Source organism: Actinocorallia sp. B10E7, assembly GCF_039871655.1.
GTDB lineage: Bacteria > Actinomycetota > Actinomycetes > Streptosporangiales > Streptosporangiaceae > Actinocorallia.
In genome coordinates, this window is sequence record NZ_JBDPLZ010000002.1 from 675276 (window position 1) to 730364 (window position 55089).

The window sequence follows — 55089 nt, forward strand, 5'->3', positions numbered from 1 at the left end:
TACACCGAGTCCACCAAGAAGCTGCTGCGCCGCCTGCTCTGACGGCGTCCGAAACCACCCTCCCGCTGATCCCGGCCCGTCTCCCCGGCCGGGATCAGCTTTCTTCCGCCAGGACGGCGCGAAGGGCGGAGGGAAGATCCGGGTCGGCGAAGGTGAAACCGGACTCCAGGAGCCGGGCGGGAAGGACACGCTGGCTGATGAGGGGGCCCTCGGAGGCGAACTCGCGCAGGACGAGCTTGAGGAGGGGGGCGGGCGCGGCGAAGAAGGCCGGACGGCTCAGCGCGCGGCCCAGTTCCCTGGTGTACTCGGCGTTGGTGACGGGCCGGGGGGCGGTGAGGTTCACCGGGCCGGCCAGAGGCGCGGCGATGAGGTGGTGGAGGGCGCGGACCTCGTCGCGCAGGGTGATCCAGCTCGTCCACTGGCGGCCGCTGCCGAGTCTCCCGCCCAGGCCGAGCCGGAAGAGCGGGAGCGTCTTGCCGAGGATCCCGCCGCGGGCGGACAGGACGATGCCGGTGCGGGGGTGGACCACCCGGACTCCCGCGGCGGCGGCCGGTTCCGCGGCGGCCTCCCAATCGGCCGTCAGATCCGCGAGGAAGCCGGTGCCCTTCGAAGCCGTCTCGGTGGTCTCCGTCGCGCCGGTGTCCCCGTAGAAGCCGATCGCGGAGCCGCTGACGAGCACCGGCGGGGGAGCCGTCAGGCCCGCCAGCCCCTCGGCCAGCAGGCGCGTCCCCTTGATCCGGCTCTGGTAGACCTCCCGCTTGTAGGACTCCGTCCACGGCCGGTCGCCGATGCCCGCGCCCGCCAGGTGCACGACCGCGTCCGCGCCCTCCAGGGCCGCCCGGTCGAGCTCGCCGGCGGCGGGATCCCAGAAGATCTCGTCGGGACGGGACGGCGGCCTGCGCACCAGCCGCGAGACGTCGAAGCCCTCGCCGCGCAGATGCGCGGCGAGGGCTCCACCGATCAGACCTGAGGCACCCGAGATGATCGCTCGCACGCCTCCAGCCTAGGGGGACCTCCTCCTCAGAGACCGAGCTCTGACTCGAAGTGCCCCTCCTCCAGCCGGTTCTTGACCGTGGTGAGGAAGCGGGCGGCGTCGGCGCCGTCCACCAGCCGGTGGTCGTAGGTCAGGGACAGGTAGACCATGGACCGGATGGCGATGACCTCGCCCAGGTTCGGGTCGTTGACCACGACCGGGCGCTTGACGACCGCGCCGGTGCCCAGGATGGCGACCTGGGGCTGGTTGATGATCGGCGTGTCGAACAGCGCGCCGCGGCTGCCGGTGTTGGTGATGGTGAACGTGCCGCCGCCGAGCTCGTCGGGGCTGACGTTGCCGGTGCGGGTGCGCTCGGCCAGGTCGGCGATCTTGCGGGCGAGCCCGGCGAGGTTGAGCTCGCCGGCGTCCTTAATCACCGGCACGGACAGGCCGCGCTCGGCGTCCACCGCGATGCCCAGGTGCTCGGCGTCGTGGTAGACGACCTCGTTGTTCTCGGTGTCGATGACCGAGTTGATGACCGGGTGCGCCTTCAGGGCTTCGACGGAGGCGAGGGCGAAGAACGGCAGGAACGACAGCTTGACGCCCTCGCGGGCCTGGAAGTCGGCCTTGGCGAGGTCGCGCAGCTTGGCGACCTTGGTGATGTCCACCTCGACGACCGAGGTGAGCTGGGCGGAGGTCTGCAGGGACTCGACCATGCGCCGGGCGATCGTCTGGCGCATGCGGCTCAGCTTCTCGGTCTTGCCGCGCTTGGCCGCGGCGGCGGCCGGGACCGGAGCGGGCGCGGCCGGAGCCGCCGGAGCGGACGGGGCCTGCGCCGGAGCGGCGGCGGGGGCCGGGGCCGCCGCGGCGGCCTTGGCCTTGGCGGCGTCCTGGACGTCCTGCTTGCGGATACGGCCACCGACACCGGTGCCCTTCACCGTGGACAGGTCGACGCCGAGCTCGGAGGCCATCTTGCGGACCAGCGGCGTCACGTAGGCGCCCTCGGCCTCGGCCGGAGCGGGCGCCTGCGGGGCGGCGGCCTGCGGGGCGGCCTGCGGAGCGGGCGCCGGAGGCTCGGGTGCGGGCGGCGGGGTCGGGGCGGCCGGAGGCGCGGCCGGAGGCCACGTCGGGGCCGGGGCGGCGACGGGCGGCGCGGGCGGCTCCGGCTCGGGCTCGGGCGCCGCGGCGGGCGGGGCCGCCGGGGCCGGGGCCTCGTCCGCGCCGGAGATGATCGCCAGCTCGGCGCCGACCTCGACGGTCTCGTCTTCGGCGACGGTGATGCTGGTCAGGATGCCCGCGGCGGGAGAGGGGATCTCGGTGTCGACCTTGTCGGTCGATACCTCGAGGAGCGGCTCGTCGACCTCGACGTGCTCACCCTCCTTCTTCAGCCAGCGGGTGACGGTGCCCTCGGTGACGCTCTCGCCGAGCTGGGGCATGGTGACGGAGACCGGCATGGTTCTCAGCGACTCCTCGTAGTGTGGCTGGTGGTCGTCAGCCGTGGACGTGCAGGGGCTTGCCGGCGAGGGCGAGTGCTGCCTCGCCGACCGCCTCGGACTGGGTGGGGTGCGCGTGGAGCAGCTGCGCGACCTCGCTGGGCAGGGCCTCCCAGTTGTAGAGCAGCTGGCCTTCGGTGACCAGCTCGCCGATCCGGGCGCCCACCATGTGGACCCCGAGGATCGGGCCGTCTTTCTCGGCGATCATCTTGACCTCGCCCTGGGTGCCCAGGATCTTGCTCTTGGGGTTGCCCGCGAGGTCGTAGGTGATCTCCGTGATCTCCAGGCCGAGCTCGCGCGCCTTGGCGGACGTGATGCCCACCGACGCGACCTCGGGGTTGGAGTAGGTGATGCGGGGGACCCCGTCGTAGTCGATCGGGGTGGGGTTGAGGCCCGCCACCTTCTCGGCCGTCAGGATGCCCTCGGCGAAGCCCACGTGGGCCAGCTGCAGGGTCGGGATCAGGTCGCCCACGGCCGAGACGGTCGGGACGGAGGTGGTGCAGTACTCGTCGACGATCACGAAGCCGCGCTCGGTGCGCACCCCGTTCTCCTCGAAGCCCAGGCCCTCGGAGACCGGGCCGCGGCCCACGGCCACCAGCAGCAGCTCGGCGTCGATGGTCTTGCCGTTCTCCAGGGAGACCGACACACCGGAATCGGTGGTCTTCACTCCGGAGAAGCGGGCGCCGAGCTCGAACTTGATGCCGCGCTTGCGGAAGGCCCGCTCCAGCCGCTTGGAGGAGGACTCCTCCTCCAGGGGCAGCAGGTGCGGCAGGCCCTCGACGATGGTCACCTCGGCGCCGAACGAGCGCCACACGGAGGCGAACTCGACGCCGATGACGCCGCCGCCCAGGATCACGACCGAGGCGGGGACGTGGTCGAGCTCGAGCGCGTGGTCGCTGGAGATGACCTTGTCGCCGTCGATCTCGAGGCCGGGCAGGGAGCGGGGGGCCGAGCCGGTGGCCAGCACGACGTGCGAGCCCTCGTAGACGTCGTCGCCGACGGCCACGGAGGTCGGCGAGGCCAGCCGTCCGGCGCCGGTGACGATCTCGATGCCCCTGGACTTGATCAGGCCGGTGAGGCCCTTGACCGTGGTGGAGACGATCTTGTTCTTGTAGGCCTGCACCCCGGGCACGTCGATGCCCCCGAAGCTGGCCTTGATGCCGTAGGCGGCCGCCTCGTTGACCTCGTCGGCCACCTCCGCCGAATGCAGCAGGGCCTTGGTGGGGACGCAGCCCCGGTTCAGGCACGTGCCGCCGAGGACGGGGTCCTTCTCGATCAGGACGACGCGCATGCCCAGTTCCGACGCGCGCAGCGCGCAGGCGTAGCCGCCGCTCCCGCCGCCGAGCACGACGAGGTCGTACGGGCCCTTGTTCGCCACTGGACGCTCCTTCTTGTGGATCTCGTTTCTCCGGCCCTGGTCAGGCACCTAGAGAAATGCCAGGTAGAGCCATCTTTTCATTTGTACTGAGCGGTAATGGCCGCTGGAAGGTTTGACTCAGGTCACAGCAGGCCCGCGGCGGCGTCCTCGGCGATCTGGATCAGGGCGCGGGTCGCGGCGCCGGTGCCGCCCTTGGGGGTGTAGCCGTAGGGCTCGCCCTTGTTGTAGGCCGGGCCGGCGATGTCCAGGTGCGCCCACCGCACGCCCTCGGGCACGAACTCCTTGAGGAAGACGCCCGCGGCGAGCATGCCGCCCCAGCGCTCGCCGCTGATGTTGGCGATGTCGGCGACCTGGGAGTCGAAGCCCTTGCGCAGTTCCTCGGGCAGCGGCATGCCCCAGGCGGTCTCGCCCGCCTTCTGGGCGGCCTGGACGACCTTCTCGCGCACCTCGTCGGAGTTGGCCATGACGCCGGTGGTCCGCACGCCCAGGGCGACCAGCGCGGCGCCGGTCAGGGTCGCCACGTCGACCAGCAGGTCGGGGGAGTCCTCGGCGGAGCGCACGATGGCGTCGGCCATGACGAGCCTGCCCTCGGCGTCGGTGTTCAGCACCTCGACGGTCTTGCCGCCGTAGATGGTGATGACGTCGGAGGGCCGCTGGGCGGTGCCCGACGGCATGTTCTCGGCGATGGTCAGGTAGCCCACCACGTTGACCTTGGGCTTGAGCGCGGCGACGGCCTGGAGCGAGGCGAGCACGGCGGCCGCACCGCCCATGTCGGACTTCATCCAGTCCATGCCCTCGGCCGGCTTGATCGAGATGCCGCCGGTGTCGAAGGTGATGCCCTTGCCGACGAACACCACGGTCCTGGTGGCCTGCGGGTGCCGGTAGGACAGGCGCACCAGCCTGGGCGGGTTGACCGAACCCTGGCCGACGCCGACGAGGCCGCCGTAGCCGCCGTCGACCAGCGCCTTCTCGTCCAGGATCTCCACGTCGAGGCCGCTGTCGCGGGCGACCTGCTCGGCGACCCCCGCCAGGTCCTCGGGGGCCAGGTGGGAGGGCGGGGTGTTCACCAGGTCGCGTGCCAGGGAGACGGCCGCAGCGACCTTCTCCGCGTGCTCCACCACGGGGGTGGCGTCGAGTCCGGTGACGAGCACGAGCTCGCCCACCGGTTCGGTCTGCTCGCCGGTGCGGTAGCGGCCGAAGGAGTAGTTGCCCAGAAGGGCGCCCGTGGCCACGGCCGAGACCAGTTCGGGGGTGTCGGCGGGCAGCGCCAGCGCGACCCGCGCGGTGCCCGCCAGCGCGCGCACGGCGGCGCCGGCGGCCCGGCGCAGTTCCTCGGGGCCGGGGTCCTCGCCGAGTCCGGCGGCCACGATCACCTTGGCGGGCAGCGCGCCCAGGGTCGGGAGCTTGACCACCTCACCGGCCTTGCCGGTGGCGCCGACGGCCTTGAGCGCCTCTACGAGGCGCCCGTCCAGCGCGCCGTCCACGCCCTGCGACCCGGCGGCCGGGACGACCTCGGGGCCCACGCCGATGACGAGGGCGTCGACATCGAGGGAGGCGGGGTCGGTCTGGCTGATGCTGAGATTCGTCGTCACGCCTCTCGACCTTACTCGCCCCCAGCACCTGTTTTCCCCGTTTCGATCAAGCCTTGCCTCGATCCGGGGCGGCTCGCAAAGCCTGTAATTTATGGTTGTTTGTCGGTTTTTAACCTAGGGTGGCGAAGATCAACACCGTGGTTCCGGCGAGCTCGGCCAGAGCCCCCAGGACGTCCCCGGTGATCCCCCCGAACCGGCGGACCAGATGGCGGCGGAACAGCACGGCGGCGCCCAGCGCGGCGGGCACGGCCGCGGTCAGGAGCAGGACGTCCGCCGCCGAGCGGGTCCACCAGGCGGCGACCGCGGCCGCGAGCGCCGACAGCGCGCAGGTCCAGGCGAGCGGGATCCGGACCGGTACCGTCCCGGCGACCTGCGCGCCCAGCCCGTCCGGACGGGCCGGAGGCACACCGGGAGAGCAGGCCCAGGTCAGGGCGAGCCGCGCGGTCGCCCCGGCCAGCACCAGCGCCAGGGCCGGATGCGTGGCCGCGCCCACAGCCGCGACCTGCGCCAGCAGGGTGAACACGAGCGCGACGACGCCGAACGGCCCGATGTCCGAGCGCTTCATGACCGCGAGCGCCTCGGCGGCGGGCCTGCCGCTGCCCAGCCCGTCGGCGACGTCGGCGAGCCCGTCCAGGTGCAGCGCCCGGGTGAGCACCGCGCCCAGCCCCACCGCCAGCACGGCGGCCGGGGCGGTGCCGGCGCCCGCCAGGTCCAGCAGGAGGAAGGCCGCGGCCTGCAGCGCCCCGAGCACCGCGCCGACCAGCGGCGCCCAGGCCATGGACGCGCCGAACACCCTCCGGTCGGCCTCGACGAAGCCGACGGGCAGAACGCTGAGCAGGCCGAAGGACAGCCGAAGGCCAGGGGGAAGGCTCACGGGCAGCGAGGCTATCGGGAGGGCTACAGGGGCAGGGGACGGCCCGCCACCACGAGGGACACGTCCTCGGACTCGGCGGCCAACCGCTGGTTCAGCTCGCCGAGCAGGTCGCGGAACAGCCGCCCCGCACGGTTCTCGGGCACGAGCGAGAGCCCCACCTCGTCGGAGACGGCCACCACGACGGCCTCCGTGTGACGCCACGCGGTCACGAGCTCCGCGAGAAGCGGCCGGACGGAGTCCGGGTCCTCCCACGCCCCCGTACGGTCCATGACGGAGGCCAGCCAGGTGCCCAGCCCGTCCACCAGGATCGCGCCGCGGCCGCCGCGCAGCAGCCCGGAGAGCTCGTCGGACTCCACCACCCGCCACCAGGACGGCCTGCGGGTCCGGTGCGCGCGCACCCGTTCGTCCCATTCGGGGTCGGAGCCGTCCGCCCGGGGCCCGGTGGCGAGGTAGGTCACCTCGGGATGGGCGATGAGCCGCAATTCGGCCTCGGCGGACTTCCCGGACCTGGAGCCGCCGAGCAGCAGCGTCCGGTGCGGTCCGGTGACGGGCGCCCGCCAGAACTCCAGCCGCCGCCGCAACTCGGCCGCGTCCCGCACGCGGTGGTCGACGTGGACGGCGTGGACGGCGGTGTGCGCGGCCACGGCTCCCCGCCGCCGCAGCACGGCCAGATGCTCCGGCCGCCCCAGCAGGTCCAGCAGGACGGCGTCGTAGACGGCTCCCGGAGCCGGTTCCGGCCAGGCTCCGTGATGCCCGTAGAGCAGCCGCCCACCCGAGGCCGTCCGTACGTCGAAGCCTCCGGGAACCTCCACCGCCTCCAAGTCCTCCAAAGGCAGCCCGTCCACCAGGATCCGCAGCGGAGCACGGCTTTCGCCCCGGCGGCGCAGCGGCGCGCAGGAGGAACACCGGCAGCCGTGGGCGGGCCAGCCCAGCGGAGAGGCGTCGCCCTCGATCTCGATTCGCATGGCGAGGCGCACTATACGAGGAGGCGCACTGGGCTCGTCGCGGGAGGTTCACCCCGCCGTTCCCGGCGAGAAGCACGCCGGACATGGCATGATCGCACTGGGACACATCCCCGGAGCGGTACTGTGCACGAAGTCGAGGGGAGTCTGGCGGACATGGCGTGGACGTGGCGGTACGAGAAGGCGGACGGGACGGAGATCCCGGCGAGCGTTCTGCCCGCGCCTTTCGATCAGCCCGATTACCAGCCGACCCAGTCCGACGCGGAGAGCTGGCTGGGCGAGAACTGGCGCCTGCTGGCCGACGCGGGCGTCGCCCGGGTGCGTCTGCTGGACGACGACCGCGTGGTGTACGGCCCGATGCCCCTCAGTCTCGACTGATCGCCGGGCGGCGTCCTACGGCCGGGTGGCGGGGGACCTGGTCTCGGCGGGGTCCCGGATGACGGCGTCGCCCAGCACCTCGTCGACGCGCGCCAGCAGTTCGGCCTCGAGCCGCACCCCGCGGGCCTTGACGTTGTCGCGGATCTGCTCGGGCCGGGAGGCGCCGACGATCGCCGAGGAGACGTTCGGGTTCTGCAGTACCCAGGCCACCGCGAGCTGGGCCATGGTCAGCCCCGCCTCCTGAGCGAGCGGGCGGAGATCCTGCACCCGGGTGAGGACCTCGTCCCGCATCCAGAACTTCACGAAGTCCGCGCCGCTCTTGTCGTCGGTGGCGCGCGAGCCGGGCGGCGGGGCCTGCCCCGGCAGGTACTTGCCGGTCAGGACGCCCTGTGCGATCGGCGACCAGACGATCTGGCCGATGCCCTCGCGCTCGCACAAGGGCACGACCTCCTGCTCGATGACCCGGTAGAGCATCGAGTACTGCGGCTGGTTGGAGATGATCCGGTCGAAGCCTCGCTCCTCGGCGATCTTCAGCGCTGCGGAGATCTCCTCGGCCCGCCACTCCGAGACCCCGATGTAGAGGGCCTTGCCCTGGCGGACGACGTCCTCGAACGCCCGCATGGTCTCCTCGAGCGGGGTCTCGTGGTCGAAGCGGTGCGCCTGGTAGAGGTCGACGTAGTCGGTGCCGAGCCGGCGCAGCGAGCCGTCGATCGACTCCATGATGTGCTTGCGGGACAGGCCCCGGTCGTTGGGCCCGGGCCCGGTCGGCCAGTAGACCTTGGTGAAGATCTCCAGCGACTCCCGGCGCTGCCCCTTGAGCGCGCGCCCCAGGACCGTCTCGGCGCGGGTGCCGGCGTAGACGTCGGCGGTGTCGAAGGTGGTGATCCCCTCGTCGAGGGCGGCGTGCACGCAGGCGACCGCCGTGTCCTCCTCGACCTGGGAGCCGTGGGTGATCCAGTTGCCGTAGGAGATTTCGGAGATCTTCAGACCGCTGCGGCCCAGGTATCGGAATTCCATGATCCCGATCCTAGGTCGCTCAGATCTTGTCCTTGTCGCCCGGTCCGTAGCGCGGGTTGGGGATGCGCAGCCGCCGCATCTGCAGCGAGCGGGTCGCGGCGTACAGGCCGACGCCCTTGCGCTCCTCGTTCGGGAAGCGCTCGGCGGCCAGCTTCTTGACCTTCTGGGAGAGCAGCAGGCTCTCGGTCAGCACGACGAACAGCAGCACCGGCGGGATCAGCATGAACAGCAGCTGGGTGACCGGGGTCTGGACGAAGCTCACCAGGACGATCACGAACATGATCAGCATGAGGTGGGAGCCGACCGTCCGCCGCGAGTCGACGTAGTCGCGGGCGAACTCGCGCACCGGGCCCTGGTCCCGCTTGGGCAGGTACCGGGAGTCGCCCCGCGCCATGCCCTCGCGCGCCTTGGACCGCTGCTGGGCCTGCCGCTCGCGGACCTGCCGGTAGGCCTCCTTGCGGTCACGGGGCGCGGTCACCAGCTGGTTGCGCCGGACCTTCTCGGCCTCGCGCCGCTTGGGAGTGGGCCGGCCCTTGCCGCCCTCCTTCACCGGACGCGCTTCGGCGTCCTGTGAGGAGGCGGGGGCGTCTGAGGAGTCACTGCGACGTCGGAACACGGAAGAAGGATATTTGATGTCGATACCGGCGAGGAACCTCATGGTCGGTCCATGCGTCAACAACGTAGGGTGATAAAAGGCCCGTCAGTGGCTGGCTCGGGTTTAGCGACCCCGTATCGAAGGGACGTCCGCGCGCGATGAGCGTGATGAAGCGAATGTCGATGATCTTCAGATCCAAGGCCAACAACGCGCTGGACCGGCTCGAGGATCCGCGGGAGACCCTGGACTACTCCTACCAGCGCCAGCTCGAGATGCTGCAGAAGGTGCGCCGGGGCGTGGCCGACGTGGCGACCTCCCGCAAGCGTCTGGAACTGCAGATCACTCGCCTGGAGAAGGAGCACAACAAGCTCACCGACCAGGGCCGCCAGGCGCTGCAGGTGGGCCGGGAGGATCTGGCCAGGTCCGCGCTGGAGCGCCGCGCCGGGCTGGACTCCCAGTTGACCGATCTCCGCGCGCAGTACGAGCAGCTGCAGCGCGAGGAGGAGAAGCTCACCCTGGCGGCGCAGCGGTTGCAGGCCAAGGTGGACGCCTTCCGCACCCGCAAGGAGACGATCAAGGCGACGTACACCGCCGCCGAGGCGCAGACCAGGATCAGCGAGGCGTTCAGCGGCATCTCCGAGGAGATGGGCGACGTGGGTCTGGCGATCCAGCGCGCCGAGGACAAGACCGCGCAGCTGCAGGCCAGGGCCGGGGCGATCGACGAGCTGCTGGAGTCCGGCGCGCTGGAGGACTTCTCCGGGCCGCGCGACGACATCCAGGCCGAGCTCGACCGGATGAACGCCACGAGCGGAGTGGAGCTGGAGCTGGAGCGGCTCAAGGCCGAGCTGGGCCAGGGCGGCGAGGCGCCCCGGCAGATCGACGCGGGCCCCGCTCAGGCGCAGCAGCCTCAGCAGCCCGGGCAGCAGAAGCAGTGGCCGCCGCAGCAGGGGGGCTGAACATGATCGTCCGGATCATGGGGGAGGGCCAGCTCGAGCTCGACCAGGCCGAGCTGTCCGGCCTGAACGACCTGGACGCCGTGCTGGAGTCGGCGATCGAGACCGGCGACGAGGACGGCTTCCGGCGGGCGCTGACCGCGCTCCTCGACAGCGTGCGGGAGCGGGGCTCGGTGCTCCCCGCCGACAGCCTGGAGCCCTCCGACCTGGTGCTGCCCCCCGCCGACGCCCACATCGACGAGGTACGGGCGATGCTGGGCGAGTCCGGCCTCATCCCGGAGTAGGAGCGGCGACGGGGCGCACGGCCGAAGCCGTGCGCCCCGCCGGCTCACGCGGGCGGGCCTCCCGTCAGGGGAGGGCCAGCATGCGGTCGAGGGCGGCCTTGGCGTGGCCTGCGGTCTCCGGGTCGACCGTGATCTGGTTGGGGACCTCGCCGCGGACGAGGGACTCCAGGGCCCACACCAGGTGGGGCAGGTCGATCCGGTTCATGGTGGAGCAGAAGCAGACCGTCTTGTCGAGGAACATGACGTTCTTGTCCGGGTGGGCGGCGGCCAGCCGCTTGACCAGGTTGAGCTCGGTGCCGATCGCCCAGGAGCTGCCGGGCTCGGCGGCGTCCAGGGTCTTGATGATGTACTCGGTGGAGCCGATGAGGTCGGCGGCCGTGACGACCTCGTGCCGGCATTCGGGGTGCACCAGGACGTTGACGCCCGGCACCCGCTCGCGGACCTCGTCCACCGACTCCTTGCTGAAGCGGCCGTGCACCGAGCAGTGGCCCTTCCACAGGATCACCTTGGCGTCGCGCAGCTGCTCGTCGGTCAGCCCGCCGTTCGGCCGGTGGGGGTTGTAGACCACGCAGTCGTCCAGGGACAGGCCGAGTTCCAGCACCGCGGTGTTGCGGCCCAGGTGCTGGTCGGGCAGGAAGAGGATCTGCTCGCCCTGCTCGAAGGCCCACTCCAGCGCCCGCTTGGCGTTGGAGGAGGTGCACACCACACCGCCGCGGCGGCCCACGAAGGCCTTGATGTCGGCGGAGGAGTTCATGTAGGTGACCGGGACGACCCGGTCGCCGATCCCCAGGTCCGTCAGGACGTCCCAGCACTCCTCGACCTGGTCGAAGGTGGCCATGTCGGCCATCGAGCAGCCCGCGGCGAGGTCCGGGAGGATCACCTTCTGGTCGTCGCCGGTGAGGATGTCGGCGGACTCGGCCATGAAGTGCACGCCGCAGAAGACGATGTAGGGGGCCTGCGGCCGGGCGGCGGCGTCACGGGCCAGCTTGAAGGAGTCCCCTGTGACGTCGGCGAACTGGATGACCTCGTCGCGCTGGTAGTGGTGGCCGAGCACGAAGACCTGGTCGCCGAGAGCCGCCTTGGCCGCCGCGGCCCTGGCCACGAGCTCGGGGTCGGAGGCGGGGGGCAGCTCGCCGGGGCACTGCACGCCCCGTTCGCTGCCGGGGTCCGCGCCCTGGCCCAGGAACAGCAGAGGGAGATCGGTTGTGGTCGTCACGGGGGCTCCTTCCCGCGCACGGGGGACTGGCTGCCGGAAGCTGTGGGAACACAGTCTCCGGACTTATCGTCGGAGTGACGATTCCCATGTAACCACATACCGGGCAGAGCGTGCGCCGTCGGGGGTCATCGGGGGCGCGGACCCTGTGGCACCATGAGAAAAACCCCGCCGGCCGGGGAAGAACCGAGCCGACAGGTACGTTGTGACTGCTAGGCAAATCCTCGGCCCCGTATTGGGAGTACAGAAATATGACGGAGACCAGCACTCAGCAGGGGATCATCCTCACTGACGCCGCCGCTCAGAAGGTCAAGGCCCTGCTCGAGCAGGAAGGCCGTGACGACCTGGCGCTGCGCGTGGCCGTGCAGCCGGGCGGCTGCTCCGGGCTGATCTACCAGCTGTTCTTCGACGAGCGCCAGCTCGACGGCGACATCACCTACGACTTCGACGGCGTCACCGTCGTCACCGACCGGATGAGCGCCCCCTACCTGGGCGGGGCCACGGTCGACTTCGTCGACACGATCGAGAAGCAGGGCTTCACGATCGACAACCCCAACGCCACCGGCTCCTGCGCCTGCGGCGACAGCTTCTCCTGAGGGCTTCTCGGCACCTCAAGGGCCTGGCAGAGTAATCTGTCCAGGCCCTTTTTCATTCATCCTCTAAGGAGAGCCACGCCGTGCGCATAGCCGTGACAGGCTCCATCGCGACCGACCATCTGATGACCTTCCCCGGCCGGTTCTCCGACCAGCTGCTGCCCGACCAGCTCCAGCAGGTCTCGCTCTCCTTCCTGGTGGACGAACTGGAGATCCGGCGCGGCGGCATCGCCGCCAACATCTCCTTCGGCCTCGGCTGCCTGGGGCTGAACCCGCTGCTGGTCGGCGCGGTCGGCACCGACTTCGCCGACTACCGCGCCTGGCTGGAGCGCCACGGGGTGGACTGCTCCGGCGTGCACGTCTCCGAGCTGCGGCACACCGCCCGGTTCATGTGCACCACCGACACCGACCACAACCAGATGGCCTCCTTCTACGCGGGGGCGATGAGCGAGGCCCGCAACATCGAGCTGGCCCCGCTCGGCGAGATCGACCTGGTGGTGGTCAGCCCCAACGACCCCGAGGCGATGGTGCGGCACACCGACGAGTGCCGCACCCGGGGCATCGCGTTCGCCGCCGACCCGTCCCAGCAGCTGGCCCGCATGGACGGCGCCGAGGTGCGCAGCCTCATCGGCGGAGCCGCGTACCTGTTCACCAACGAGTACGAGAAGGCGCTCTGCGAGCAGAAGTCCGGCTGGTCGGACGCCGAGATCCTGGACCGGGTGGACGTCCGGGTCACCACCCTGGGCTCCAAGGGCGTGATGATCGACCGTAAGGGCGAGCCCGGCCTGCACGTCCCGGCCGCGCCCGAGGTCCGCAAGGTCGAGCCGACCGGCGTGGGCGACGCCTTCCGCGCCGGCTTCCTCGCCGCCGTCGCCTGGAACCTGGGCCTGGAGCGCGCCGCCCAGCTGGGCAACCTCGTGGCCGCCCACGCGCTGGAGACCGCCGGCGGCCAGGAGTACACCCTGGTGCGCGAGGACCTCCTCACCCGGATGGGCCAGGCCTACGGCTCCGAGGCCGCCGAGGAGATCGCCGCCCACCTGGGCTGAAGACCCCGCTGACCCTCCCGGTGGCCGGGAGGGTCCTCAGTAGTCGCGACGGACGTGGAAGGCCCATCCCCCCTGGGGGAGGGCCTCCTCGCGCACGAACGTCTGCGACTTCATCCGGCACCAGGCCGGGATGTCGGTGCGGGCCGCGACGTCGTCGGCCTGCACCGCGATGATCTGGCCGAGCTGCACCTCGCGGATGCGCTCGGCCAGCATGATGATCGGGATGGGGCACTTGCGCCCCAGCGCGTCGAGGACCAGGGCGGCCGGGGGGCCGGCCGGGACGGGCGGCGGCGCCGGGGGCGCCGGGGGCTGCTTGCGGGTGACGCGGCGGCGGAAGCCCATGGGTCACGCTTCCCTTCTCGGCGGGCGGGCGTCAGATCACGCCCGCGCTCTTGCGCAACCGGGTCACCGCGTCGGGCAACACGGCGAGGAACCGGTCGACGTCCGCGGTGGTCGCTCCAAGGGGCAGCGATACCCGGACGTTGCCATGGGTAACCACTCCCATGGCCTCCAGTACATGACTGGGTCGAAGCGTATCGGCCGTGCACGAACTACCGGACGAAACCTCGAAACCCAGCCGGTCCAGTTCGGTGATGATGGCCTCGCCTTCCACATAGAGGAAAGAAAAGGTCACCAAGTGGGGAAGACGGTGCACCGGATCGCCCACGATCTCTACGTCCTCCACCAATTCCGGCAGGCGGGTGCGGATGCGTTCGACCAGCCCCCACAGGCGGGGCGCGTCGGCGGCGAACTCCGCCGAGTGGGCCTCCAGCGCCGCGGCGGTGGCCAGCGCCGCGGGGACGTTCGGCGGCCCGGGCACCCGCCCGCCCTCCCTCTCGTCGGCGGGCAGCGGTGACTTCCACCGGGTGCCCTTCCTGACCACCAGCAGGCCGGAGCCCGGCGGGCCGCCGAACTTGTGGGCGCTGGCCGCCAGCAGGGACGAGCCGTCCGGGACCGGCACCCGCCCCGCGGACTGGGCCGCGTCCACGAACAGCGGGACCCCGGCCGCCCGGCACGCCTCGGCGGCCTCCGCCACGGGCTGCACCGTCCCCACCTCGTGGTTGGCGGACTGCAGGCAGGCCAGCGCGGTGTCGGGGCGCAGCGCGGCGGCGAACGCCTCCGGATCGACCCGGCCACGGAGGTCCACCGGCACCGTGGTGACCGTCCCGCCCTCCCGCTCGTGGGTCTGCGCGGCGTGCAGGACGCTGGAGTGCTCCACCGCGCTCACCACCAGGTGGCGCCCCACCCGCCGGCGGGCGGACAGCGCACCCAGTACGGCCAGGTGGACGGCCTGGGTCCCCGACGCGGTGAAGCTCAGCTCGTCCGGCCTGACTTTCAGGGAGGCCGCGGTCCGGGCCCTTGCCTCATCGAGTAGCATTCTGGCCCGTCGTCCGGACCCGTACAGGCGCGCCGGATCCGCCCATCCCGTTTCGAACGCCGCCATGAGCGCCGATCGAGCGGCGGGGTGCAGCGGTGCGGTTGAGGCAGCGTCGAAGTAAGGCACAGCACGACATTAACGGGGGTCCCGAGGGGGACTCCCAGGACACCCGCGCTAATGTGTCCACCAAACGAGGATCTATTTGAATGCAGCCGCCCGGGATGGCTCCCGGGCTTCATCTGTGGGGAAGGCAATCCGTGAGTCCGACCCGCTCTAGGGAGCGGCGTACGCCAGTGCGTGGCCGCCGAGCGCTGAGAAGCGCGACCACGCTGGCTTTGCTGGCGATGGCCGCCACCGCCTGTGACGCTGAACAGTGGAAGCGCATTGGGTACCCCGACCCCGCCAGCGAGCAGGGCGACCGCATGCTCTCGCTCTGGCAGGGCGCGTGGATCGCGGCGATCATCATCGGTGTGATCGTCTGGGGCCTGATCATCTGGGCCGTGTTGTTCCACCGCAAGCGGAAGGGCGAGGAAGGTCTGCCCGCGCAGGTGCGTTACAACCTGCCGGTCGAGATTCTCTACACCGCAGTGCCGTTCGTCATCATCGGTGTGCTGTTCTTCTACACCGCCCGTGACGAGGCCCAAGTCGAGAAGATCACCAAAAAGCCCGACGTGACGGTCGACGTGATCGGCTACCAGTGGAGCTGGCAGTTCGACTACCTCGGCGACACTTACAAGAAGGCCGACGGCTCGCCGATCAGCATCGTCGGCACCCCGACGAGCCCCGACGCTCCGGGCGGCACCGCCCAGGGGCAGAAGCCGGTCCTGGTCATTCCCGTGGACAAGACCATCCGCTTCAACCTCAAGTCGGACAACGTCATCCACTCCTTCTGGGTTCCCGCCTTCATCTACAAGAAGGACGTCGTTCCCGGATACGTGAACAAGTTCGAGCTGCGCCCGACCAAGGTCGGGACGTACGAAGGCCGTTGCGCCGAATTCTGCGGCCTCGACCACAGCCGGATGCTCTTCCAGGTGAAGGTCGTCACGCAGGCCGAGTTCGACGACTTCGTGGCCCAGCAGAAGTCTGGAGGCGCGCAGTGACCGCGATCTCAGAGAGGCCCGCGCTCACCCCCGCGGAACAGCCTCACACCAGCAAGGGGCGGTTGATCGTCAACTGGATGACGTCGACCGACCACAAGGTCATCGGGTACATGTACCTCATCACCTCCTTCGTGTTCTTCCTCATCGGAGGCGTGATGGCTCTGGTGATCAGGACGGAGCTGTACAAGCCCGGCATGCAGGTGGTGACCAACGAGCAGTTCAACCAGCTCTTCACCATGCACGGCACGATCATGCTGCTGATGTTCGCGACCCCGCTGTTCGCGGGCTTCGCCAACGTCATCATGCCGCTGCAGATCGGTTCACCCGACGTGGCGTTCCCGCGCATGAACATGCTGGCGTTCTGGTTCTTCCTGTTCGGCAGCCTGGTCGTGCTCGCCGCCTTCCTCACCCCTGACGGCGCCGCCAGCTTCGGCTGGTTCGCCTACACGCCGCTGTCGGACGCCACCCGCACTCCGGGCTTCGGCGGCGACCTGTGGGTGATCGGCCTGTCGCTGTCGGGTCTGGGCACCATCCTGGGCTCGGTCAACTTCATCACCACGATCCTGTGCATGCGCGCCCCGGGCATGACCATGTTCCGGATGTCGATCTTCAGCTGGAACGTCCTGCTGACCTCGATCCTCGTCCTGCTGGCCTTCCCGGTCCTGGCCGCGGCGATGCTGGCCCTGTTCGCCGACCGCAAGTTCGGCGCGCACGTCTTCGACTCCGCCCACGGCGGCGCGATCCTCTGGCAGCACCTCTTCTGGTTCTTCGGCCACCCCGAGGTGTACATCATCGCCCTGCCGTTCTTCGGCATCGTGACGGAGATCCTGCCGGTGTTCAGCCGCAAGCCGGTCTTCGGCTACATCGGCCTGGTCGGCGCGACCATCGCGATCGCCGGTCTGTCGATCACCGTCTGGGCGCACCACATGTTCGTGACCGGTCAGGTGCTCCTACCGTTCTTCTCGTTCATGACGTTCCTCATCGCGGTGCCCACCGGTGTGAAGTTCTTCAACTGGATCGGCACGATGTGGCGGGGACACCTGTCCTTCGAGAGCCCGATGCTCTTCTCGGTCGGCTTCCTGGTCACCTTCCTCTTCGGCGGTCTGACCGGCGTCATGCTGGCCTCGCCCCCGATGGACTTCCAGCTGTCGGACTCCTACTTCGTGGTGGCGCACTTCCACTACGTGATCTTCGGTACCGTCGTCTTCGCGATGTTCGCGGGCTTCTACTTCTGGTGGCCCAAGTTCACCGGCAAGATGCTCAACGACACCCTGGGCAAGATCCACTTCTGGATCCTGTTCATCGGCTTCCACACCACCTTCCTCGTCCAGCACTGGCTGGGCGCGGCCGGCATGCCCCGGCGCTACGCCGACTACGCCTCGGAGTTCACCGGCCTGAACGAGCTGTCCACTCTGGGCTCGTTCCTGCTGGGCGTCTCGATGCTGCCGTTCTTCTACAACCTGTACATCACGTGGAAGAAGGGCAAGAAGGTCAACGTGGACGACCCGTGGGGCTACGGAGGCTCCCTCGAGTGGGCGACCTCCTGCCCGCCGCCGCGGCACAACTTCAACTCCATCCCGCGCATCCGCTCCGAGCGGCCGGCCTTCGACCTGCACCACGCCGCGGAGGCGCAGCGTGCCGCGGAGAAGTTCAGCGTGCAGACGGTGTCGACGAAGAAGCTGGAGGGCTGATCGATGCGCATCCAGGCCTACATGTTCTACGGGTGCGGGATCTTCTTCCTGATCACCGACGTCGTCTACTGGCTCTTCTCCGGTGACTGGACGGGCACCACCGCCCTGGCGATGTCCGTCGGTCTCGCCTTCATGATCGGCTTCTACGCCCACTTCACCGTCAACCGGCTGGAGAAGCTCAAGGGCGGCGAGCTGCCCGAGGACGACAAGACCGGCGAGATCGCCGACCTGGCCGGCAAGGTGGGCGAGTTCAGCCCGCACAGCTGGTGGCCGCTGTTCGTGGGCCTCTCGGCCGCGGGCCTCTGCCTGGGCCTGGTGTTCGGCTGGTGGCTGGTGCTGCTGTCCGCCGCCTGCCTCGTCATGTCCGTGATCGGACTGGTCTTCGAGTACTACCGGGGCCAGTACGTCGAGGCGTAAAGAGATATCGACCGAAGGCCGGTGTGCTCCCGAGCGGGAGCGCACCGGCCTTCGGCATAATCGCATTCCGTTATGAGATGCTCACCCGGTGAGGTTTCCCTCACCGGTGCGCGCGGGTAGCCAAGAGCACAGAAGTGGTGTTCGTCCGCTTCTCTGTGATCTTCGGGGGCGTTCGGGGTCTTCGGGGCCCGGAACGGGATGACAACGGGAGGTTCGGTGCCGGTCTACCGCACCGTGTCGAGGGCGGGAGCCGCGGGACTGCTCCTGGCCCCGCTGCTGGCCAGCTGCTCGCAGGACAAGCCGCTCCCCCCTCGGGCCGGAGTCGTGATCTCACCGGCGGGCGTCGCGGTGAAGCCCGACACCCCCATCGTGGTGAGGGCCGACGAGGGAACGCTCCAGGACGTCACCGTCAGGGACCAGAAGGGCACGGCGGTCGAGGGCGTCATGGCCGACGACGGCAGCACCTGGACCTCCCGGTTCCCGCTGGTCCCCGGCAGCAGGTACCGGGTGAGGGCGGCGGCGCTCGGCACCGACGGGCAGATCCAGACGGGCGGCGGGAGTTTCACCACCACCCGCCCCAAGCAGACCGTGGAGAGCACGGTCCTGTTCCCCTCCCCCCGCGAGGTCGTCGGGGTGGGGATGGCGGTCAAGATCGGGTTCGACCGCGCCGTCACCAACAAGGAGGGGGTGGAGCGGGCGCTGGAGGTGCGCAGCTCCAAGCCGGTCGAGGGTGCCTGGCGCTGGTTCGACGACCAGAACGTCATCTTCCGTCCCAAGGAGTACTGGCCCGCCTACACCAGGGTCAGGGTCGTCGGTCATCTGACCGGAGTGCCCTTGGCGGGGAAGCACTACGGCGCCAGGGACGTCGACCTGGAGTTCAACGTCGGCGAGCGCATCGAGAGCATCGGCGATGCCCGCAAGCACCGGGTCGTGGTCAAGCGCAACGGCAGGACGGTGCGGACGATGCCCGCGAGCATGGGCAAGGGCGGGGTCCGCAAGTACACCACCACCAACGGGATCCACCTGACCATGGAGAAGGAGTACATGACCGTCATGACCTCTCCCGGCATCGGGCCCGGCCAGCCGGGCTACTACCGGCAGAACGTCAACTGGACGGTCCGGATCTCCAACAGCGGCGAGTACCTGCACAGCGCGCCCTGGTCGGTGGGCTCCCAGGGGCGCGCCAACGTCAGCCACGGCTGCATCAACCTCTCGCCGGCGAACGGCAAGTGGTTCCACAACATCAGCCACCGGGGCGACCCCGTGGTGATCACCGGCACGGACCGGGAGCTCGAGCCGGAGAACGGCTGGGGCTACTGGCAGCTGGGCTGGAAGGAGTGGCTGAAGGGCAGTAGGGCCCAGGGCTTCACCACCGGGCCGCTGAAGGACTCCACGGCCACGGCGGGCACCCGGGCCCCGGTCGGCTCCTCGGACGTCACAGAGAGCCGTCAGGAGCTCAGGAGTCCCTGAGCCGCTGCGAGACCGTCACCCAGCGTTCCAGCAGTGAGCGGGCGGCACCGGAGTCGATGGTCTCGCCGGCCTGCTCGTAGGCGGCCTTGAGCGCGGGAAGGAGCCGGTCGGCGCCGGGGGCTCCCTCGGCGGCGACCAGGGCCGCCGCCGCGTTCAGCTGGACCATGTCCCGGACGGGGCCGCTCTCGCCCGCCAGGACCCGGTGCACGACCCCGGCGTTGAACTCCGCGTCCGCGCCGCGCAGGTCCTCCAGCGTGGATCTGGGGATGCCCAGCTCCGCCGGGTCGAAGAGCGTCTCCTCCACCCGCCCTTCCCGCACGCACCACACCGTCGACGGGCCGGTGGTGCTCAGCTCGTCCAGGCCGTCCTCGCCGCGGAAGACCAGGGCCGAGCAGCCGCGCTCGGCGAAGACCCCGGCGACGACCGGGGCCATGCGCTGGTGGAAGACGCCGACGGCCATGGCGCGGGGCCGGGCCGGGTTGGTCAGCGGGCCGAGGAAGTTGAAGAAGGTGGGGGTGCCCAGCTCCTTGCGCACCCCGCCGGCGTAGCGCATCGCCGGGTGGTAGAGCGGGGCGAAGAGGAAGCCGATCCCGGCCTCCTGGATCACCTGCGAGGTCTTCTCCGGCGGCAGGTCGATCACCACGCCCAGCGCCTCCAGCACGTCCGCGGTGCCGCAGGCGGAGGAGGCGGCCCGGTTGCCGTGCTTGGCGATGCGGACCCCGGCCCCGGCGGCCACGATGGCGGCCATCGTGGAGAAGTTGACCGTGTGGTGGCGGTCGCCCCCGGTGCCCACCAGGTCGACGACGCCGTCGGAGGGGAGCTCCAAGGGGGTGGCGCTGGCCAGCATGCCCTCGGCGATGCCGGCGATCTCGGTGACCGTCTCGCCCTTGGCCCGCAGCGCGATCGCGAAGCCCGCCATCTGGGCGTCGGTGGCGGCGCCCGCCATGATCTGGCTCATCGCCCACTCGGCCTCGGCGGAGGACAGCGTCTGCCCGTCGAGCAGGGCGTTGAGCAGGGAGGGCCAGGTCGTACGGGCAGCCACGTGAGGCCTCTTTCGCGTCAGGGTCAGAGAACCGGCAGTCGGTCGTTGAGTCGGGTGCGCAGCAGACCCGCCGCGGTCTGGGCTGCGGCCATCGGGTCCAGCGGCTGGGTGAGCACGGCCTCGGCCCGCGACCAGGTGGCCAGCCAGCCGTCGTCGCGCCGGGCGATCAGCACCAGCATCGGCGGGCAGTCGTAGACCTCGTCCTTGGCCTGGCGGCACACGCCGAGCCCGCCCGCGGGCTGGGCCTCGGCGTCCAGGACGACCAGGTCGAAGCCGCCCTCGTCCAGCAGCCTGACCACCGCGGGCTGGGTGGCGCACTCGACGTACTCCAGCGGGGGCAGATCCATGGCGGGCCGGCGGCCGATGGCCAACCGGAGCTGCTCGCGGACGCCGGCGTCGTCGCTGTAGACGAGGACCTTCACCGGGGGGGCCGGGTTTTCGGCGGACTGGGTGGCGCTCATGCCCGAGAGGGTACCGCTTCCGCCTGGCCGGACAAAGGGTGGCCGCCCGGAGGCCGCGTGGTGCGAAGGCGGGGCCCGTGCGAACGGAGAGTAGTAGATCGTGACGAATGCGATACATTCCGCCAAGGAGGCCTACGTGGTGAAACGTAGGGGTAGGTGGCGAAGTTCCAATCGTGACCCAAGGATCGGTCTCTAACAGGGGGTCCGGTGCAGGGTGGCGGCCGGGTGACGTAATAATGCTGCCCGTGGCAACAGCATCCGCGATTAAGACAACACCGCTTGGCGAGCGGGAGAATCGTCCCAACCTCGTCAACGTGGGGACGATCGTCTGGTTGTCGTCTGAGCTCATGTTCTTCGCGGCGTTGTTCGCGATGTACTTCACCATCCGGTCGGTGACCAAGGGCGCCGGCGGGGAATGGCCCCAGGCCGAGTTGAACTTGCCGTTCGCGCTGCTCAACACGGTGGTCCTCGTCATCTCTTCGGTGACGTGCCAGATGGGCGTCTTCGCCGTCGAGAAGCGCGGTCTGCCCGACGACGTGCGTCGTCGGAAGATGCGCTTCTGGTTCGCGATCTCCTTCGTCCTGGGTCTCTACTTCGTGATCGGCCAGCTCATCGAGTACCGAGAGCTGATCCACGAGGGCATGACCCTCTCCGCGCACGCCTACGGCTCGGTCTTCTACCTGACCACCGGCTTTCACGGCATGCACGTGACCGGAGGTCTGGTGGCGTTCCTGCTGGTTCTGGGACGCACGTACGCCGCGAAGCGCTGGACACATGAGCAGGCGACGAGCGCGATCGTCGTTTCGTACTACTGGCACTTCGTGGACGTGGTCTGGATCGGCCTGTTCGCGACCATCTACCTGATCAGATAACGGGGACCATCCGTGACTAGGTTCACTGCATGGCGCCGACGCTCCTGGGCGGGCTACGCCGTCATGCTCGCCGCCCTTGTGGCGATCGGCGTCATCTACGCCGGGTTGTCGCCCGCGACCGACAAGGCCGAGGCCACCGGTACCCAGGCCCAGGCGCAGGACCTGGCCAAGGGCCGGGAGCTGTACAACCAGAACTGCGCCAGCTGCCACGGCCTCAACGCCGAGGGCACCAAGGACGCCAAGGGCCAGAAGGCACCGAGCCTGATCGGCGTCGGCGCGGCCGCGGTCGACTTCCAGATCACCACCGGCCGCATGCCGGCGATGACCATGGCGGCCCAGGTCCCGCGCAAGAAGGTCGTGGCTCCGTTCGACGACCACAAGAACGTCGAGGCCGTCTCCGCCTACATCCAGTCCCTGGGTGGAGGACCGGGCGTTCCCGAAGTTCCTGAGGGCGGCGACGTGGCGCTGGGCGGGAAGCTCTTCCGCACCAACTGCGCGCAGTGCCACAACTTCACCGGCCAGGGCGGCGCCCTGACCGGCGGCAAGTACGCGCCTGACCTCCACCAGACCACGCCGGTCCAGATCTACGAGGCGATGCTCACCGGTCCGCAGGCGATGCCGGTCTTCAACGACACGACGCTGACCCCGCAGGACAAGGCCGCGATCATCGCGTTCATCGAGACCGTCCGCGCCGAGCCCAACCCGGGCGGCAACGGCCTCGGCCGGATGGGCCCGGTCTCCGAGGGTCTCGCCGCCTGGCTGGTGGGCATCGGCCTGCTCGTCCTCTGCGCGATGTGGATCACCGCCAAGAAGCCGAAGAAGCTGAAGAAGTCATGAGTGACGAAACCAACGAGACCGCACCCGCCGGGCCCGAGCGTGTCATCGGCACGCCGGCCCCGGTGAAGTCCGGCACGCTGCTGGCGTCCGGCGGAAGTGACGGCGAGGACTACAAGCCGGGCACCGAGCTCGACGAGGCCAAGGCCAAGAGGACCGAGCGGGTCGTCGCTCTGTTCTTCCTGATCGCCTTCGCCGCGAGCGTCGGCTTCATGGTCTACTTCGTGGGATGGAGCGGCCGCGACGGCGGCATGCACGGCATCGAGCGGGCCAGGGAGAGCAACCTCTGGCTCGGCGGCCTGATGACGCTCTCGTTCCTGGCGATAGGCATCGGCGTCACGATCTGGATGCGCAAGCTGATGACCAGCGCGCCGATCGAGCAGGCGCGCTACGACCTGGCCACGGACGAGGAGACCCGCTCCTCCCTCGCCCAGGACCTCAAGCAGGGCGCGCTCGACAGCGGTCTGACCAAGCGTCCGCTGCTGCGCCGCACCCTGCTGCTGGCCGCGGCCCCGCTGGGCCTGGCTCCGCTGTTCCTGCTGCGCGACCTCGGTCCGCTGCCGGAGAAGCGGCTGCGCATGACCTACTGGGGCAAGGCCGTGGCCGAGGCCAAGAAGGCCGGCAAGAAGGGCGTCCGGGTCGTCCTCGACGCGGGCCCCGACGGCGCCCCGATCAAGGCGGCCGACTTCAACACGCCCGGCGGCATGATCACCGTGCTGCCCGAGGGCATCCACCACGAAGACGGCGCCCTGACCCAGATCGCCAAGGCGTCGACCATCCTGATCAACATCGAGCCTGACAAGATCAAGCCGATCAAGGGCCAGGAGAACTGGACCGTCAACGGGATCATCGCGTACTCCAAGATCTGCACGCACGTCGGCTGCCCCGCGGCCCTGTACGAGCAGACCACGCACCACATCCTGTGCCCGTGCCACCAGTCGACCTTCGACGCCACCGACGGCGCCAAGGTCGTCTTCGGGCCGGCGGCCCGGCCGCTGCCTCAGCTGCCGCTCGCCGTCGACGACGAGGGGTACCTGATCGCCACGGGAGACTTCCCCGAGCCCATCGGCCCGAGCTACTGGGAGCGTGGCTGATCATGGCTGACACATCCCTGCCCAAGGCGGTCTCCGGGCCGCTGAACCACATCGACGACAGGCTGGGTTCGAGTAACTTCCTCAAGCGGAACGTCAAGAAGGTCTTCCCGGACCACTGGTCGTTCCTGCTCGGCGAGATCGCGCTCTACTCGTTCATCATCCTGCTGCTGACCGGCACCTTCCTCACACTCTGGTTCAAGCCGAGCATGCTCGAGGTGCACTACGACGGCTCCTACGAGCCGCTCAAGACGGTGCTGATGTCCGAGGCGTACGCCTCGACCCTGCACATCAGCTTCGACGTCCGCGGCGGTCTGCTCATGCGGCAGATCCACCACTGGGCGGCCCTGCTGTTCATGGCGTCCCTGATGGCGCACATGCTGCGGGTGTTCTTCACCGGCGCCTACCGCAAGCCGCGCGAGTTCAACTGGTTCATCGGCCTGGGCCTGTTCACGCTGGGCATGCTCGAGGGCCTGTTCGGCTACTCGCTGCCGGACGACCTGCTGTCGGGCACCGGTCTGCGCATCACCCAGGGTGTGCTCGAGGCGATTCCGCTGGTGGGCACCTACGGGTACATGTTCCTGTTCGGCGGGGAATTCCCCGGCGAGGACATCATCCCCAGGATGTTCACCCTGCACATCCTGCTGGTCCCCGGCATCATCCTGGCGCTGATCACCGCGCACATGATGATCATGTGGCACCAGAAGCACACCCAGATGCCGGGCACCGGCGGCACCGAGCAGAAGGTGACGGGCTACCCGTTCTACCCGGTCTTCCTGGGCAAGAGCGGCGCCTACTTCCTGTTCACCTTCGCGGTGCTGGCGCTGATGGGCACCTTCGCGCAGATCAACCCGGTCTGGCTGTTCGGCCCGTACGACCCGTCGGCGATCTCCGCCGCCTCCCAACCCGACTTCTACATGGGTCTGCTGGAAGGTTCGCTGCGGCTCATGCCGCCGTGGGAGATCGTGCTCTTCGGGCACACGCTCAGCCTGAGCGTGCTGATCCCGGCGCTGGTGCCGCTGGGCCTGGTGTTCACGGGCGCGGCGATCTGGCCCTGGCTGGAGCGCTGGATCACCGGCGACCACCGGTACCACCACGTCAACGACCGCCCGCGCAACGCGCCGACCCGCACCAGCGCCGGCATGGCGATGATCACGTTCTACGGCCTGCTCTGGCTGGCCGGCGCGAACGACGTCATCTCCGAGAGGTTCCACGTGTCGCTGTACGCCACGACGTGGTTCTTCCGGTTCGCCATCTTCATCGGCCCGGTCCTGGCGTTCATCATCACCAAGCGGATCTGCCTGGGCCTCCAGCGCAGCGACGCCGCGACGATGGCGCACGGCTACGAGGCCGGCATCATCACGATGAGCCCCGAGGGCAAGTTCGAGGAGGTGCACCGGGTCCCCTCCGCCGCGGAGATCGCCAAGATCACCTCCAAGGAGGAGCCGCGCCCGCCGCTGCCCGCGGTGGACGCCAACGGGGTGCCGGCCAAGGGTTCCAAGGGCCCGATCGGCCACCTGCGGACCCGGCTGAACATGTGGTGGAACTCCGACTCGATCCCGATCGAGGGCGACGGCCACCCGCACGAGCACCACGAGAAGGAGCTCGTCGAGGACGAGAGCCGCAAGGAGCTCACCCGCTGAGGCGAGGTTGCCACACGACCGCCGAGAGGGAGCCCGTCACCGGAAGGTGGCGGGCTCCCTCTCGTTCGTCCGGGGTGCGGCGGCGTCGGCTACCGAGGTGCGGGCCAGTGCTCCGGCCTTCAGGCCGGGGGTGAAGGCCCGGGTGGGAGGGCCGCCGGATCCGAGCGTGCTCTCACCGGGTCTGTGCTGCTGCTCGATGTACTGGCGCAGGGCGCTGAGTGGTGCGCCGCCGACCGACCCGGCGAGGCAGGAGCCCGGCCACGGTTTGTTCGCCCGCCGGTAGCGGCGGGCCGGGTCGGGGAGTTCGGTGCGCATCCTGGGGGAGGAGACGCCCTTGAGGGAGTTCGCCAGCCGGGACAGGGCGATCTTGGGCGGGAGGTTTACCGGCAGGTGCACGTGGTCGTTTTCGCCGTTGAACTCCGCCGGGTCGGTCTCGAAGTCCGCGCGCACCTCTCGAATGATCTCCTCCAGCCGCTCCGGATGCCGACCGGTGAAGACCGGGTGCCGGTACTCGGCGGCGGGGATCCCGGGGCGTGGAGCGCGGAAATACGGCACCCACCAGCCTCCATGCCTCAGCGTAGCCGATCGCAAACAGATGGTAAGGTCTGGGTGTGCAGCTCCGTTACAACTTCCGGCTCTACCCGACTCCGGGTCAGCGGCAAGCGCTGGCCAGGGCGTTCGGGTGCGCGCGGGTGGTGTTCAACGACGGGCTGCGCGCCCGGCGGGATGCGCACGCGGCCGGGCGGCCGTACCTCTCGGATGTGGAGTTGTCCAGGCTGGTCATCACCGCGGCCAAGCACACCGAGGAGCGGGCGTGGCTGGGCGAGGTCTCCGCCGTCGTCCTCCAGCAGGCCTTGGCCGACCTGAACGCCGCCTACCGGAACTTCTTCGCCTCCCTCACTGGCAGGCGCAAGGGCCCGAAGGTCGCCCCGCCGAGGTACCGGTCCCGCAAGGATGCCCGGCAGGCGGTGCGGTTCACCAGGAACGCCCGGTTCGCGCTCACGGCGGGCGGGAGGCTGCGCCTGCCGAAGGTCGGGGACGTCGAGGTCCGCTGGTCGCGGGACCTGCCCTCGGAGCCTTCATCGGTCACCGTCGTCAAGGACGCGGCGGATCGGTACTACGCCTCGTTCGTCGTCCAGACCTGCGATGAGCTGCTGCCGCCGGTGGAGGCGGAGGTGGGGATCGATCTGGGGCTGGCGTCGTTCGCGGTCTGCTCGGACGGGACCGTGATCGACAACCCGCGCGTGCTGCGCCGTGCTGAGCGGCGGTTGAAGAAGGCGCAGCAGGCCCTCTCCCGCAAAGCCAAGGGCTCGGCGAACCGGGCCAAGGCCCGTGCCCGCGTCGCGAAACTCCACGCGAGGGTGGCCGACACCCGCCGGGACTTCGCGCACCAGCTCTCCACACGCATCATCCGCGACAACCAAGCGGTATACGTGGAAGACCTGTGCGTCACCGGCCTGGCCCGCACCCGGCTGGCCAAGTCCGTGCACGACGCGGGCTGGTCGGCGTTCGTGAACATGCTGGAGTACAAGGCCGCCCGCCACGGGCGTTACTTCGCGAAGATCGGCAGGTTCGAGCCCACCAGCCAGGTGTGCTCGGCGTGCGGGGCCAAGGACGGGCCCAAGCCCCTGCACGTGAGGGAATGGACCTGCGCCGCCTGCGACACCGTCCACGACCGGGACGTCAACGCCGCGAGAAACATCCTGGCCGCCGGACGGGCGGACAGACCAAACGCCTGTGGAGCGCAGGTAAGACCGGGAGCAGTCCCGGCACCGCGCGGCGAAGCAGGAACCCACTCCAAGCTCACACCCGCACGGGTGTAGCAGGGGAGAATCCCCTGCCCTTCAAGGCGGGGAGGACGTCAATCCTCGGGCAGGCCCAGGGAGAACATCGACTCCAGGTCGTGCTGGGAGTAGGTGCGGAAGGCGATGTGGGTGTCGGTGTGCACCACACCGGGGACCTTGCTGATCCGTCCCGGGATGACCTCGGCCAGCTCGTCATGGTGCCGCACCCGCACCATGGCCAGGAGGTCGTGGTCGCCGGTGATGGAGTAGACCTCGCTGACGCCCTCCAGTTTCACGATCGCCTCGGCGACCTCGTTGATCTGGTCCACCTCGGTCTGGATGAGCACGATCGCGGTTATCAAGGCGATTCTCCTTCTATGGCGACTTCGCGGTCTTTCGAGCCTAACGGCGGCCGGGCAGGGCGGCCGCGCGCCGGGCCGCCCTGGGGGAGCGGGCCAGCAGCCCCAGGAGGGCGCCCGCGACGAAGCCGTAGATGTGCGCCACGTAGGCGACGCCGTCGGCCTCGCCGAGGCTGAACCACTGCAGGACGAAGAACTGGCCGAGCAGCACCCAGGCGGGCAGCCGGAACGGGATGATCCCGGAGACCAGGGCGATGGTGCGCGAGCGCGGGTACATGACCAGGTGGGAGCCCAGCACGCCCGCGACGGCGCCGGAGGCGCCGATGAGGGGCACCGTGGAGTCGGGGTAGGTGACGGCGAAGCCGTAGGCGGCCACCAGCCCGCAGCCCAGGTAGAAGAGCAGGAAGCGCAGCCTGCCCAGCCTGTCCTCGGTGGCCTGCCCGAAGACGAACAGGTAGATCATGTTGCCGAGCAGGTGCAGCCAGCCGCTGTGCAGGAACATGGAGGTGAAGGCGGACAGCAGGGGGTTCTTGCCCGCCACCTCCGTTTCCTCCAGCCCGCAGGTGACGACCACGACGCCCGGCAGCGGGACCGGCTCGTTGTCGGTCAGCTCCTGCGGGACGGCGCCGTACTCCCGGATGAAGACCGCCTGGTCGCAGATCTGCTCGCGCTGGCTGCCGTAGGAGTTCCCGAAGGTCGCCATCGGGGTCATCAGGAAGATCAGGAAGTTGAACGCGATGAGCGCGTAGGTGACGAGCGGGGCCCGCCGGGTGGGCTGGTTGTCATACAGGGGCATCGCCACGACGGCCAGCGTAGGGCTTCGGCTCCTGATAAGCACCTTCTATCCACGCCCTCAGCCGCTCCGCGCCGCCCGCCGGGCAGCTCCACACGCCGTCCACCAGGACCAGCCGCGCGCCGGGGGAGTCCAGCCAGCGCAGCAGGCACTCCATCTCCTCGCAGGAGGCGGTGTAGCGGCGGCCGGGCTCGGGCAGGACGGTCTGCGCGGTGGCCGTGCAGGCCTCCACGTAGGGCCCGTAGACGGTGGCGTGCGGCGGAATGACGCTGGTGGCCGCGAGCCTGCCGTGCCGCACGACCGCCAGCTCCCAGCCGCCGTCGAAGCCGGGACGGGCGGCCACCAGCTCGGGGAGGTCCGCCAGGGCCGCCAGCCGCTGGAACCGCCCGGAGGCCCGCAGGAAGGCGGCGAGCCGGTCGCGCTGGACGGCGGCCTCCTCGTAGCGCAGTTCGGCGGCGAGGCGCTCGATCCTGTCCTGCACCGCGGCGACGACGGGGTGGACGTCCCGGGCCATCATCTCCCGGACCGAGTCGACGTGCCGGGCGTACTCCTCGTCGCTCTCGCGGCCCTCGCAGGGGGCGCCGCACCGGCCCAGTTCGGCCAGGGCGCAGGAGTAGGCCTTGCCCTCGGCGATCCGGCGCGGCGTGAGAGGCTGGGCGCACTGGCGCAGCCTGGTGGCCTCCCGCAGGGCCTCACGCGCCTCCTCGGCGACCCGTCCCGAGGAGAAGGGCCCGATGTAGGCGCAGCCGTCGTCGCGGCACTCGCGGACGACGGAGAGCCGGGGGAAGGCCTCGTCGGTGAGCTTGAGCCACAGGGCGCGTTCGGGGAACTTGGAGCGGCGGTTGTAGCGCGGTTTGTGCTCGGCGATGAGCCGCAGCTCGCGGATCTCGGCCTCCAGCCCGGTGGCGCAGGGAATGGTGCGCACCCGTTCGGCGATGCCGACCATCTCGCGGATGCGCTTGCGGGTCTCCCCGGCGGTGAAGTACGAGCGCACCCGGCTGCGGAGGTCGCCGCTCTTGCCGATGTAGAGGATGTCGCCCCGGTGGTCCTCGAAGAAGTACACGCCGGGCCCCGACGGCACGTCGTCGGCCAGGTGGCGTTTGGCCTGCTGCTGCGGGGAGGGGGCGCGGGCGAAGCTCCTGGCCTCCTCCAGGGAGGTGACGCCGAAGGCGCCGAGCCGCTCGAACAGCCCGTGCAGCACGTCCACGGTGGCGCGGGCGTCGGCCAGCGCCCGGTGGTTGGGCTTGGTGGGGGTGCCGAAGAACCGGGCGAGGGTCTCCAGTCTGCGGTTGGGCACCTCCTCGCGGGTGAGGACGCGCCGCGCGAGGTCGACGGTGTCGAGCACGGGGAAGGCGGGCCAGGGGTGGCCCAGCCGGGCGCAGGCGGCCTTGAGGAAGCCGATGTCGAAGGGCGCGTTGTGCGCCACCAGAACGCAGCCGCGGGCGAACTCCAGGAAGGTGGGGACGACCTCGGCCACCGCGGGGGCGCCCACCAGCATCTGCTGGGTGATCCCGGTGAGGACGGTGATGTGGGGCGGGACCGGCAGCCCGCAGTCGACCAGGGTGGCCAGCTCGCCGACGATCTCGCCGCCGCGGACCTTGACCGCCCCGATCTCGGTGATCCCCGAGTCCGCGGGCGACCCGCCGGTGGTCTCCAGGTCGACCACGACGAAGGTCGCCTCGCTGAGCGGGGTGCCGAGATCGTCGAGGCTGCCTTGAACGGAACGCATGCTCGGCACCGTAGGCGCTCCGTGTGACAAAATCTGTACACACGGAAGGAGCAGGACGATCACCTCGGACGAAAGCCTCAAGCAACCGCTTCCCGAAGCGGTGCGCCAGTACGTGGTCGAGGTGGCCGCGGAGGTGCTCGGCAAGCTCGCGGCCGAGGAGATCCCGGTGCCCCTGCGGCGGGTGGCGAAGTTCCGCCCGCAGAGCCGGGCCAGGCAGGGCGCGGTGCCGATCGCCGCCCAGCTGGAGCGCGACGCCGACTTCCGGGCCAGGGTGACGGCGCCGTTGCGCGAGGGCCAGCCGGAGCTGGTGGCGGCCCTGGAGGCGGGGGAGCCGCCCGCCGCCGCGGATCCGGTGCGGCTGGCTGCGCTGGCCTACCTGCTGCGCCCCGAGGGCTGGGCGTCCTACGTGGAGACGGCGCGGGCCGAGCTGGAGCGTTCGCTGAAGGCGGCCCACGAGGCCGAGGCCGCCAGGACGGTCGCCGAGCTGAGGGAGCAGCTGGCCGAGGCCAGGGCGACCCGGGGCGGGGAGCTGGACAAGCTGCGCGGCGAGCTCAAGGACGCCAGGGGCGAGATCGCCGACCTGCGGCGCAAGCTCCATGAGGAGCGGCGGCGGACCAGGGAGGCCTCCGAGCGGCTGGCGGAGCTGGAGCGGGGCAGGGGAGCCGAGCGGGAGGAGCACCTGGCCGCCCTGGGCGGTCTGGAGAAGGAGCTCAGGACGCTGCGGGCCAAGCTGGTGTCGGCGGAGACGGCGTTGGAGGCCGGCCGCAAGGCCGCGCGCGAGGGCCGCAGCCTGGCCGACGTGCGGCTGCGGCTGCTGCTCGACACGCTGGTGGACGCCGCGCAGGGGGTGCGCAGGGAGCTGAACCTGCCCTCGGTGATCTCCAAGCCCGCCGATCACGTGAGCGGCGCCGAGGCGGCCCCGGCGGTCCCGGCGGGGCGCTCCCTGTCGGAGCAGGACGCCCAGCAGTTCAACGAGCTGCTCACGGTTCCGCAGGTTCATCTCATCGTCGACGGCTACAACGTCACCAAGACCGGCTACGGCGAGCTTCCGCTGGCCGACCAGCGCAGCAGGCTGGTGAACGGGCTGGGCGGCCTCTACTCCCAGACCCAGGCGGAGATCACGGTGGTGTTCGACGGCGCCTCGCTGGACGGCCCGGTGGCGGTGCAGGCTCCGCGGGGGGTGCGGGTGCTCTTCAGCCGGCCGGGGCAGATCGCGGACGAGCTGATCGCCGAGCTGGTGCGGGCCGAGCCGCCGGGCCGGCCCTTCGTGGTGGTCTCCTCCGACCAGGAGGTGGCCGCCTCGGCACGGCGCGCGGGGGGCAGGACGGCCACCGCGACGCTGCTGCTCAAGCGGCTCGGACGCTTCTGAGCGGTAGGCCCGTGCAGTGAGGGCCATGAAGGTTCTGAGAAAAGCGTGATTTATAGAGGTTTCGGTTGAGGAAGACCCCTCCCATCACTAAGGTCAACGGCTGACAAAGAACTTTCAGAAGGGCGTCCCCCAGCCGTGGCCAGTGCTCGTCCGAAGATCCGCCGCATGGCCGCAGTCTGCCTGGTCCTCACCGCTTCCTGGAGTGTTCCCGGAGCCGTCCAGGCGCTGCCCGCCGAGCCGTCGCCGGCCGCCGCGCGCAAGAAGCTCGAGAAGCTCGACGAGCAGGTCGAGCAGCTGGTGGACAAGTTCAACAAGGTCAACGGCGAGCTCAAGATCGCCAAGCGGAAGCTGGAGTCGGCCAAGAAGTCGGCGGACCGCGAGACCACCGCCTACGACAACGCCCGGCGGAACGTGGTGCAGATGGCGGCCGACGCCTACAAGACCGGTGACATCAGCGACATCTCGACGCTGATCTCCTCCGGCAACCCGCAGGACGTGCTGGACCAGGTGTCGATGTTCTCGCACGTCTCCCAGAACCGGGGCGACAAGATCAAGGAATTCCTCTACGCGGCCCAGCGCATGGAGCGGGAGAAGGGCCACGCCCAGGAGGCCTACGACAAGGTCAACGCCAAGGCCAAGGACCTCAGGCAGCAGAAGGCCGTCGTGGAGAAGGCCATCGCCAAGCAGCGCGCCCTGGTGCAGCGGCTGGGCGGAGAGGACCCCCCCGCCACGGCGGGCCCGCAGGGCGGCGACTACACCGGACCGGCCACCGGCTCGGCCAAGATCGCTCTGGAGTACGCCTACAAGCAGCTCGGCAAGCCCTACGTCTACGGCGGCGAGGGGCCGAACGGCTTCGACTGCTCGGGCCTGACCATGCGCGCCTGGGGCGCGGCGGGCGTCTCCCTGCCTCACAACGCGGCCGCGCAGTACTCGGTGACCGCCTCCAAGCGGGTCTCCTACGCGAACCTTCAGCCGGGCGACCTGGTCTTCTTCAGTGGGCTCGGTCACATGGGCATGTACGTCGGCGGCGGCAAGATGATCCACGCTCCCCGAACCGGCCGGAACATCGAGATCGTCAGCATCTCTGATGGCTACTACCGCGGTCGTTTCGTGGGCGCGGGCCGTCCCTGAGGCCCCCCGAAACCCCGGTGTAACACCGGGTTAACCCGGGTCAGAACCCTGTCATCACGGGTGAGACCTGTGTCACCCGCTGGGTAAAGCCCGCTTCACCTGGGCTTTTCCTACTTTGCGGGGCATTTGCCTTTCCTGGTTTCTTTGATACCTTCGTGGAAGCGCGACGTTATCCGAACGTTGCCAACCGGTGGCGTCCCCCAGGCGCCAACCTGTGATCTGAGCCGACCAGCTGATCCGAGAGCCGGTGTCGTGGCAGACACCCGAGCCGCGCAGTGAAGCGTAGGACAGTGCGTCTTGAGTCGGCGTCACAAGTCCATCCGTGTCCTTCCGTCGAACACCGGGGCCATCAGGGGTCCCGTCCGGGGCCTCATCGCGCCCCCTCGTCCGTGAAGGCAACGTCGAGTCCGCGTCATCACGCGGAGCCGGGGACCCAATCCGAGCGCACCCCACACCACCCCTAAAGGGTGTGAGCCATGCGCACGGCGGGGTGAATCGGCCGGCTGTGTGAATCCCTGTAGCCGTCCGTAGGGCGAACCTTCCTGCCCGAACCCGTCAGCTAACCCGGTAGACGTCAGGAAGAAGGAGATTCCCCTGTCTCGCAATCTTGGCATCCGCCTGTCCTCTGTTCGTCGTACGCAGCTGGCCACCGGCCTGCTCGCGGCCACCGCGGTCATGACTCCCGTGGTGGCGGCGCCGGCTCCCGCGGAAGCGGCGGTCAGCGCGGCGACCGTGCAGAAGACGAAAAAAGTCAAGAAGAAGAAATCGTGGTCCGAGCGCCGGCAGGTGGCTCAGGAAGCTCTGAAGTGGGCGAAGAAGAAGAAAGGCAGCCCGTACGTGTACGGCGCGGCCGGTCCCAGCTCCTTCGACTGCTCCGGGCTTGCGGGCTACGTCTACCGCAAGGCGGGCGTGAAGCTGCCACGCACCACCGGAGCCATCTACAGAGGTGTCGGCACCAAGGTCAAGTGGAAGGACCTCGCCCCTGGCGACCTGGTCTTCTTCTACGGCGGCCGGAGCCACATGGGCATCGTCTCCAAGGTGGCGGGCGAGAAGGTCTACATGATCCACGCGCCGCGCACCGGTGACCACGTCCGACAGGTACTTCTCGACAGGTACCGCAAGCAGACCTTCAACGGGGCCGTCCGGCCCTACTAGGCAGTCCACGGTGGCGGAGGACCCTCCGCTCCGCCACCAGCAGGAACATCCGACAAAGTCAGACGCGGGATTGGTCCCCTCCGGGGGACCGTCCTCCCGCCGAGTCCGCTGCACAGCGGAGCCGGGGAACCAACCGCCGGTCGCACAGACCGGCACGGGGTGAATCGACGGCCAGCCGTCGTAGGGCTATTCCAGGCCCGAATCCGTCAGCTAACCCGGTAGGCGGCATGGAACCAGGAGTTGAGTACCACATGACCGGTCGTCACCACCGCAAGAACCTCTCCCTGACCGCCAAGATCGCGGGCGGCCTGCTCGCCGGAAGCACCCTCGCCAGCACCTTCGCCGTCGCGGCGAACGCCAACACCCTCCCCGAGGCGACCGGCTCCGGTTCCGGCAAGGGCAACGTGAACGCCGCCTCCCTGCACACCGGCCTGGTGCTGGACGGTCTGACCACCGCCGAGACCGACTTCGTCGCCGACCGGGAGCAGCAGCAGCGCCCCGAGACCCGTGACGAGTCCGCCGAGAAGACCGAGAAGACCGACGCGGACGAGAAGAAGGTCGGCAAGGGCGCCTCCGCCGACGACTTCATCAGCAAGGCCAAGACCCAGCTGGGCATCCGCGAGGACGGCTCCGGCAAGACCAAGTTCCAGGAGTGGTACGCCAAGACCGAGCGCGCGGCCGAGACCGTCGAGCGCGACGGCGGCAGCCGCAACTCCTACCTGAAGGCCGCCTGGTGCAACATGTTCGTCTCCTGGGTCGCCGAGGAGACCGGCACCGAGGACACCGTCGGCCAGGACGCCTGGACCATCGCGCACGCCAAGTGGTTCAAGAAGGAGGGGCGCTGGGGCACCACCCCGAAGAAGGGCGCCATCGTCTTCTTCAACTGGCAGGGCGAGAAGAACCTGGACAGCATCGTCCACGTCGGCATCGTCGCCGACGTCAAGGGCGGCACCGTCAAGACCATCGAGGGCAACACCTCCAACGCGGTCCTGGAGCGCGACCGCAAGCCCTCCCAGATCGTGGGCTACGGCTACCCCGAGTTCACCCGCTGATCACCCGGCTCCTGAGGGCCCCGGTATGCCGGTTTCCGGTGCGGTCGTAGGATCGCACCCCATGGAAGCCGACGTACCGGGGCCCTCCGCTTTCCCCGGCCCCTCGGAGCGCGCCGTCTGCGGCCGCAGGGGGTTCCTGCTGGCCGGGCTGCTCGGGCTCGCGGGCTGCCGGCAGAGCTCTAGGGACGGTTCCGCGCCCGCCACGGCCACCGTCGGCCGCGCGGAGGCGGAGGCACTGCTCGAAGCCCGTTCCCGCGCGGTGCTGGAGCACGACGCGGAACGTTTCCTCGCCACGGTCCACCCGGACGAGCCCGGCTTCCGCGCTCGGCAGGAGGAGCTGTTCACCGCGCTGGCCCGGCTGCCGTTCGACGGCTGGCGGGAGAGCGTCGAGAAGATCGAGGGTTCACTGGCCACGCTGAGGCTGGCCTACCGCTACCGCGGCTTCGACACCTCGGATGTGGTGCACACCACCTACCTGGAGCTGGGACGGGCGGGCGGGCGCACGCTGATCACGGGTGACGGAGGGGACCTGCGGGACGCCCCGGAGATCTGGGCGGACCCCGACGTCGAAGCCGTCCGGGGCAGGTCCGGGCTGGCCGTGGGCACCGGTCCGCTGAAGCAGGTCGCCGACCAGCTCGACCGTTCCGTTCCGGCGGTCTCCGCCGTGGTCGGCACCGGCTGGGCCCGCCGCGCCGTGGCGCTCGTGCCCGGTGACGCCGACCGCGCCGAGGAGCTGGCGGGCGGCCAGCCGCTCGACGGCATCGTCGCGGTCGCCACCGCCACCCGCAACGCCGACGGGAGCCCGGGGCAGGCCCGGATCCTCGTCTCCCCGGAGAGCTGGCCGAAGCTCAGCCCGGTGGGCCGCCGGGTGGTGCTGACCCACGAGCTGACCCATGTGGCGATGGAGAGCGCCGGGGACGACCGCACCCCCCTGTGGCTGGTGGAGGGGTTCGCCGACCACGTCGCCTACCTGGACACGGGCACTCCTGTCGTCTCGGCGGCCCGCGAGCTCGCGGCCGAGGTGAGGAGGGGTGAGCTGCCCGCGCGGCTGCCGTCCCGCGAGGACTTCGCGACCGGCTCCCCCCGGCTGAGTCAGGCCTACCAGGAGGCCTGGCTGGCCTGCCGGATGATCGCGGAGGAGTACGGTGAGGACCGGCTGCTGAGGCTCTACCGGGAAGCGGGGGCCGGATCGGAGCGGGACGCCCTGCGCGAGGTCCTGGGCACCGCGGACCTGACCGGGGCCTGGCGGGAGTACTTGCGCAGGGAACTGGGATGATCCCTGAAATCATCTGAAACTACGCCGTTAACCGGCACAATCCATGATGGGCCGAAGAAAGGAAGCGGCGTTCCTCCCCGCCGGGTCAGGAGCCGCCACGCCGCGACGTGCGATGAAGACCCTGATCCTGACCAACGACTTCCCGCCGCGAGCCGGGGGGATCCAGCAGTTCGTGCACAATCTCGCGCTGCGCCGTCCGCAGGGCTCGGTGGTGGTGTACGCGCCGGCGTGGAAGGGCGCCGCGGCCTTCGACGCGGAGCAGCCGTTCGAGGTGGTGCGGCATCCCACCTCGCTGATGCTGCCCGAGCCGTCCGTGCTGCGGCGGGCCAAGCAGATCGTCGACTCCCACGGGTGCGACTCGGTACTGTTCGGGGCGTCGGCGCCGCTCGGGCTGCTGGCGCCCGCGCTGCGCGGGCACGGAGTGGAGCGCGCCGTGGGCATCACCCACGGGCACGAGGCGGCCTGGGCGCAGCTTCCCGTGGCGCGCCGGCTGCTGCGCCGCATCGGCGACGGCCTCGACGTGCTCACCTACCTGGGGGAGTACACCCGGTCCCGGATGGCGGCGGTGTTGTCGCCCGACGCGGCGGCGCGGATGGCGAGGCTGGCGCCGGGCGTGGACGAGACGCTCTTCCACGCCGGGGCCGGAGGGGCGGAGATCCGGAGCCGGCACGGGCTGGAGGACCGTCCCGTGGCGGTGTGCGTCTCCCGGCTGGTGCCGCGCAAGGGGCAGGACACCTTGATCCGCGCCTGGCCGCAGGTGCTCCGGGAAGTGCCGGAGGCCGCGTTGCTGCTGGTCGGCGGCGGGCCCTACCGCAAGGAGCTGGAGGGCCTGGCGGACGCGATGGGCGTCGGCTCCTCGGTGGTGTTCACCGGTTCGGTGCCGTGGGAGGAACTGCCCGCGCATTATGACGCGGGCGACGTGTTCGCGATGCCCTGCCGGACGCGACGGCGCGGCCTGGACGTCGAGGGGCTGGGGATCGTCTACCTGGAGGCCTCGGCCACCGGGCTGCCGGTGGTGGCGGGGGATTCGGGCGGTGCGCCCGACGCGGTCCTGGACGGGGAGACCGGGGTCGTGGTGCCCGGAAGGTCGGTGGAGTCCGTCGCGGCCCGGGTCGCCGAACTGCTGGCCGATCCGGGCACGGCCCGCGAGATGGGAGCGAAGGGGCGTTCCTGGGTGGAGCGGGAGTGGACCTGGGTGCGGCAGGCGGCCCGGCTGGACGCCCTGCTGCAGGGGCGCGAAGGGGAGAGCGCCGGAGGCTGAGCGTGTGCTCGGCCTCCGGCGCTCTCCGCCGGGTCCGGTTCCCGGGTCAGCGGCCCTGTCCGCGGCGCAGGGGAAGCGCCTTCTTGACCGCCTCGTGCCGCCCGGTCTTGACCGTGGGCTGCGGCTGGCGCTTGATCTTGCTCTTCGCCGAACGGCGCTTCTCGGCCTGTGCGCCCTCTTCGATCTTGTTGCGTGATAGCCGGGCCATCGCGGTACCAGCCTCCTCTTCCGGGACTCTGGGCTTGGGAACCTGGGTTCCAGTGCCCTCAGTCTCCCCGGCGGCGAACCAGGACGTAACCGCCAAAAGGTAGATCGTGCGTAGTACCGGGCCGCGGCGATCAGCCGTAGATCTCCTCGATCTGCGCCGAGAAGTCCCGCACCACCAGATGGCGCTTCACCTTCAGCGACGGGGTGAGGTAGTCGTTCTCCACGGTGAAGTCGCCTGGCAGGATGCGGAACTCGCGGATCTGCTCGGCCCGCGAGACCGACAGGTTGGCGTCGGCGACCGCCTTGCCGACCTCCTCCTTGACCTTCGGGTGCTCGCGCAACTCGGCGAACGGCACGTCCCCCAGCCCGTGGACCTCCTGCCACGGGCCCGCGGCCTCGGCGTCCAGGGTGATCAGCGCCGCGATGAACTTGCGCCCGTCGCCGACCACCAGGCACTGGCTGACCAGCGGGTGGGCCCTGACCCGGTCCTCCAGCGGGGCCGGCGCGACGTTCTTGCCGCCCGCGGTGACCAGGATCTCCTTCTTGCGGCCGGTGATGGACAGGAAGCCGTCCTCGTCCAGGGAGCCCAGGTCGCCGGTGTGGAACCAGCCGTCCTCCAGCGCCTCCTTGGAGGCCGCCTCGTTGTTCCAGTAGCCGCGCAGCACGCCGACGCCCTTGACGAGGATCTCGCCGTCGTCGGCGATGCGCACCGAGGTGCCCGGAATCGGCCGTCCGACCGTGCCGATCTTCAGGTGGCGCGGGGTGTTCACCGCGGCGGGGGCGGTGGTCTCGGTCAGCCCGTAGCCCTCCAGGATGGTGATGCCCACCCCGCGGAAGAAGTGGCCGAGCCGGTCGCCCAGGGCGGCGCCGCCGGAGACCGCGTGGGTGACGTTGCCGCCCACCGCCTCGCGCAGCTTGCCGTAGACCAGCTTGTCGAAGACCGCGTGCTTGACCTTCAGCCCCAGGGACGGGCCGCCGGCCTGGTCGAGGGCCCTGCTGTAGGCGATCGCGGTGTCGGTCGCCTTGGCGAAGATCCCGCCCTTGCCTCCGGCGATCGCCTTCTGCTCGGCGCCGTTGTAGACCTTCTCGAAGACGCGGGGCACGGCCAGCAGGAAGGTCGGCTTGAACGAGCCGAGGTCGTCCAGCAGGTTCTTGATGTCGGGGCTGTGGCCCAGCACCACGCCGGCCTCGATGACCAGCACCTGGATCAGCCGCGCGAAGACGTGGGCCAGCGGCAGGAACAGCAGCGTGGAGCCGCCGGTGGCGCGCAGGACCTCGTCCAGCTCGCCGACCTCGGCGTTGCGGCACAGCTCGGTGAAGTTGGCGTGGGTCAGCTCGCAGCCCTTGGGCCGCCCGGTGGTGCCGGAGGTGTAGATCAGCGTGGCGAGGTCGCCTCCGTGCCGGGACGTGCGGCGCTCCTCCACCTGCTCGTCGGTGATCTGCTCGCCCGCGGCGGCCAGCTCGGCCAGGCCGCCCTCGTCGATCACCCAGGTCCGCTCGGCCCCGGCCTCGCGGGCGGAGGCCTCGTGGGCGGTGGTCTCGGTGAAGATCCCGGTGGCGCCGGAGTCGGACAGGATCCAGGAGATCTGCTCGACCGAGGAGGTCTCGTAGATCGGGACGGTCACGGCCCCCGCGGTCCAGATCGCGTAGTCGACGACCGTCCACTCGTAGCGGGTGCGGCACAGCAGCCCCAGGCGGTCGCCGGGCTGGACGCCCAGCGCGATCAGGCCCTTGGCCAGCCGTACCACATCGTCCCTGAAGGCGCCGATGGAGACGGACTCCCAGCCGGACGCGGACGGGCGCCGGAAGGCGATCTGGCCGGGGTTGCGCGCGGCGCGTTCGAAGACCGTGTCGGTCGTCGTCACGGAGTCGGGCACTTCCACCAGGGCGGGAACGGTGAACTCGCGCACTGACTTGGTCCTTCACATGAAACGGGCGGGGGCTGGTCGACGGTACCGCGATTTTGCTACTGGTGGGTAGGGGGGTGGTGGGCCCCTCCTCAACAGGCAAAACCTCTTCCAAGATATCTCTGTAAGGGACAGAATGCGGTTCTCCCGACGCGGAGGGCCGCACGAAAGGGCCCCTTCCCCGACAGGGACGCGCAGTTATGTTGGAAGCATGCGGATCCATGTGGTGAGTGACGTCCACGGAAGGGCGGACGCGCTCGCCCGGGCCGGGGACGGTGCGGACGCGCTGATCTGCCTGGGCGACCTGATCCTCTTCATCGACTACGAGGACCACGGGCAGGGTCTTTTCGCCGAGCTCTTCGGCCCGGAGGCGGCAGGCCACTACGTGCGGCTGCGGGCCGGTCGGCACTACGAGGAGTCCAGGCGCTTCTCCAAGGAGATGTGGGCCACCCTGGACGGCGACGCCTGGCCGCACATCGAGGCGGCCGTCCGCCGCCAGTACGCCGAGCTGTTCGCCGCGATGCCCGTCCCGTCCTATCTGACCTACGGCAACGTCGACGTGCCCGCGCTGTGGCCCGAGTACGCCCGCGACGGGCAGACCGTGCTGGACGGCCAGACCGTCGAGATCGGCGGGCTGAGCTTCGGCTTCGTCGGGGGAGGGCTGCGCACGAAGTACCGCACCCCCTATGAGATCGACGACGTCGAGTACGCGGCGAAGGTCGAGGCCGTCGGGCAGGTGGACGTCCTGTGCTGCCACATCCCTCCCGCGGTGCCCGAACTGCTCTACGACACCGTCGCGCGCCGGTTCGAGCGCGGGAGCGAGGCGTTCCTGCGGGCGATCGAGAAGACCCAGCCGCGTTACGCGCTGTTCGGGCACGTCCACCAGCCGCTGGTCCGCAGGATGCGCATCGGCCGCACCGAATGCGTGAACGTGGGGCACTTCCGCGCCACGGGCGCGCCCTATGTCCTGCGCCTGGAAGACTGATCTTTGGCTGTAGGACCACACGAAGGGGACGCGATGGCCGACCGTACCAGCTCCAGAATCATCATCCAGGCGGACAAGAAGGCGATCATGGGGGTCATCGCCGATTACCCGTCCTATCCCGACTGGGCGGACGGGATCAAGTCCGCCGAGGTGCTGAGCGAGCACCCCGACGGGCGTCCCGAACTGGTGCGGATGACGCTGTCGTCCGGGCCGATCAGCGACACCTACACCGTGCGCTGCCAGTGGTCGGGGGACGACGAGCTGCGCTGGGACCTGTCCGAGGCGGGCGCGGTGGTGAACGGTATGAACGGCAGCTACACGCTGGCCGAGGGCGCCGCGGGCACGGAGGTCGTCTACGAGCTGGCCGTGGACGTCAAGATCCCGATGATCGGCATGTTCAAACGCAAGGCGGAGAAGATAATCATTGACTCCGCGTTGAAGGGGTTGAAACGCCAGGTCGAGAAGTGACCGGTGGACCAGACCGATACCTGCCGGTAACCGCGCGAGCACGATACGGTTACCGGCCGACCATGAGGTGAGTGGAAACGAATGACCGATCAGCCTGGCCATGTGCTCGACGAGGCGTTCAAGCTCTTCGAGGCGGTCCGCCGGCGGATGGCCGACGACCGCGGACCGGGGGACGTGTGGAGCGAGGCGGTCCGGGAGGACCGGCCCGCCGGCGTCTGCCCCCACGGATGCCCGGTCTGCCGGACGGTGGAGGCCGCGAAGGCGTCCGGTCCCGACGTCCTGGGCCATGTGGTCGACGCAGGCCAGTCCCTGTTCGCCGCCTTCCAGGACGTCCTCGCCGGGTATGAACGCTCCCGCGAGGCACGCTCCGGCGGGTGGGACGGGACGGGACGGGCGGACCGGGAGCCTCGAGGAGGAGGCTCCGGGACCGGCGGGGAAGACCCGCTGGACATCGGCTGACCGTACGACCCGGGTGAGAGGACCGCCCGGCTGGAACAGGAGGCGCGGCAATGTCGCTGACCATTGGTGTGGATGTGGGGGGTACCAAGGTCGCCGCCGGGGTGGTCGACGAACAGGGGCGGATCCTGGAGAAGCTGCGCAGGCCCACGCCCTCCTTTGACCCGGAGGAGACCGCGGGGGTCATCGCCGGGATGGTCGAGCTGCTCAAGGGCAAGCACGAGGACGTGATCGCGGTCGGCCTCGGCGCGGCGGGCTTCGTCGACGAGAGCCGCTCGGTCGTGCTGTTCGCCCCCAATCTCGCCTGGCGGGACGAACCGGTCAAGGACAAGGTCGAGCACCGTGTGGGCCTGCCCGTGGTGGTGGAGAACGACGCGAACGCGATGGCCTGGGGCGAGGCGCGGTTCGGCGCGGGACGCGGCGAGCCGTACCTGGTGTGCGTCACTCTGGGCACCGGGATCGGCGGGGGCATCATCGTCGACGGCAAGCTGTACCGGGGCCGTTACGGGCTGGGCGCGGAGTTCGGGCACATGCGGGTGGTCCCCGACGGGCGGCGCTGCGGCTGCGGCAACCGGGGCTGCTGGGAGCAGTACGCCTCGGGCAACGCGCTCGCGCACGAGGCCCGCGACCTGGCCCGGGTGGACCCGGTCCGCGCGGCCCGCATGATCGAGCTCAGCGGCGGTTCGCCCGAGGTGATCACCGGTCTCGCGGTGTCCCAGGCCGCGCGCGAGGGGGATCCGGCGGCGCTGGAGTGCTTCCAGACGGTGGCCGAGTGGACCGGCCAGGGCATGGCCGATCTGGCCGCCACCCTGGATCCGGGCGCGTTCATCATCGGCGGCGGCCTGTCGGCGGTGGCCGACCTGCTGATGGAGCCGATCAGGAAGGCGTTCGCCGACAGGGTCACCGGCCACGGGTACCGCAGGCTCGCCGACGTGCGCGTCGCCGAGCTCGGCCCGGACGCCGGCATCGTCGGCGCGGCGGACCTGGCCCGGCAGTGAGGCGGCGGGTACCGCGCTGATCAGGATCCTCGGCTACAACGTCCGGTCGCTGCGGGACGACCCGGAGGCGGTGGCCAGGGTGGTGCGGGCCTGCGCGCCGGACGTGCTGTGCCTGCAGGAGATGCCCCGCTTCGGCCGCTGGCGGGTCCGGCGTGACGCGCTGGCGGCCGCCTGCGGGATGACGGTGCTGGCGAGCCGCAGGCAGGCCGGTCTCGCGGTGTTCGGCGGCCCGAGGGTGCGGCTGCTGGCGGCCGAGTACCGGTTGTTGTCGTGGACGCCGCCGCTGCACCGCAGGGCGCTGGCCGTCGCCCGGATCCGGGTGGACGGGCGGCCTCTGGCGGTCGCCTCCACCCATCTGGACCTGGCGCCCGGCGCGAGGCTGCGGCACGGGATGGAGATCCTCCGGCTGCTGTCGGCCTGCCCGGATCCCGTCGTGCTGGCCGGCGATCTCAACGAGGGGCGGGACGGGCCGGTGTGGAGGCTGCTGGCCGGGGTCTTCCAGGACGCGCACGAGGTGGCGCCGGAAGGCGGGTCGCCGACCTTTCCGGCGAGGGCGCCTCGGCGCAGGATCGACGGGATCTTCGCCGACCGCGGGCTGAGGGTGCTCGGCTGCGGGGTGCCCGAGGACCCGGCCGGCGACTTTCCGCAGGCCACGGACCACTGTCCGGTGCTGGCCAGGATCGAACCGCCCTGACCTCACCTGAGGGGGACACCCTTGGAAAGAGAGTGTGTTCCGCCGTCTCGCCGGGCAGATGCCGCTAGAGTCCCAAGCTCGGGTAAAGGCGGAGGGTGGACCCTTGAAGATCTTGATCAATCTGGGCCGCGGCAAGGCCGTCACGGCGGCTCCGGGCAAACGGCAGGCGCTGGTGTTCGACAAGGAGTGGAACGACCCGGAGAAGGTCCACAAGGACGGGGCGCACGCCGAGTGGCTGCCCAAGGAGTCGGCCTACCACCTGGTGACCCTGAACGTCATCGTCGACGGCCAGGCCGACGGGGCGAAGCTCAAGCTCACGATCACCGAGTACGAGCGCGACAAGGACACCCGGGTCAAGGACGCGCTGGGCGAGGACAAGGTCGGCAACGGAACCAAGGCGGAGTACACCCTGTCGGGCCTGGTGTGGATGGACGAGAAGAAGCGCTACCGGGCCGAGGTGGAGAACTTCGGCACCGCGGCGGTGACCGTCGAGAAGGCCTACCTCAAGGTCGCCCGCTGATCCCGCGCGGGGCGCTCAGATGACGGCGCCGTCGTCGTCGCCGTCCCTGGGTTCGTCGCCCATGCGCAGCACCAGGGTGACGAAGCCGCCGATGAAGGCGGCGACCGCCAGGAACGCGGCCCAGCCCGGGGCCTGCCAGCGGAAGATGACCGTGGCGAGGATGTAGAGCGGCCCGCCGACCAGGCACAGCCAGGCGAGCCGGCTGGCCGGGTCGCCGGTGGGCAGCGGCGGGGGAGGCGGCGGTTCGTAGTGCCCTTCTTCGTCTGGTTCGGGGAACTCGTCGTCCTCCTTCTCCACGCCCTCGGAGAAGTAGACGACCCGGGCGGTCGGCAGCCTGCCCGTGTTGTCCTGACGGTCGTCGCCGGGGTCCGCCGGGCCGAGGTTCTCCTCGTCCGGCCAGGAGACGTCGGTGGGGGTCTCGCCGAACCCCGCCACGATCTCGGCGAAGATCGCGTCCTCGTCGCGTTCGGGGAGCGGCGCCCCCCTGTCCCGCAGCACGCTGGAGTGCAGCAGCCGCTCGGCCTCGGTCCTCCGCGAGGCGTCGACGTGCACGTGGTCCAGGACGTCGGGACCATCGCCGCCGCCCGGCAGCGCGTAGGCGGCGATCCCCGCCTCGCGCAGCACGGTGAGCAGCTGGTCCGCGAGTTCGGGAACCAGGTCGATCAGGAGTGTGTAGGCGTCCGCTGACAGGCCGTTCTCGCGGCGGTTCACTTCCCTCAACCCCTCCGGACTCCGGCGACCATCATGCGTTGAGCCTACGGTGCGAATCGTCCCACGGGAGGCAAGGGGGCGCGATCGTTCCGTCTGACCGATCCCGTGCGAAGATGTCTCCCACTTTCATCGTCGGAGACGAATCGCGGAGTTGCGGAGAAGAGGCGGTCTGGATGTTCTGGTGGGTGGTCAAGGCGATCGTGGGGCCGCTCCTTGTGATCATCTGGCGGCCGGAGAACAGGGGCATGGAGAACGTGCCGGAAGAGGGGCCGGCCATCCTGGCCAGCAACCACCTGTCCTTCGCCGACCATTTCTTCGGCCCGTGGCCGCTGCGCCGCAGGATCGTGTTCCTGGGCAAGCGCGACTACTTCACCGGCAAGGGGATCAAGGGCTGGTTCAGCCGGATGTTCTTCAGCGGCGTCGGGGTGATCCCGATCGACCGGACCGGCGGCAAGGCCAGCGAGGAGGCCCTGGCCACCGGGCTGCGGGTGCTGCGCGAGGGCAAGCTGCTGGGCATCTACCCCGAGGGCACCCGGGTGCCGGACAACCGGCTGTTCAAGGGCAAGACCGGGGTGGCCCGGCTGGCCCTGCAGGGCCGGGTGCCGGTGATCCCGATGGCGATGATGCACACCTTCGAGCTGATGCCCGCGGGCTCCCGGCCCCGGGTCTTCGGCCTGCCGGGCCGGCCCGGCGTGCGCTTCGGTGAGCCGATGGACTTCTCGGAGTACTACGGCAGGGAGGACGACCGCGAGGTCCTCCGCATGATCACGGACAAGATCATGATGGCGATCAGGGAGCTGTCCGGGCAGGAGTACGTCGACCGCTACGCGGCCGAGGTCAAGGCCGAGGCGGCGGGCAGGGCGGTCAGGAAGGACGACGACGAGGAGTGAACGTCGAGGCGGCGCTGTGGCGCGCCCTGGCTGCCTTCCGGATCGTCGCCTGCGTGTACGCGGCGGTCCTCGTCGTCTCCAATCACCAGTCCTACCTCCACCCGGCGGGCGGCTGGGCGGTCCTGGCCGTCATGGTGCTGTGGACGGCCTTCACCGTCCGCGCCTACGCCGACGGCGGGGCGGGTCCCGTCCTGGCCGGTCTCGACCTGGCGGTCTGCGTGGCGTGCCTGCTGGCCACCGGGCTGGTGGAGACCCAGCAGCACCTGGCCGAAGGCCGCCCCAACCTGACGGTCAGCTGGGTGGCGACGCCCGTCATGGTGTGGGCGCTGCTCGGCGGCATCCGCTGGGGGGCCGCGGCGGCGGTGCTCGTCGGGGTGCCCGACATGCTGCTGCGCTGGCTGTACGGCGGGGAGTTCCAGCAGACCACCGTCAACGGGCTGGTGCTGCTGCTGATGGCCGGGGTGGTGATCGGCTACCTGGGGCGGCTCGCCCTCTACAGCCAGGAGCGCCTGGCCCGGGCGGTGGAGCTGGAGACCGCCACCAGGGAACGTGAGCGGCTCGCCCGGGACCTGCACGACTCGGTGCTGCAGGTGCTGGCGCTGGTGCGCCGCAGGGGCGCCGAGCTGGGCGGCGAGGCCGCCGAGCTGGGCCGGCTGGCCGGGGAGCAGGAGGTGGCGCTGCGGGCGCTGATCTCCCGTCCGGCGGGCGAACCCGAACCCGCCGGAGAGAACGACCTGCGCCCGCTGCTGGACCGCTACGCCTCGTCCTCGGTGCAGATCGCCGCCCCGGCGACCCCGGTGCGCCTGCCCGGCCGCGCCGCCGCGGAACTGGCGGCGGCGGTGGGCGCCGCGCTCGACAACGTCTCCCGGCACTGCGGCCGGGACGCGCGGGCCTGGGTGCTGGTGGAGGACGACGGGGAGACGGTGACGGTCAGCGTCCGCGACGACGGCCCCGGCATCCCCGAGGGGCGGCTGGAGGCGGCGGAACGGGACGGGCGGCTGGGTCTGGCCCAGTCGGTGAAGGGCCGGATCCGCGATCTGGGCGGCACCGTCGAGATCTCCTCCTCGCCCGGCGAAGGCACCGAACTGGAACTGGTCGTCCCGCGTCCGCGTTAACACCGCTCTTAGTCCGCCGGCGGCATCATGTGGATCAGAGAGGGAGAGGGCATTCTCCCGATGGCTTCCCCCCGATTTCGTGGCAGGAGTGACCCATGTCCGAGCGGACGAACGACCCGGGGCCGGCTGAGAACCCCGAGAACCCCGGAAACCCCGGAAACCCCGAGAGCACTGACAAGGTCGTGGCGGCGGCGCCCTCCGAGCCCTCCGCGGACCAGACGTCCGCGCCGACGGCTCCGCCTGCCCTGCCAGGCCGGTTCCGCGCGCTGGCGGGCGCGGTGCCGCTGGCGGTACTCGCCTCCGGCCTGGTCGGCGGTCTGGTCGGCGGAGGGGTGGTGGCCGTGGTCGCGGGCTTCGGCGATGACGACCACCGAGGCCGCCACCACGTCATGCGGTTCCACGACGAAGGCTGGCAGGAGCGGGGGCGGATGTTCCACCACCGCCCCGGCCACGAGGGTCCGGGCCGCTGGGAGAGCCGTCCGGGACCCGGCGACGGCCCCTTCTTCCAGCAGCCGGGCCCGTCGTTCTCGCCTTCGACGCCCTCACCCTCGCCGACGTCCTGAGAACATGGTCCGGGCGGGACGCCGTGTCCCGCCCGGACGGGCCGAGGACGGCCGGCGGAGGAGAACGATGGCGGGGATCCGGGTGATGGTGGTCGACGATCACCCCATGTGGCGCGAGGCGGTGGCCCGCGACCTGGCCGAGGCCGGGTACGAGGTGGTGGCCACCGCCGGCGAGGGCCGGAAGGCGGTGCGGATCGCGGCGGCGGCCCGCCCCCAGGTCGCGGTCGTCGACCTGCAACTGCCGGACATCAGCGGAGTGCAGGTCACCCGGTCTCTGCTGGCCGCCGACCCGTCGGTGCGGGTGCTGGTGCTGTCGGCCAGCGGCGAGCAGGCGGACGTCCTGGAGGCGGTCAAGGCGGGCGCCACCGGCTACCTGCTGAAGTCCGCCGCCCGTGAGGAGTTCCTGGACGCGGTGGCGCGCACCGCCAAGGGCGACGCGGTCTTCACCCCGGGCCTGGCCGGGCTGGTGCTGGGCGAGTACCGCAGGCTCGCGGCCGCGCCCGTGCCCGAGCCGGACGCGCCGCGCCTGACCGAGCGGGAGACCGAGATCCTGCGGCTGGTCGCCAAGGGGCTGACCTACAAGCAGATCGCCGAAAGGCTGGTGCTCTCCCACCGGACGGTGCAGAACCACGTCCAGAACACCCTGGGCAAGCTCCAACTGCACAACCGCGTGGAATTGGTGCGGTATGCCATCGAAAAAGGACTCGATGGTTAACAGCGGTCTGTAGGGAACCAAGTCGCTCTCTCCGGCATCTATGTGGCCAAGGGACTCCGCGTAAGCCGGAACGAAGGAGAGAGCCATGACGGATCCGGCACCGACCTGGGGGATCAGCGGCCCGCTCTTCCTCGCGCTGTTCGCCGTGGCCGCGGTGGCTCTGTGGTTGCTGGCGATGGGGCTGCGCCGCCTCGCCATGGCGGGCCGTACCCCGGTCCGCGAGCTGCACCCCTACGAGCTGGCCTACCTGGACGGCGGGCGCGCCCGGGTGGTGGCCGCGAGCCTGGCCGCCCTCCGGCTGGTCGGCGCGGTCGACGCGAGACGGAACGGGTCGCTGCGGGTGACCGGCTCCCCGGGCCCCGCGTCCACCCCGCTGGACCAGGCGGTGCTCCAGGCGATCGCCGTGGGGGCCTGGTCCAAGGACCTGGTGTCCCACCACCTCGTCCGGCCGCATCTGAACCGCCTGCACGACTCCCTGGTGGCCGAGGGGCTGCTGAACGGGGCGCGGGAGAAGAAGCGGATCAGGCTGGCCGTGCTGCCGCTGGTGCTCCTGCTGGCGCTGGGCGCTCTCCGGGTCGCCGCCGGCCTGCAGAACGACAGGCCGGTCGGATTCCTGCTGCTCCTCATGGCCTGCGTCGCGGGGGCGGCCCTGCTCCTGCTGGGCGTCCCTGAGCACACTGGGGCGGCCAAGAGGATGCTGCGCGAGGCCCGGGACCGCTACGGGGCGCTGCGCCCCTCGTCCTCGCCGGACTGGAGGTCCTACGGGCCCGAGGCCGCGGCGCTGAGCGTGGCGGTGTTCGGCGTCACCGCGCTGACGGTCATGGACCCGGACTTCGCCTCGGCGGCCGAGGTCCAGCGCCAGTTCGGGCAGGCGGCGTCCTCCGGCTCCTCTTCGGGCGGCTTCTCCTCGTCCGACAGCGGGTCTTCCGACAGCGGGTCTTCCGACGGCGGCTCCTCCTGCGGCGGAGGCGGGTGCGGCGGGTGACCGTCCCGGGCGTCGGCATCGGCTGGCGGCCCCCGCTCGCGCAGTTCACGGCGGGGCTGCCGGGCCTGGGCTTCACCGAGGTGATCGCCGAGTCCCTGCACCGGCCCGACCCCGCGCTGCTGGAGCTGCGGGACCGGGGGGTGCCGGTCGTCCCGCACGGGGTGCGGCTGTCGCTCGGCGGCGCCGGGCCCGTCGAGCCGGACCGGGTCTCCCACCTGGCGCACTGCGCCGAACTGCTGGACGCGCCGCTGGTCAGCGAGCACGTCGCGTTCGTCCGCGCGGGCGGTCTGGAGGCGGGGCACCTGCTGCCCGTGCCGCGCACCCGTGAGGCGCTGGACGCGCTGGCCCGCAACATCCGCCTCACCCGGGCGGAGCTGGACGTGCCGCTGGCGGTCGAGCCGATCGCCGCGCTCTTCGACTGGCCCGACGACGAGTACTCCGAGGGCGACTTCCTCACCGAGCTCCTCGACCGGACCGGCGCGCTGCTCCTGCTGGACGTGGCCAACGTGTACGCCAACGCGCGCAACCGGGGGCAGGACCCGCTCCGGGTGCTGGAGTCCTTCCCGCTCGACCGCGTCGCCTACTGCCATGTGGCGGGTGGCGGCGAACACGACGGGTACTACCACGACACCCACACGCACGCCGTGTCCGAGGAGGTGCTCGCGCTGGTGGCCGAGGCGGAGAGGTTCGGTCCCGCCGAAGGGCGGCTGGGGTACCTGCTGGAACGCGACGGCGGGTATCCGCCCGCCGCCGAACTGAGGGCGGAGCTCGACGCCGTCGCCGACGCCGCCGGAATGGCGCGGATCACATGAGCAGGGACCGGCCGGACCCTCCTTCCGGCGACCTGGCCGCACGCCAGGAGGCGCTGCTCCGGGCCCTGGTGGCCGGAGCTCCGCTGCCCGCCGGATTCGACGCGGCGCGGGTCGGCGCCGCCGCCCGCGCGCTGAGGGGCAAACGGTTCGGCGAGGTCGGGCGGGTCTGGCCGTCCCTGCTGCCCTACCGCGCGGAGTTCCTCGCGTGGGCCGAGGGCAGGCCGCCGCTGGGCTCGTGGCGGGACGGCTGGGAGTTCGCCCGCGCGCACCGTCCCGTACTGGACGCGGAGGCCGCGACCGCGCTGGCCGTCTGCGAGGCGCTGTGGCGGCACGGGGACGAACCCCGGCGGCGTCGGGGTCCGGCGGTGCGCCGGGTTCCGGGAGGTCTGGTCGCGGCGTTCGCCGGGCGGATGATCGTTCTCAGGAGAAGGCGGTTAGGGTCGAGACGACCCCCTTCACGGGGCTCACGGCAGGCAGGCGGGACGAAGGAGGCTTCATGCGGATCGGAGTGCTCACCGGCGGAGGCGACTGCCCGGGGCTCAACGCCGCGATCCGGGCGGTGGTGCGCAGGGGCGTGAAGGAGTTCGGCGACGAGTTCACGGGCTTCCGCGACGGCTGGCACGGCCCCCTCGAACGCGACACCATGCCCCTGGACCTGGAGACCGTCCACGGCATCCTGCCGCTCGGCGGCACCATCCTCGGCTCCTCCCGCACCAACCCGCTGAAGGTCGAGGACGGGATCGCCCGCATCCGGGAGAACCTGGCGGCCCTGGGCCTGGACGCCCTGATCGCCCTCGGCGGGGAGGACACCCTGGGCGTGGCCCTGGCCCTGCACGAGGCGGGGGTGCCGGTGGTCGGCGTGCCCAAGACCATCGACAACGACCTCAGCGGCACCGACTACACCTTCGGGTTCGACACCGCGGTCGGCATCGCCACGGAGGCCGCGGACCGGTTGCGCACCACCGCGGAGAGCCACCACCGGGCGCTGGTCTGCGAGGTGATGGGGCGGCACGCCGGATGGATCGCGCTGCACTCGGGCATGGCGTCGGGCGCGGACGTCGTCCTGATTCCGGAGAAGCCCTTCGATCTGGACGAGGTCACCGCCCACGTCGAGGCGAGGTTCCGGGCCGGGCACGCGCCGGTCCTCGTCGTCTCCGAGGGGGCCCGTCCGGTCGAGGGCTCGCTGGAGCTGCAGACGGGCGAGCGCGACGCCTTCGGGCACGTCCGGCTCGGCGGCATCGGGGAGAGGCTGGCCGCGGAGCTCGAGCGGCGCACCGGCAGGGAGGCGCGCTGCGTCGTCCTGGGCCACCTCCAGCGCGGCGGGACGCCCACCGCGTTCGACCGGGTGCTGGCGACCCGGTTCGGGCTGCACGCCATAGAGGCGGTCCACGCGGGCGACCACGGCACGATGGTGGCGCTGCGCGGCACCGACATCGTGCGGGTGGGCCTGGCCGAGGCCGTCGGCACCCTCAAGACCGTCCCGCTGGAGCGCTATGCCGAGGCCGAGGTCTTCTTCGGCTGATATTCCCGGATTTCCGGGAGCGGAGGATCACCAACGGAACATGGGGCAACCGGTCGAAGTGCTCTTCGAAATGGGCGACACTGAGAGACGATTCCCTTAACTTCTGACGGAGGTCCTGATCATGCCCTTGGCGCCCGCCGCCGGTGAGCCGTGTGTGCTGCTGAAGCTCGGCGAGATCGTCCTGAAGGGCAAGAACCGCCACCAGTTCGAGCAGCGGCTGCAGAGCAACATCCGCAAGGCGCTCGCCTCCACCGGGGTCGGCGTCGACCTGTGGCAGCGCTCCGGAGTGATCGTCATCCGGGCCGGCAGCGGCCTGGCCGAGGACGTCGAGAAGCTCGCCCGACGGCTCGAGGACGTCATGGGCATCGTCATCGTGCACCGCGCCCAGCGGGTGCCCAAGGACGTCGAGTCGATGACGAAGGCGGCGCTCGAGGCCGTCGCCCAGCACCCGATGACGGGCAGGGGCGGCAGCTTCGCGGTGCGCCCCCGCCGCCGTGACAAGCGTTTCCCGATCACCTCTTCGCAGATCGGGATCTCGGTGGGCTCGGAGATCAACGTCAAGTTCGGCCTGCCGGTGAACCTGAAGAACCCCGACATCACCGTCTCCATCGAGGTCGACCGCGACGAGGTGTTCGTCTACACTGACGGCGCCCCCGGCCAGGGCGGCCTGCCGGTGGGCTCCAGCGGCCGCGGCCTGGTGCTGATGTCGGGCGGCATCGACTCCCCGGTCGCCGCCTACCGGATGATGCGGCGCGGCCTGCGGGTGGACTACCTGCACTTCTCCGGCATGCCCTTCACCGGCCCCGAGTCGATCTACAAGGCGTACGCGCTGGTGCGCGAGCTCGACAAGTTCCAGGGCGACTCCCGGCTGTTCGTGGTGCCGTTCGGCAAGGCGCAGCAGCAGATCAAGTCGGCGGGCGAGGACCGGCTGGCGATCATCGCGCAGCGGCGGCTGATGCTCAAGACCGCGGAGATCGTCGCCGAGCGCCGCCGGGCCGGCGCGCTCATCACCGGCGACTCCCTGGGCCAGGTGGCGAGCCAGACCCTGGTCAACATGACCGCGCTGGACGACGCCGTGGACCTTCCGATCCTGCGTCCGCTGGTCGGCATGGACAAGTCCGAGATCATGGACCAGGCGCGCCGGATCTCCACCCTGTCCATCTCCGAGCTGCCCGACGAGGACTGCTGCTCCCTGCTGGCGCCCCGCCGTCCCGAGACCGCGGCGCGCATCGCCGACCTGCGGCAGATCGAGAAGCGGCTGGACGCCGAGGAGCTGGCCGAGCAGCTGGCCGACTCGGTGCAGGAGCACCGGCCGGTCTACGGCTCGGACTGACCGGCCCCGGGGGCCGACCGGCCTTCAGTCGTCGAGGAGCCCTTCGGCGCGCAGCTGGAGGGCGAGCACCTCGACGGGCGGGTCCGGGTCGAAGTCCGAGGGGCGGGGCGTCTCGGGCCCGTCCTCGCCGAACCGCGCCACCTTCTCCAGCCGGACGATGCGGAAGCGGCGTCCGCGCACCTCCAGCGCGTCGAGCCTGGTGGTGATCAGCCGCCACGCCGCCTCCCGGTAGGCGGCCCGGGTGGCCTTGTCGGCGCGTTCCACCGAGGGCGCCACCTGCTGGAGGTACTCGGCGAGGCACTCGCGGGCCCGCTGGGGGGTGGGGCAGGCGGCGGTCGCCGAGCGCCATCCGTCGTGCAGGTACTCGGCGACGGAGAACGCGGGTGCCATGGGGACGGGGACGGGGTGGGAGTCCAGAGCCCGCCTGGCGTCGGCCCTGGCCTGCTCGCGGGGTGCTCCCGGGTACTCGATGGCCTCGGCGAACCGCACGGCGAGCTCGAGCTCGGTCTCGGGCCCGTGGGCGCCGGCGGGGAGCCGGAGGACCTCGGGCCGGTGCGGCGGGGGAGTGCGGGGGTCGGGGTCGGTGGGCCGCGGCGGTTCGGGCTCGCCGAGGTTCATCCGCAGCACCTGCTCGACCCGGATGATCCGGAACCTGCGGCCCGCCACGACGAGCTCGTCGTGGCGCTCCCAGTCCAGGACGTGGGCCGCCGCCAGGTAGGGCTCGGGGTCGGCGGCGGTCCTGGCCTCCATCCGAAGATGGCCGGCCAGGTCGTCACGGGAGCACTGCGGGGTGGCCTCGCCCAGGCTGATCACCCGCCAGTCCTCGCCGACCTCCTCGGCGACCCCGAACATGGGGCCGGCCAGGACGGTCAGCGGGTACTCCCGCCGGGCCCGCCGGGCGTCCTGCGCGATGAGCGCCTGCACCGGATCGGTGGAGGTGAGCTCCCGCAGTCCTCGTTCCAGAGCCTTGTCCTCATGGGGCATGCCCAACATGCTCCCTGCCATTACCTCACTTGCGCAGCTTCTCGCTGGATTGCCCATAAGATCCCGCTTCCCGGACCTACCCGGAGGAAAATCCTCAACCCGGAATAAGGATCCTTCTACCGAAGGCCTCCGGGCACGCGGCCTGTTCCGCGTACCCGGAGGGCGTTTCTCACACCGGAACGGCGCCGCGTCAGGCGAGGGCGGCCGGAGCCGCGGCGGTGGTGAGCTCGCGGCCCACGACGGGCGGCAGGGCGCGGACGAGTTCCGCGAGCTCCGCGAGGTCCTCCTGGACCAGGGCCTGGGGCCCGTCGCACAGGGCGGCCTCGGGGTGCGGGTGCACGTCGATGATGACGCCGTCGGCGCCGATCGCGATGGCCGCCCGGGTGAGCGGGAGCACCAGGTCGCGGTGGCCGCCGGAGTGGGACGGGTCCACGATCACCGGCAGGTGGGACAGGCGCTGGGCCACCGGGACCGCGGAGATGTCCAGGGTGTTGCGGGTGGCCTTCTCGAAGGTGCGGATGCCGCGCTCGCACAGGACGATGTCGAGGTTGCCGCGCTGGGCGACGTACTCGGCCGACATCAGCCACTCCTCGATGGTCCCGCTCATGCCGCGCTTGATCATGACGGGCTTGCCGGCCTCGCCGACCGCCTGCAGCAGCGCGAAGTTCTGGGTGTTGCGGGTGCCGATCTGCAGCATGTCGGCGTACTCGGCGACGAGCTCCACGTCGCGGGCGTCCACGACCTCGGTGACGACCGGCATGCCGGTCTCGGCCCGCACGTCCGCGAGGATCCGCAGGCCCGCCTCGCCGAGGCCCTGGAAGGCGTAGGGGGAGGTGCGGGGCTTGAAGGCGCCGCCGCGCAGCAGGGTGGCCCCGGCGGACTGCGCCATCCGGGCGGCCTCCAGGGTCTGCTCGGGGGTCTCCACGGCGCAGGGGCCGGCGATCAGGGTCATGGTGCCGGGGCCGATCGGGACGCCGCCGACGCGCACGACCGAGCGCTCGGCGTGGTGCTCGCGGCTGACCAGCTTGTAGGGGGCGCTGATCCGCACCACCTCGCCGACGCCGTGCTGGCCGCCCAGGTTCAGTGCCTCGAAGCGCTCGGCGTCGCCGATCAGCCCGACGATGGTGCGGTTGACGCCGCGGCTGACGAAGGCTTCGCCTCCCGCCGCCTCGACGAGCGAAACGACGTTGTCGATGTCGGTTCCGGTGGCTTCGGGGGCCATGACGACGACCATGGATCTCTCCTCGGAGAAGTGTCGGAGAACGCGAAAAAGCCCCGGGCCGAAGGTGCCCGGGGCTCTGGTGAAGCTGGTCAGCGCAGCGTGTGGCTGACGATCACCCCTCCGGGCTCGCCATACCAAAAGAAGTGAACGACGCTACGCACGAGAAACAGACTAAGGCATGCTCGCGGGAGCTCCGTACATCGGGGGGCTGGAATTCGGGCCGGGTCCGAAGGGTGGCAGGATGGGCGGGAAGATGACCCCTCCAGAGAAACCCTTGCCGCCGGGGCAGTACGTGCCCCGGGGATTTCCGGTGCTGCATTACGGGCCCGTTCCGAGATTCCGTCCGGACAAATGGGACTTCAGGGTCTTCGGGCCCACCGTGGATGGAGCGGAGGTCCGCTGGGACTGGGACGAATTCCAGAAGCTGCCGCGCACCCCGGTGGTGTCCGATTTCCACTGCGTCACCAAGTTCACCATCCCCGACAACCTCTGGGAGGGTGTCACCGGCCGCACCCTGCTGGAACTGGCGCCTCCCCATCCCGACGTCACCCACGTCATGCTCTGGGCCGAGTACGGCTACAGCGCCAACATCAGGCTGAGCGACCTGGCCGAGGAGGGGACGCTGTTCGCCACCCACCACAACGGCGAGCCGCTCACCGCCGACCACGGCTTCCCCGTCCGGGCGGTCGTCTCGCACCTGTACGGCTGGAAGAGCGTGAAGTGGGCGCGGGGCATCGAGTACC

Annotated in this window: 57 protein-coding genes, 1 pseudogene and 2 riboswitches (2 of these 60 running past the window's edge); of the genes and pseudogenes, 36 read left to right on the top strand and 22 right to left on the bottom strand. The window is 70.6% G+C overall.

Annotated elements, in window-relative coordinates; all coding sequences use genetic code 11:
* A protein-coding gene (locus ABGB12_RS08225) for an aldehyde dehydrogenase family protein (RefSeq protein ID WP_347675669.1) crosses the window boundary here: on the top strand, window positions 1-42 show its end. It extends 1326 nt beyond the left edge of the window; 42 of the gene's 1368 nt are visible here — the last part of the coding sequence; its start codon lies off the left edge, out of view; its stop codon occupies window positions 40-42.
* Window positions 43-94: 52 nt separating this feature from the next.
* Here the strand turns inward: ABGB12_RS08225 and ABGB12_RS08230 are convergent, their stop codons facing one another.
* From ABGB12_RS08230 to ABGB12_RS08255, 6 genes and pseudogenes are all read right to left on the bottom strand, one after another.
* The gene (locus tag ABGB12_RS08230) at window positions 95-994 is read right to left on the bottom strand and encodes a TIGR01777 family oxidoreductase (protein WP_347675670.1); all 900 of its coding nucleotides are present in this window, start codon (window positions 992-994) and stop codon (window positions 95-97) included.
* A 68-nt stretch (window positions 995-1062) separates the two neighbouring features.
* Window positions 1063-2490 (bottom strand): annotated as a pseudogene (gene sucB, locus ABGB12_RS08235) (2-oxoglutarate dehydrogenase, E2 component, dihydrolipoamide succinyltransferase); the annotation flags it as partial.
* A complete protein-coding gene (gene lpdA, locus ABGB12_RS08240; protein ID WP_347675671.1) occupies window positions 2465-3844 on the bottom strand; it encodes a dihydrolipoyl dehydrogenase in 1380 nt (459 codons plus the stop codon). The gene lpdA and the pseudogene sucB, both read right to left, overlap by 26 nt.
* A gap of 122 nt (window positions 3845-3966) precedes the next feature.
* A complete protein-coding gene (locus ABGB12_RS08245) occupies window positions 3967-5436 on the bottom strand; it encodes a leucyl aminopeptidase (protein ID WP_347675672.1) in 1470 nt (489 codons plus the stop codon).
* A 109-nt stretch (window positions 5437-5545) separates the two neighbouring features.
* Window positions 5546-6310 carry an adenosylcobinamide-GDP ribazoletransferase gene (locus tag ABGB12_RS08250; RefSeq protein ID WP_347675673.1) on the bottom strand — a complete coding sequence of 255 codons (765 nt, stop codon included), beginning with the start codon at window positions 6308-6310 and terminating at the stop codon, window positions 5546-5548.
* Window positions 6311-6333: 23 nt separating this feature from the next.
* Window positions 6334-7275 carry a bifunctional adenosylcobinamide kinase/adenosylcobinamide-phosphate guanylyltransferase gene (locus ABGB12_RS08255; protein ID WP_347675674.1) on the bottom strand — a complete coding sequence of 314 codons (942 nt, stop codon included), beginning with the start codon at window positions 7273-7275 and terminating at the stop codon, window positions 6334-6336.
* Window positions 7276-7398: 123 nt separating this feature from the next.
* Here ABGB12_RS08255 and ABGB12_RS08260 point away from each other — a divergent pair, with 123 nt between their 5' ends.
* Complete coding sequence (locus tag ABGB12_RS08260) at window positions 7399-7650, top strand: hypothetical protein (RefSeq protein WP_347675675.1); 252 nt, start codon at window positions 7399-7401, stop codon at window positions 7648-7650.
* Window positions 7651-7665: 15 nt separating this feature from the next.
* Here ABGB12_RS08260 and ABGB12_RS08265 read toward each other — a convergent pair whose 3' ends face one another.
* A complete protein-coding gene (locus ABGB12_RS08265; RefSeq protein ID WP_347675676.1) occupies window positions 7666-8667 on the bottom strand; it encodes an aldo/keto reductase family protein in 1002 nt (333 codons plus the stop codon).
* Window positions 8668-8686: 19 nt separating this feature from the next.
* Entirely contained in the window at window positions 8687-9283 is a 597-nt protein-coding gene (locus ABGB12_RS08270; protein WP_347675677.1) for a DUF3043 domain-containing protein, read from the bottom strand.
* Window positions 9284-9420: 137 nt separating this feature from the next.
* Between ABGB12_RS08270 and ABGB12_RS08275 the strand changes: the two genes are divergently transcribed.
* A complete protein-coding gene (locus ABGB12_RS08275; protein ID WP_347675678.1) occupies window positions 9421-10218 on the top strand; it encodes a PspA/IM30 family protein in 798 nt (265 codons plus the stop codon).
* Window positions 10219-10220: 2 nt separating this feature from the next.
* Window positions 10221-10499, top strand: coding sequence for a hypothetical protein (locus ABGB12_RS08280; protein ID WP_347675679.1), 279 nt, complete (start codon window positions 10221-10223; stop codon window positions 10497-10499).
* Between the two features lie 64 nt (window positions 10500-10563).
* Here ABGB12_RS08280 and nadA read toward each other — a convergent pair whose 3' ends face one another.
* Entirely contained in the window at window positions 10564-11715 is a 1152-nt protein-coding gene (gene nadA / locus ABGB12_RS08285) for a quinolinate synthase NadA (protein ID WP_347675680.1), read from the bottom strand.
* Window positions 11716-11963: 248 nt separating this feature from the next.
* Between nadA and erpA the strand changes: the two genes are divergently transcribed.
* Entirely contained in the window at window positions 11964-12308 is a 345-nt protein-coding gene (erpA, locus tag ABGB12_RS08290) for an iron-sulfur cluster insertion protein ErpA (RefSeq protein WP_344242021.1), read from the top strand.
* Between the two features lie 80 nt (window positions 12309-12388).
* On the top strand, window positions 12389-13351 hold the full coding sequence (locus ABGB12_RS08295) for a carbohydrate kinase family protein (RefSeq protein WP_347675681.1): 963 nt from the start codon (window positions 12389-12391) through the stop codon (window positions 13349-13351).
* A gap of 36 nt (window positions 13352-13387) precedes the next feature.
* On the opposite strand, the gene ABGB12_RS08300 is transcribed toward ABGB12_RS08295, so the two are convergent.
* Window positions 13388-13693, bottom strand: coding sequence for a sulfurtransferase TusA family protein (locus ABGB12_RS08300; protein ID WP_347675682.1), 306 nt, complete (start codon window positions 13691-13693; stop codon window positions 13388-13390).
* A gap of 31 nt (window positions 13694-13724) precedes the next feature.
* Window positions 13725-14855, bottom strand: coding sequence for a cysteine desulfurase family protein (locus tag ABGB12_RS08305; protein ID WP_347675683.1), 1131 nt, complete (start codon window positions 14853-14855; stop codon window positions 13725-13727).
* Window positions 14856-14986: 131 nt separating this feature from the next.
* On the opposite strand from ABGB12_RS08305, the gene coxB reads away from it, so the two are divergent.
* The 4 genes from coxB (at window position 14987) to ABGB12_RS08325 (ending at window position 19407) form a co-directional block, all read left to right on the top strand.
* Window positions 14987-15829 (top strand): cytochrome c oxidase subunit II, encoded by an 843-nt coding sequence (gene coxB, locus ABGB12_RS08310; protein WP_347675684.1) that lies wholly within the window; start codon window positions 14987-14989, stop codon window positions 15827-15829.
* Between the two features lie 77 nt (window positions 15830-15906).
* The gene (gene ctaD / locus ABGB12_RS08315; RefSeq protein ID WP_347676112.1) at window positions 15907-17520 is read left to right on the top strand and encodes a cytochrome c oxidase subunit I; all 1614 of its coding nucleotides are present in this window, start codon (window positions 15907-15909) and stop codon (window positions 17518-17520) included.
* 3 nt (window positions 17521-17523) lie between these two features.
* Window positions 17524-17937 carry a cytochrome c oxidase subunit 4 gene (locus ABGB12_RS08320; protein WP_347675685.1) on the top strand — a complete coding sequence of 138 codons (414 nt, stop codon included), beginning with the start codon at window positions 17524-17526 and terminating at the stop codon, window positions 17935-17937.
* A 216-nt stretch (window positions 17938-18153) separates the two neighbouring features.
* The gene (locus ABGB12_RS08325) at window positions 18154-19407 is read left to right on the top strand and encodes an Ig-like domain-containing protein (protein ID WP_347675686.1); all 1254 of its coding nucleotides are present in this window, start codon (window positions 18154-18156) and stop codon (window positions 19405-19407) included.
* Here the strand turns inward: ABGB12_RS08325 and trpD are convergent.
* Both trpD and ABGB12_RS08335 read right to left on the bottom strand, forming a co-directional pair.
* A complete protein-coding gene (gene trpD, locus ABGB12_RS08330) occupies window positions 19394-20449 on the bottom strand; it encodes an anthranilate phosphoribosyltransferase (protein ID WP_347675687.1) in 1056 nt (351 codons plus the stop codon). The genes ABGB12_RS08325 and trpD overlap by 14 nt on opposite strands.
* A gap of 23 nt (window positions 20450-20472) precedes the next feature.
* A complete protein-coding gene (locus tag ABGB12_RS08335; protein WP_347675688.1) occupies window positions 20473-20910 on the bottom strand; it encodes a hypothetical protein in 438 nt (145 codons plus the stop codon).
* A 236-nt stretch (window positions 20911-21146) separates the two neighbouring features.
* Here ABGB12_RS08335 and ABGB12_RS08340 point away from each other — a divergent pair, with 236 nt between their 5' ends.
* Genes ABGB12_RS08340 through ABGB12_RS08355 form a run of 4 tightly spaced genes read left to right on the top strand, consistent with a single transcriptional unit; the run spans window position 21147 to window position 25350 of the window.
* A complete protein-coding gene (locus tag ABGB12_RS08340; protein ID WP_347675689.1) occupies window positions 21147-21782 on the top strand; it encodes a heme-copper oxidase subunit III in 636 nt (211 codons plus the stop codon).
* A 12-nt stretch (window positions 21783-21794) separates the two neighbouring features.
* Window positions 21795-22619 carry a c-type cytochrome gene (locus ABGB12_RS08345; RefSeq protein ID WP_347675690.1) on the top strand — a complete coding sequence of 275 codons (825 nt, stop codon included), beginning with the start codon at window positions 21795-21797 and terminating at the stop codon, window positions 22617-22619.
* Window positions 22616-23710: a Rieske 2Fe-2S domain-containing protein gene (locus tag ABGB12_RS08350; RefSeq protein WP_347675691.1), complete on the top strand. Its 1095-nt coding sequence runs from the start codon at window positions 22616-22618 to the stop codon at window positions 23708-23710. Before ABGB12_RS08345 ends, ABGB12_RS08350 begins: the two co-directional genes overlap by 4 nt.
* 2 nt (window positions 23711-23712) lie before the next feature.
* Entirely contained in the window at window positions 23713-25350 is a 1638-nt protein-coding gene (locus tag ABGB12_RS08355; RefSeq protein ID WP_347675692.1) for a ubiquinol-cytochrome c reductase cytochrome b subunit, read from the top strand.
* Window positions 25351-25386: 36 nt separating this feature from the next.
* Here ABGB12_RS08355 and tnpA read toward each other — a convergent pair whose 3' ends face one another.
* The gene (gene tnpA / locus ABGB12_RS08360; RefSeq protein WP_347675693.1) at window positions 25387-25905 is read right to left on the bottom strand and encodes an IS200/IS605 family transposase; all 519 of its coding nucleotides are present in this window, start codon (window positions 25903-25905) and stop codon (window positions 25387-25389) included.
* Between the two features lie 56 nt (window positions 25906-25961).
* On the opposite strand from tnpA, the gene ABGB12_RS08365 reads away from it, so the two are divergent.
* Complete coding sequence (locus tag ABGB12_RS08365; protein WP_347675694.1) at window positions 25962-27173, top strand: RNA-guided endonuclease TnpB family protein; 1212 nt, start codon at window positions 25962-25964, stop codon at window positions 27171-27173.
* Between the two features lie 38 nt (window positions 27174-27211).
* Here ABGB12_RS08365 and ABGB12_RS08370 read toward each other — a convergent pair whose 3' ends face one another.
* Genes ABGB12_RS08370 through ABGB12_RS08380 form a run of 3 tightly spaced genes read right to left on the bottom strand, consistent with a single transcriptional unit; the run spans window position 27212 to window position 30015 of the window.
* Entirely contained in the window at window positions 27212-27496 is a 285-nt protein-coding gene (locus ABGB12_RS08370; RefSeq protein WP_347675695.1) for an Lrp/AsnC ligand binding domain-containing protein, read from the bottom strand.
* 40 nt (window positions 27497-27536) lie between these two features.
* Window positions 27537-28289 (bottom strand): rhomboid family intramembrane serine protease, encoded by a 753-nt coding sequence (locus ABGB12_RS08375; RefSeq protein WP_347676114.1) that lies wholly within the window; start codon window positions 28287-28289, stop codon window positions 27537-27539.
* Window positions 28276-30015, bottom strand: coding sequence for a DEDD exonuclease domain-containing protein (locus ABGB12_RS08380; protein WP_347675696.1), 1740 nt, complete (start codon window positions 30013-30015; stop codon window positions 28276-28278). Before ABGB12_RS08380 ends, ABGB12_RS08375 begins: the two co-directional genes overlap by 14 nt.
* 100 nt (window positions 30016-30115) lie before the next feature.
* Here ABGB12_RS08380 and ABGB12_RS08385 point away from each other — a divergent pair, with 100 nt between their 5' ends.
* From ABGB12_RS08385 to ABGB12_RS08410, 6 genes are all read left to right on the top strand, one after another.
* A complete protein-coding gene (locus ABGB12_RS08385) occupies window positions 30116-31384 on the top strand; it encodes an NYN domain-containing protein (RefSeq protein WP_347675697.1) in 1269 nt (422 codons plus the stop codon).
* A gap of 165 nt (window positions 31385-31549) precedes the next feature.
* Window positions 31550-32515 (top strand): NlpC/P60 family protein, encoded by a 966-nt coding sequence (locus ABGB12_RS08390; protein ID WP_347675698.1) that lies wholly within the window; start codon window positions 31550-31552, stop codon window positions 32513-32515.
* A 389-nt stretch (window positions 32516-32904) separates the two neighbouring features.
* A riboswitch (cyclic di-AMP (ydaO/yuaA leader) is annotated at window positions 32905-33104 on the top strand.
* Window positions 33105-33301: 197 nt separating this feature from the next.
* A complete protein-coding gene (locus ABGB12_RS08395; protein ID WP_347675699.1) occupies window positions 33302-33670 on the top strand; it encodes a C40 family peptidase in 369 nt (122 codons plus the stop codon).
* A gap of 87 nt (window positions 33671-33757) precedes the next feature.
* Window positions 33758-33912, top strand: a riboswitch (cyclic di-AMP (ydaO/yuaA leader).
* Window positions 33913-33921: 9 nt separating this feature from the next.
* On the top strand, window positions 33922-34722 hold the full coding sequence (locus tag ABGB12_RS08400) for a CHAP domain-containing protein (protein WP_347675700.1): 801 nt from the start codon (window positions 33922-33924) through the stop codon (window positions 34720-34722).
* A 61-nt stretch (window positions 34723-34783) separates the two neighbouring features.
* The gene (locus ABGB12_RS08405) at window positions 34784-35998 is read left to right on the top strand and encodes a hypothetical protein (protein WP_347675701.1); all 1215 of its coding nucleotides are present in this window, start codon (window positions 34784-34786) and stop codon (window positions 35996-35998) included.
* Between the two features lie 112 nt (window positions 35999-36110).
* Window positions 36111-37259, top strand: a complete 1149-nt coding sequence (locus ABGB12_RS08410) for a glycosyltransferase family 4 protein (protein WP_347675702.1) — start codon at window positions 36111-36113, stop codon at window positions 37257-37259.
* Between the two features lie 46 nt (window positions 37260-37305).
* Here the strand turns inward: ABGB12_RS08410 and ABGB12_RS08415 are convergent, their stop codons facing one another.
* Both ABGB12_RS08415 and ABGB12_RS08420 read right to left on the bottom strand, forming a co-directional pair.
* Window positions 37306-37467 carry a hypothetical protein gene (locus ABGB12_RS08415; RefSeq protein ID WP_347675703.1) on the bottom strand — a complete coding sequence of 54 codons (162 nt, stop codon included), beginning with the start codon at window positions 37465-37467 and terminating at the stop codon, window positions 37306-37308.
* Between the two features lie 130 nt (window positions 37468-37597).
* Entirely contained in the window at window positions 37598-39376 is a 1779-nt protein-coding gene (locus ABGB12_RS08420; protein ID WP_347675704.1) for an AMP-dependent synthetase/ligase, read from the bottom strand.
* 208 nt (window positions 39377-39584) lie between these two features.
* On the opposite strand from ABGB12_RS08420, the gene ABGB12_RS08425 reads away from it, so the two are divergent.
* The 6 genes from ABGB12_RS08425 to ABGB12_RS08450 all read left to right on the top strand — a co-directional run bounded on the left by ABGB12_RS08425 (window position 39585) and on the right by ABGB12_RS08450 (window position 43494).
* The gene (locus tag ABGB12_RS08425) at window positions 39585-40358 is read left to right on the top strand and encodes a metallophosphoesterase (RefSeq protein ID WP_347675705.1); all 774 of its coding nucleotides are present in this window, start codon (window positions 39585-39587) and stop codon (window positions 40356-40358) included.
* 33 nt (window positions 40359-40391) lie between these two features.
* Entirely contained in the window at window positions 40392-40826 is a 435-nt protein-coding gene (locus tag ABGB12_RS08430; protein WP_347675706.1) for an SRPBCC family protein, read from the top strand.
* 81 nt (window positions 40827-40907) lie between these two features.
* Window positions 40908-41285, top strand: coding sequence for a DUF5304 family protein (locus ABGB12_RS08435; RefSeq protein ID WP_347675707.1), 378 nt, complete (start codon window positions 40908-40910; stop codon window positions 41283-41285).
* A gap of 50 nt (window positions 41286-41335) precedes the next feature.
* Window positions 41336-42280, top strand: a complete 945-nt coding sequence (locus ABGB12_RS08440) for an ROK family glucokinase (RefSeq protein ID WP_347675708.1) — start codon at window positions 41336-41338, stop codon at window positions 42278-42280.
* Window positions 42281-42305: 25 nt separating this feature from the next.
* Window positions 42306-42974, top strand: a complete 669-nt coding sequence (locus tag ABGB12_RS08445) for an endonuclease/exonuclease/phosphatase family protein (protein WP_347676116.1) — start codon at window positions 42306-42308, stop codon at window positions 42972-42974.
* A 103-nt stretch (window positions 42975-43077) separates the two neighbouring features.
* Window positions 43078-43494, top strand: coding sequence for a hypothetical protein (locus ABGB12_RS08450; protein WP_347675709.1), 417 nt, complete (start codon window positions 43078-43080; stop codon window positions 43492-43494).
* Window positions 43495-43509: 15 nt separating this feature from the next.
* On the opposite strand, the gene ABGB12_RS08455 is transcribed toward ABGB12_RS08450, so the two are convergent.
* Window positions 43510-44205 (bottom strand): hypothetical protein, encoded by a 696-nt coding sequence (locus ABGB12_RS08455; protein WP_347676118.1) that lies wholly within the window; start codon window positions 44203-44205, stop codon window positions 43510-43512.
* 173 nt (window positions 44206-44378) lie between these two features.
* Between ABGB12_RS08455 and ABGB12_RS08460 the strand changes: the two genes are divergently transcribed.
* The 8 genes from ABGB12_RS08460 (at window position 44379) to thiI (ending at window position 52140) form a co-directional block, all read left to right on the top strand.
* On the top strand, window positions 44379-45095 hold the full coding sequence (locus ABGB12_RS08460) for a lysophospholipid acyltransferase family protein (RefSeq protein ID WP_347676120.1): 717 nt from the start codon (window positions 44379-44381) through the stop codon (window positions 45093-45095).
* Window positions 45092-46210 carry a DUF5931 domain-containing protein gene (locus tag ABGB12_RS08465; RefSeq protein WP_347675710.1) on the top strand — a complete coding sequence of 373 codons (1119 nt, stop codon included), beginning with the start codon at window positions 45092-45094 and terminating at the stop codon, window positions 46208-46210. The genes ABGB12_RS08460 and ABGB12_RS08465 overlap by 4 nt, the downstream gene beginning before the upstream one ends.
* A gap of 95 nt (window positions 46211-46305) precedes the next feature.
* Window positions 46306-46773, top strand: coding sequence for a hypothetical protein (locus ABGB12_RS08470; RefSeq protein WP_347675711.1), 468 nt, complete (start codon window positions 46306-46308; stop codon window positions 46771-46773).
* Window positions 46774-46840: 67 nt separating this feature from the next.
* Window positions 46841-47488: a response regulator transcription factor gene (locus ABGB12_RS08475; RefSeq protein WP_347675712.1), complete on the top strand. Its 648-nt coding sequence runs from the start codon at window positions 46841-46843 to the stop codon at window positions 47486-47488.
* Window positions 47489-47573: 85 nt separating this feature from the next.
* Window positions 47574-48473 (top strand): TIGR04222 domain-containing membrane protein, encoded by a 900-nt coding sequence (locus ABGB12_RS08480; protein WP_347675713.1) that lies wholly within the window; start codon window positions 47574-47576, stop codon window positions 48471-48473.
* Entirely contained in the window at window positions 48461-49285 is an 825-nt protein-coding gene (locus ABGB12_RS08485; RefSeq protein ID WP_347675714.1) for a DUF692 domain-containing protein, read from the top strand. Before ABGB12_RS08480 ends, ABGB12_RS08485 begins: the two co-directional genes overlap by 13 nt.
* A 496-nt stretch (window positions 49286-49781) precedes the next feature.
* Window positions 49782-50807 carry a 6-phosphofructokinase gene (locus ABGB12_RS08490; RefSeq protein ID WP_347675715.1) on the top strand — a complete coding sequence of 342 codons (1026 nt, stop codon included), beginning with the start codon at window positions 49782-49784 and terminating at the stop codon, window positions 50805-50807.
* A gap of 121 nt (window positions 50808-50928) precedes the next feature.
* Window positions 50929-52140, top strand: coding sequence for a tRNA uracil 4-sulfurtransferase ThiI (gene thiI / locus ABGB12_RS08495; RefSeq protein WP_347675716.1), 1212 nt, complete (start codon window positions 50929-50931; stop codon window positions 52138-52140).
* Window positions 52141-52164: 24 nt separating this feature from the next.
* Here the strand turns inward: thiI and ABGB12_RS08500 are convergent, their stop codons facing one another.
* On the bottom strand, window positions 52165-53124 hold the full coding sequence (locus tag ABGB12_RS08500; protein WP_347675717.1) for a DUF5954 family protein: 960 nt from the start codon (window positions 53122-53124) through the stop codon (window positions 52165-52167).
* A gap of 190 nt (window positions 53125-53314) precedes the next feature.
* Window positions 53315-54358 (bottom strand): 3-deoxy-7-phosphoheptulonate synthase, encoded by a 1044-nt coding sequence (gene aroF, locus ABGB12_RS08505; RefSeq protein ID WP_347675718.1) that lies wholly within the window; start codon window positions 54356-54358, stop codon window positions 53315-53317.
* A gap of 241 nt (window positions 54359-54599) precedes the next feature.
* Between aroF and ABGB12_RS08510 the strand changes: the two genes are divergently transcribed.
* Window positions 54600-55089 carry the 5' portion of a sulfite oxidase-like oxidoreductase gene (locus ABGB12_RS08510; protein ID WP_347675719.1) on the top strand. Its footprint extends 95 nt past the window's final position, so 490 of the gene's 585 nt are visible here — the first part of the coding sequence; it begins with the start codon at window positions 54600-54602; its stop codon lies beyond the right edge, outside the window.

What these genes read in the sequence shown, in the direction of transcription:
- ABGB12_RS08255 (WP_347675674.1), bottom strand. Translation starts at nt 7,275, where the DNA reads ATGCGAATCGAGATCGAGGGCGACGCCTCTCCGCTGGGCTGGCCCGCC.
- ABGB12_RS08265 (WP_347675676.1), bottom strand. Translation starts at nt 8,667, where the DNA reads ATGGAATTCCGATACCTGGGCCGCAGCGGTCTGAAGATCTCCGAAATC.
- ABGB12_RS08275 (WP_347675678.1), top strand. Translation starts at nt 9,421, where the DNA reads ATGAGCGTGATGAAGCGAATGTCGATGATCTTCAGATCCAAGGCCAAC.
- ABGB12_RS08280 (WP_347675679.1), top strand. Translation starts at nt 10,221, where the DNA reads ATGATCGTCCGGATCATGGGGGAGGGCCAGCTCGAGCTCGACCAGGCC.
- erpA (WP_344242021.1), top strand. Translation starts at nt 11,964, where the DNA reads ATGACGGAGACCAGCACTCAGCAGGGGATCATCCTCACTGACGCCGCC.
- ABGB12_RS08300 (WP_347675682.1), bottom strand. Translation starts at nt 13,693, where the DNA reads ATGGGCTTCCGCCGCCGCGTCACCCGCAAGCAGCCCCCGGCGCCCCCG.
- ctaD (WP_347676112.1), top strand. Translation starts at nt 15,907, where the DNA reads ATGACGTCGACCGACCACAAGGTCATCGGGTACATGTACCTCATCACC.
- ABGB12_RS08320 (WP_347675685.1), top strand. Translation starts at nt 17,524, where the DNA reads ATGCGCATCCAGGCCTACATGTTCTACGGGTGCGGGATCTTCTTCCTG.
- ABGB12_RS08335 (WP_347675688.1), bottom strand. Translation starts at nt 20,910, where the DNA reads ATGAGCGCCACCCAGTCCGCCGAAAACCCGGCCCCCCCGGTGAAGGTC.
- ABGB12_RS08340 (WP_347675689.1), top strand. Translation starts at nt 21,147, where the DNA reads ATGCTGCCCGTGGCAACAGCATCCGCGATTAAGACAACACCGCTTGGC.
- ABGB12_RS08350 (WP_347675691.1), top strand. Translation starts at nt 22,616, where the DNA reads ATGAGTGACGAAACCAACGAGACCGCACCCGCCGGGCCCGAGCGTGTC.
- ABGB12_RS08355 (WP_347675692.1), top strand. Translation starts at nt 23,713, where the DNA reads ATGGCTGACACATCCCTGCCCAAGGCGGTCTCCGGGCCGCTGAACCAC.
- ABGB12_RS08375 (WP_347676114.1), bottom strand. Translation starts at nt 28,289, where the DNA reads ATGCCCCTGTATGACAACCAGCCCACCCGGCGGGCCCCGCTCGTCACC.
- ABGB12_RS08380 (WP_347675696.1), bottom strand. Translation starts at nt 30,015, where the DNA reads ATGCGTTCCGTTCAAGGCAGCCTCGACGATCTCGGCACCCCGCTCAGC.
- ABGB12_RS08390 (WP_347675698.1), top strand. Translation starts at nt 31,550, where the DNA reads ATGGCCGCAGTCTGCCTGGTCCTCACCGCTTCCTGGAGTGTTCCCGGA.
- ABGB12_RS08400 (WP_347675700.1), top strand. Translation starts at nt 33,922, where the DNA reads ATGACCGGTCGTCACCACCGCAAGAACCTCTCCCTGACCGCCAAGATC.
- ABGB12_RS08405 (WP_347675701.1), top strand. Translation starts at nt 34,784, where the DNA reads ATGGAAGCCGACGTACCGGGGCCCTCCGCTTTCCCCGGCCCCTCGGAG.
- ABGB12_RS08410 (WP_347675702.1), top strand. Translation starts at nt 36,111, where the DNA reads ATGAAGACCCTGATCCTGACCAACGACTTCCCGCCGCGAGCCGGGGGG.
- ABGB12_RS08415 (WP_347675703.1), bottom strand. Translation starts at nt 37,467, where the DNA reads ATGGCCCGGCTATCACGCAACAAGATCGAAGAGGGCGCACAGGCCGAG.
- ABGB12_RS08425 (WP_347675705.1), top strand. Translation starts at nt 39,585, where the DNA reads ATGCGGATCCATGTGGTGAGTGACGTCCACGGAAGGGCGGACGCGCTC.
- ABGB12_RS08430 (WP_347675706.1), top strand. Translation starts at nt 40,392, where the DNA reads ATGGCCGACCGTACCAGCTCCAGAATCATCATCCAGGCGGACAAGAAG.
- ABGB12_RS08435 (WP_347675707.1), top strand. Translation starts at nt 40,908, where the DNA reads ATGACCGATCAGCCTGGCCATGTGCTCGACGAGGCGTTCAAGCTCTTC.
- ABGB12_RS08440 (WP_347675708.1), top strand. Translation starts at nt 41,336, where the DNA reads ATGTCGCTGACCATTGGTGTGGATGTGGGGGGTACCAAGGTCGCCGCC.
- ABGB12_RS08460 (WP_347676120.1), top strand. Translation starts at nt 44,379, where the DNA reads ATGTTCTGGTGGGTGGTCAAGGCGATCGTGGGGCCGCTCCTTGTGATC.
- ABGB12_RS08470 (WP_347675711.1), top strand. Translation starts at nt 46,306, where the DNA reads ATGTCCGAGCGGACGAACGACCCGGGGCCGGCTGAGAACCCCGAGAAC.
- ABGB12_RS08475 (WP_347675712.1), top strand. Translation starts at nt 46,841, where the DNA reads ATGGCGGGGATCCGGGTGATGGTGGTCGACGATCACCCCATGTGGCGC.
- ABGB12_RS08480 (WP_347675713.1), top strand. Translation starts at nt 47,574, where the DNA reads ATGACGGATCCGGCACCGACCTGGGGGATCAGCGGCCCGCTCTTCCTC.
- ABGB12_RS08490 (WP_347675715.1), top strand. Translation starts at nt 49,782, where the DNA reads ATGCGGATCGGAGTGCTCACCGGCGGAGGCGACTGCCCGGGGCTCAAC.
- thiI (WP_347675716.1), top strand. Translation starts at nt 50,929, where the DNA reads ATGCCCTTGGCGCCCGCCGCCGGTGAGCCGTGTGTGCTGCTGAAGCTC.
- ABGB12_RS08500 (WP_347675717.1), bottom strand. Translation starts at nt 53,124, where the DNA reads ATGCCCCATGAGGACAAGGCTCTGGAACGAGGACTGCGGGAGCTCACC.
- aroF (WP_347675718.1), bottom strand. Translation starts at nt 54,358, where the DNA reads ATGGTCGTCGTCATGGCCCCCGAAGCCACCGGAACCGACATCGACAAC.